This is a genomic window from Reichenbachiella sp., from assembly GCF_965223055.1.
GTDB lineage: Bacteria > Bacteroidota > Bacteroidia > Cytophagales > Cyclobacteriaceae > Reichenbachiella.
Genome location: NZ_CBDCVM010000006.1, coordinates 229,799 through 287,469, shown reverse-complemented (window position 1 = coordinate 287,469; position 57,671 = coordinate 229,799). Strand labels below are relative to the sequence as shown.

Annotated in this window: 55 protein-coding genes (2 of these 55 running past the window's edge); 21 read left to right on the top strand and 34 right to left on the bottom strand. The window is 39.2% G+C overall.

The features are described from left to right. Positions 1-749, bottom strand: partial view of an amino acid permease gene (locus ACOQO5_RS06320; protein WP_420580844.1) — the 5' portion only. The gene continues 562 nt to the left of window position 1, outside the view; only the first 749 of its 1,311 coding nucleotides appear in the window; the start codon lies at positions 747-749; its stop codon lies beyond the left edge, outside the window. Between the two features lie 55 nt (positions 750-804). On the opposite strand from ACOQO5_RS06320, the gene ACOQO5_RS06315 reads away from it, so the two are divergent. Further along, positions 805-1,893 (top strand): aromatic ring-hydroxylating oxygenase subunit alpha, encoded by a 1,089-nt coding sequence (locus ACOQO5_RS06315; protein WP_420580843.1) that lies wholly within the window; start codon positions 805-807, stop codon positions 1,891-1,893. On the opposite strand, the gene ACOQO5_RS06310 is transcribed toward ACOQO5_RS06315, so the two are convergent. Continuing rightward, on the bottom strand, positions 1,883-2,860 hold the full coding sequence (locus ACOQO5_RS06310; RefSeq protein WP_420580842.1) for a YheT family hydrolase: 978 nt from the start codon (positions 2,858-2,860) through the stop codon (positions 1,883-1,885). The two genes, ACOQO5_RS06315 and ACOQO5_RS06310, sit on opposite strands and share 11 nt — an antisense overlap. Before the next feature lie 105 nt (positions 2,861-2,965). On the opposite strand from ACOQO5_RS06310, the gene ACOQO5_RS06305 reads away from it, so the two are divergent. Then, positions 2,966-4,747 carry a histidine kinase dimerization/phosphoacceptor domain -containing protein gene (locus ACOQO5_RS06305; protein ID WP_420580841.1) on the top strand — a complete coding sequence of 594 codons (1,782 nt, stop codon included), beginning with the start codon at positions 2,966-2,968 and terminating at the stop codon, positions 4,745-4,747. Positions 4,748-4,836: 89 nt separating this feature from the next. After that, entirely contained in the window at positions 4,837-5,559 is a 723-nt protein-coding gene (locus ACOQO5_RS06300) for a LytR/AlgR family response regulator transcription factor (protein WP_420580840.1), read from the top strand. A gap of 89 nt (positions 5,560-5,648) precedes the next feature. Here ACOQO5_RS06300 and ACOQO5_RS06295 read toward each other — a convergent pair whose 3' ends face one another. Further along, on the bottom strand, positions 5,649-7,685 hold the full coding sequence (locus tag ACOQO5_RS06295; RefSeq protein ID WP_420580839.1) for a hypothetical protein: 2,037 nt from the start codon (positions 7,683-7,685) through the stop codon (positions 5,649-5,651). Positions 7,686-7,973: 288 nt separating this feature from the next. Between ACOQO5_RS06295 and ACOQO5_RS06290 the strand changes: the two genes are divergently transcribed. Both ACOQO5_RS06290 and ACOQO5_RS06285 read left to right on the top strand, forming a co-directional pair. Then, on the top strand, positions 7,974-8,897 hold the full coding sequence (locus ACOQO5_RS06290) for a histidine kinase dimerization/phospho-acceptor domain-containing protein (protein WP_420580838.1): 924 nt from the start codon (positions 7,974-7,976) through the stop codon (positions 8,895-8,897). Positions 8,898-9,019: 122 nt separating this feature from the next. After that, positions 9,020-9,565, top strand: coding sequence for a hypothetical protein (locus ACOQO5_RS06285; protein ID WP_420580837.1), 546 nt, complete (start codon positions 9,020-9,022; stop codon positions 9,563-9,565). On the opposite strand, the gene ACOQO5_RS06280 is transcribed toward ACOQO5_RS06285, so the two are convergent. Together ACOQO5_RS06280 and bioB are read right to left on the bottom strand one after the other, a co-directional pair. Beyond that, positions 9,546-10,298: a DJ-1/PfpI family protein gene (locus tag ACOQO5_RS06280; protein ID WP_420580836.1), complete on the bottom strand. Its 753-nt coding sequence runs from the start codon at positions 10,296-10,298 to the stop codon at positions 9,546-9,548. The two genes, ACOQO5_RS06285 and ACOQO5_RS06280, sit on opposite strands and share 20 nt — an antisense overlap. Further along, complete coding sequence (bioB, locus tag ACOQO5_RS06275; RefSeq protein ID WP_420580835.1) at positions 10,298-11,293, bottom strand: biotin synthase BioB; 996 nt, start codon at positions 11,291-11,293, stop codon at positions 10,298-10,300. Before bioB ends, ACOQO5_RS06280 begins: the two co-directional genes overlap by 1 nt. Before the next feature lie 150 nt (positions 11,294-11,443). Between bioB and ACOQO5_RS06270 the strand changes: the two genes are divergently transcribed. Then, entirely contained in the window at positions 11,444-12,463 is a 1,020-nt protein-coding gene (locus tag ACOQO5_RS06270; protein ID WP_420580834.1) for a PfkB family carbohydrate kinase, read from the top strand. A 25-nt stretch (positions 12,464-12,488) separates the two neighbouring features. Here ACOQO5_RS06270 and ACOQO5_RS06265 read toward each other — a convergent pair whose 3' ends face one another. The 3 genes from ACOQO5_RS06265 to sppA all read right to left on the bottom strand — a co-directional run bounded on the left by ACOQO5_RS06265 (position 12,489) and on the right by sppA (position 16,282). Then, positions 12,489-13,157, bottom strand: a complete 669-nt coding sequence (locus tag ACOQO5_RS06265) for an epimerase (protein ID WP_420580833.1) — start codon at positions 13,155-13,157, stop codon at positions 12,489-12,491. A 16-nt stretch (positions 13,158-13,173) separates the two neighbouring features. Continuing rightward, positions 13,174-14,070, bottom strand: coding sequence for a hypothetical protein (locus ACOQO5_RS06260; RefSeq protein WP_420580832.1), 897 nt, complete (start codon positions 14,068-14,070; stop codon positions 13,174-13,176). 454 nt (positions 14,071-14,524) lie between these two features. After that, entirely contained in the window at positions 14,525-16,282 is a 1,758-nt protein-coding gene (gene sppA, locus ACOQO5_RS06255; RefSeq protein ID WP_420580831.1) for a signal peptide peptidase SppA, read from the bottom strand. An 80-nt stretch (positions 16,283-16,362) separates the two neighbouring features. Between sppA and folK the strand changes: the two genes are divergently transcribed. Both folK and ACOQO5_RS06245 read left to right on the top strand, forming a co-directional pair. Beyond that, the gene (gene folK / locus ACOQO5_RS06250) at positions 16,363-16,845 is read left to right on the top strand and encodes a 2-amino-4-hydroxy-6-hydroxymethyldihydropteridine diphosphokinase (RefSeq protein WP_420580830.1); all 483 of its coding nucleotides are present in this window, start codon (positions 16,363-16,365) and stop codon (positions 16,843-16,845) included. 2 nt (positions 16,846-16,847) lie between these two features. After that, entirely contained in the window at positions 16,848-17,597 is a 750-nt protein-coding gene (locus ACOQO5_RS06245; protein ID WP_420580829.1) for a sulfite exporter TauE/SafE family protein, read from the top strand. Here the strand turns inward: ACOQO5_RS06245 and ACOQO5_RS06240 are convergent. From ACOQO5_RS06240 to ACOQO5_RS06225, 4 genes are read right to left on the bottom strand one after another with little or no spacing between them, the layout of a single operon-like run. Then, positions 17,594-18,142, bottom strand: coding sequence for a hypothetical protein (locus ACOQO5_RS06240; RefSeq protein ID WP_420580828.1), 549 nt, complete (start codon positions 18,140-18,142; stop codon positions 17,594-17,596). The genes ACOQO5_RS06245 and ACOQO5_RS06240 overlap by 4 nt on opposite strands. A 55-nt stretch (positions 18,143-18,197) precedes the next feature. Beyond that, entirely contained in the window at positions 18,198-18,761 is a 564-nt protein-coding gene (locus ACOQO5_RS06235) for a nucleotidyltransferase family protein (RefSeq protein WP_420580827.1), read from the bottom strand. 16 nt (positions 18,762-18,777) lie between these two features. Next, the gene (locus ACOQO5_RS06230) at positions 18,778-19,965 is read right to left on the bottom strand and encodes an XdhC family protein (RefSeq protein ID WP_420580826.1); all 1,188 of its coding nucleotides are present in this window, start codon (positions 19,963-19,965) and stop codon (positions 18,778-18,780) included. Next, positions 19,962-20,273, bottom strand: a complete 312-nt coding sequence (locus ACOQO5_RS06225) for a c-type cytochrome (protein WP_420580825.1) — start codon at positions 20,271-20,273, stop codon at positions 19,962-19,964. The genes ACOQO5_RS06230 and ACOQO5_RS06225 overlap by 4 nt, the downstream gene beginning before the upstream one ends. Before the next feature lie 231 nt (positions 20,274-20,504). Between ACOQO5_RS06225 and ACOQO5_RS06220 the strand changes: the two genes are divergently transcribed. Together ACOQO5_RS06220 and ACOQO5_RS06215 are read left to right on the top strand one after the other, a co-directional pair. Beyond that, positions 20,505-21,599: an aminotransferase class V-fold PLP-dependent enzyme gene (locus tag ACOQO5_RS06220; protein WP_420580824.1), complete on the top strand. Its 1,095-nt coding sequence runs from the start codon at positions 20,505-20,507 to the stop codon at positions 21,597-21,599. 67 nt (positions 21,600-21,666) lie between these two features. Next, a complete protein-coding gene (locus ACOQO5_RS06215; RefSeq protein ID WP_420580823.1) occupies positions 21,667-24,123 on the top strand; it encodes a YfhO family protein in 2,457 nt (818 codons plus the stop codon). Here the strand turns inward: ACOQO5_RS06215 and ACOQO5_RS06210 are convergent. Further along, the gene (locus ACOQO5_RS06210) at positions 24,112-25,323 is read right to left on the bottom strand and encodes a glycosyltransferase family 4 protein (protein WP_420580822.1); all 1,212 of its coding nucleotides are present in this window, start codon (positions 25,321-25,323) and stop codon (positions 24,112-24,114) included. The genes ACOQO5_RS06215 and ACOQO5_RS06210 overlap by 12 nt on opposite strands. Beyond that, entirely contained in the window at positions 25,316-26,476 is a 1,161-nt protein-coding gene (locus ACOQO5_RS06205; protein ID WP_420580821.1) for a CDP-glycerol glycerophosphotransferase family protein, read from the bottom strand. Before ACOQO5_RS06205 ends, ACOQO5_RS06210 begins: the two co-directional genes overlap by 8 nt. A 132-nt stretch (positions 26,477-26,608) precedes the next feature. On the opposite strand from ACOQO5_RS06205, the gene ACOQO5_RS06200 reads away from it, so the two are divergent. Next, positions 26,609-27,223 carry a class I SAM-dependent methyltransferase gene (locus tag ACOQO5_RS06200; RefSeq protein ID WP_420580820.1) on the top strand — a complete coding sequence of 205 codons (615 nt, stop codon included), beginning with the start codon at positions 26,609-26,611 and terminating at the stop codon, positions 27,221-27,223. A 209-nt stretch (positions 27,224-27,432) separates the two neighbouring features. Beyond that, the gene (locus tag ACOQO5_RS06195) at positions 27,433-28,743 is read left to right on the top strand and encodes a hypothetical protein (RefSeq protein WP_420580819.1); all 1,311 of its coding nucleotides are present in this window, start codon (positions 27,433-27,435) and stop codon (positions 28,741-28,743) included. 148 nt (positions 28,744-28,891) lie between these two features. Here the strand turns inward: ACOQO5_RS06195 and ACOQO5_RS06190 are convergent, their stop codons facing one another. Both ACOQO5_RS06190 and ACOQO5_RS06185 read right to left on the bottom strand, forming a co-directional pair. Then, positions 28,892-30,574 (bottom strand): LamG-like jellyroll fold domain-containing protein, encoded by a 1,683-nt coding sequence (locus tag ACOQO5_RS06190; protein ID WP_420580818.1) that lies wholly within the window; start codon positions 30,572-30,574, stop codon positions 28,892-28,894. Positions 30,575-30,626: 52 nt separating this feature from the next. Beyond that, positions 30,627-33,017: an ABC transporter permease gene (locus tag ACOQO5_RS06185; RefSeq protein WP_420580817.1), complete on the bottom strand. Its 2,391-nt coding sequence runs from the start codon at positions 33,015-33,017 to the stop codon at positions 30,627-30,629. Between the two features lie 145 nt (positions 33,018-33,162). Between ACOQO5_RS06185 and ACOQO5_RS06180 the strand changes: the two genes are divergently transcribed. Then, entirely contained in the window at positions 33,163-33,891 is a 729-nt protein-coding gene (locus tag ACOQO5_RS06180; protein WP_420580816.1) for a TIGR04283 family arsenosugar biosynthesis glycosyltransferase, read from the top strand. 114 nt (positions 33,892-34,005) lie between these two features. Next, the gene (locus ACOQO5_RS06175) at positions 34,006-35,292 is read left to right on the top strand and encodes a sensor histidine kinase (protein WP_420580815.1); all 1,287 of its coding nucleotides are present in this window, start codon (positions 34,006-34,008) and stop codon (positions 35,290-35,292) included. Here the strand turns inward: ACOQO5_RS06175 and ACOQO5_RS06170 are convergent. The 5 genes from ACOQO5_RS06170 to ACOQO5_RS06150 are packed head-to-tail and all read right to left on the bottom strand — an operon-like array spanning position 35,283 to position 39,981. Further along, the gene (locus ACOQO5_RS06170) at positions 35,283-36,002 is read right to left on the bottom strand and encodes a hypothetical protein (RefSeq protein WP_420580814.1); all 720 of its coding nucleotides are present in this window, start codon (positions 36,000-36,002) and stop codon (positions 35,283-35,285) included. The two genes, ACOQO5_RS06175 and ACOQO5_RS06170, sit on opposite strands and share 10 nt — an antisense overlap. A gap of 41 nt (positions 36,003-36,043) precedes the next feature. Next, the gene (locus ACOQO5_RS06165; protein WP_420580813.1) at positions 36,044-36,964 is read right to left on the bottom strand and encodes a rhomboid family intramembrane serine protease; all 921 of its coding nucleotides are present in this window, start codon (positions 36,962-36,964) and stop codon (positions 36,044-36,046) included. A 21-nt stretch (positions 36,965-36,985) separates the two neighbouring features. Beyond that, positions 36,986-37,780: a rhomboid family intramembrane serine protease gene (locus ACOQO5_RS06160; RefSeq protein WP_420580812.1), complete on the bottom strand. Its 795-nt coding sequence runs from the start codon at positions 37,778-37,780 to the stop codon at positions 36,986-36,988. Between the two features lie 3 nt (positions 37,781-37,783). After that, positions 37,784-39,631 (bottom strand): DNA mismatch repair endonuclease MutL, encoded by a 1,848-nt coding sequence (gene mutL / locus ACOQO5_RS06155; RefSeq protein WP_420580811.1) that lies wholly within the window; start codon positions 39,629-39,631, stop codon positions 37,784-37,786. Beyond that, entirely contained in the window at positions 39,631-39,981 is a 351-nt protein-coding gene (locus tag ACOQO5_RS06150; protein ID WP_420580810.1) for a hypothetical protein, read from the bottom strand. The genes mutL and ACOQO5_RS06150 overlap by 1 nt, the downstream gene beginning before the upstream one ends. Positions 39,982-40,140: 159 nt before the next feature. Here ACOQO5_RS06150 and ACOQO5_RS06145 point away from each other — a divergent pair, with 159 nt between their 5' ends. The 3 genes from ACOQO5_RS06145 to ACOQO5_RS06135 all read left to right on the top strand — a co-directional run bounded on the left by ACOQO5_RS06145 (position 40,141) and on the right by ACOQO5_RS06135 (position 44,798). After that, on the top strand, positions 40,141-42,849 hold the full coding sequence (locus ACOQO5_RS06145) for a serine hydrolase domain-containing protein (RefSeq protein WP_420580809.1): 2,709 nt from the start codon (positions 40,141-40,143) through the stop codon (positions 42,847-42,849). Positions 42,850-42,936: 87 nt separating this feature from the next. Further along, on the top strand, positions 42,937-44,082 hold the full coding sequence (gene bshA / locus ACOQO5_RS06140) for an N-acetyl-alpha-D-glucosaminyl L-malate synthase BshA (protein WP_420580808.1): 1,146 nt from the start codon (positions 42,937-42,939) through the stop codon (positions 44,080-44,082). A 107-nt stretch (positions 44,083-44,189) separates the two neighbouring features. Further along, positions 44,190-44,798 carry a sterol desaturase family protein gene (locus ACOQO5_RS06135; protein ID WP_420580807.1) on the top strand — a complete coding sequence of 203 codons (609 nt, stop codon included), beginning with the start codon at positions 44,190-44,192 and terminating at the stop codon, positions 44,796-44,798. 6 nt (positions 44,799-44,804) lie between these two features. Here ACOQO5_RS06135 and ACOQO5_RS06130 read toward each other — a convergent pair whose 3' ends face one another. Next, positions 44,805-44,930, bottom strand: a complete 126-nt coding sequence (locus tag ACOQO5_RS06130; RefSeq protein WP_420580806.1) for a hypothetical protein — start codon at positions 44,928-44,930, stop codon at positions 44,805-44,807. A gap of 114 nt (positions 44,931-45,044) precedes the next feature. On the opposite strand from ACOQO5_RS06130, the gene ACOQO5_RS06125 reads away from it, so the two are divergent. The 3 genes from ACOQO5_RS06125 to ACOQO5_RS06115 are packed head-to-tail and all read left to right on the top strand — an operon-like array spanning position 45,045 to position 48,437. Continuing rightward, entirely contained in the window at positions 45,045-46,142 is a 1,098-nt protein-coding gene (locus tag ACOQO5_RS06125) for a vWA domain-containing protein (RefSeq protein WP_420580805.1), read from the top strand. Further along, a complete protein-coding gene (locus ACOQO5_RS06120) occupies positions 46,143-47,675 on the top strand; it encodes a magnesium chelatase (protein WP_420580804.1) in 1,533 nt (510 codons plus the stop codon). A 39-nt stretch (positions 47,676-47,714) separates the two neighbouring features. After that, positions 47,715-48,437: an ABC transporter ATP-binding protein gene (locus ACOQO5_RS06115; protein WP_420580803.1), complete on the top strand. Its 723-nt coding sequence runs from the start codon at positions 47,715-47,717 to the stop codon at positions 48,435-48,437. A gap of 29 nt (positions 48,438-48,466) precedes the next feature. Here ACOQO5_RS06115 and ACOQO5_RS06110 read toward each other — a convergent pair whose 3' ends face one another. The 9 genes from ACOQO5_RS06110 to ACOQO5_RS06070 all read right to left on the bottom strand — a co-directional run bounded on the left by ACOQO5_RS06110 (position 48,467) and on the right by ACOQO5_RS06070 (position 55,213). Beyond that, positions 48,467-48,925, bottom strand: coding sequence for an SRPBCC family protein (locus tag ACOQO5_RS06110; RefSeq protein WP_420580802.1), 459 nt, complete (start codon positions 48,923-48,925; stop codon positions 48,467-48,469). Then, on the bottom strand, positions 48,922-49,248 hold the full coding sequence (locus tag ACOQO5_RS06105) for an ArsR/SmtB family transcription factor (protein ID WP_420580801.1): 327 nt from the start codon (positions 49,246-49,248) through the stop codon (positions 48,922-48,924). The genes ACOQO5_RS06110 and ACOQO5_RS06105 overlap by 4 nt, the downstream gene beginning before the upstream one ends. A 198-nt stretch (positions 49,249-49,446) precedes the next feature. Further along, positions 49,447-50,079, bottom strand: coding sequence for an ion channel (locus ACOQO5_RS06100; protein ID WP_420580800.1), 633 nt, complete (start codon positions 50,077-50,079; stop codon positions 49,447-49,449). 25 nt (positions 50,080-50,104) lie between these two features. Continuing rightward, complete coding sequence (locus ACOQO5_RS06095) at positions 50,105-50,764, bottom strand: hypothetical protein (RefSeq protein ID WP_420580799.1); 660 nt, start codon at positions 50,762-50,764, stop codon at positions 50,105-50,107. Positions 50,765-51,094: 330 nt separating this feature from the next. Next, entirely contained in the window at positions 51,095-51,562 is a 468-nt protein-coding gene (locus ACOQO5_RS06090; protein WP_420580798.1) for a hypothetical protein, read from the bottom strand. Between the two features lie 220 nt (positions 51,563-51,782). Continuing rightward, the gene (locus ACOQO5_RS06085) at positions 51,783-52,526 is read right to left on the bottom strand and encodes a LytR/AlgR family response regulator transcription factor (RefSeq protein WP_420580797.1); all 744 of its coding nucleotides are present in this window, start codon (positions 52,524-52,526) and stop codon (positions 51,783-51,785) included. A 6-nt stretch (positions 52,527-52,532) separates the two neighbouring features. Next, positions 52,533-53,591: a sensor histidine kinase gene (locus tag ACOQO5_RS06080; RefSeq protein WP_420580796.1), complete on the bottom strand. Its 1,059-nt coding sequence runs from the start codon at positions 53,589-53,591 to the stop codon at positions 52,533-52,535. Between the two features lie 8 nt (positions 53,592-53,599). Further along, positions 53,600-54,310 carry a LiaF transmembrane domain-containing protein gene (locus ACOQO5_RS06075; protein ID WP_420580795.1) on the bottom strand — a complete coding sequence of 237 codons (711 nt, stop codon included), beginning with the start codon at positions 54,308-54,310 and terminating at the stop codon, positions 53,600-53,602. A gap of 114 nt (positions 54,311-54,424) precedes the next feature. Beyond that, a complete protein-coding gene (locus ACOQO5_RS06070; protein WP_420580794.1) occupies positions 54,425-55,213 on the bottom strand; it encodes a LiaF transmembrane domain-containing protein in 789 nt (262 codons plus the stop codon). A 207-nt stretch (positions 55,214-55,420) separates the two neighbouring features. Here ACOQO5_RS06070 and ACOQO5_RS06065 point away from each other — a divergent pair, with 207 nt between their 5' ends. Then, positions 55,421-55,945, top strand: a complete 525-nt coding sequence (locus tag ACOQO5_RS06065; RefSeq protein ID WP_420580793.1) for a hypothetical protein — start codon at positions 55,421-55,423, stop codon at positions 55,943-55,945. 46 nt (positions 55,946-55,991) lie between these two features. Here the strand turns inward: ACOQO5_RS06065 and ACOQO5_RS06060 are convergent, their stop codons facing one another. From ACOQO5_RS06060 to ACOQO5_RS06050, 3 genes are all read right to left on the bottom strand, one after another. Beyond that, the gene (locus ACOQO5_RS06060) at positions 55,992-56,477 is read right to left on the bottom strand and encodes a YfiR family protein (RefSeq protein WP_420580792.1); all 486 of its coding nucleotides are present in this window, start codon (positions 56,475-56,477) and stop codon (positions 55,992-55,994) included. Between the two features lie 128 nt (positions 56,478-56,605). Further along, complete coding sequence (locus ACOQO5_RS06055) at positions 56,606-57,187, bottom strand: GNAT family N-acetyltransferase (RefSeq protein WP_420580791.1); 582 nt, start codon at positions 57,185-57,187, stop codon at positions 56,606-56,608. 127 nt (positions 57,188-57,314) lie between these two features. Next, positions 57,315-57,671 carry the end of a TonB-dependent receptor plug domain-containing protein gene (locus ACOQO5_RS06050; protein WP_420580790.1) on the bottom strand. Its footprint extends 2,010 nt past the window's final position, so only the last 357 of its 2,367 coding nucleotides appear in the window; its start codon lies off the right edge, out of view; the stop codon is at positions 57,315-57,317.

Here is a 57,671-nt window from a genome sequence, read left to right as displayed (position 1 = left end):
GGAGCTATGAGACCAATAATAGCTACTGAACTAATTATGTATAGAATGGCCAGTGTTAATGTCCCTATGATGGTCGCTTTTGCAATGTTTTTTTCAGGATCGCGTACATTTTCTCCTGCCACTGACGCACTTTCTATTCCAAGAAAAGCCCAAAGAGTAATAGATGCACTAGCAACTATGGCACTTAGGTCAGACTTTCCACTAATATTAAAAGACTCGAAATATTCCCATTTCATGTAAAAAATGCCCATGCAGCCGATTAGAATAATGGGAAGTACTTTGATGATGGTAGTGACTACTGCAAGGTTTCCAGCTGTTTTTATTCCTTTACTATTTACCCATACCAAGAACCATAAGGTGGACAATGCTACTGCCAGACCTGCTAACGGTTCCAAAACAAGGATAGGAAAAAAGACACCGAGGTAAGCGATAAATGCAGTTACAATAGCTGCTGAGCCCACCCAAATAGAAATCCAATAACCCCATGCCACCCAGAATGCCGCGAAGTCGCCGAAACTTGCTTTAGTATAAGCATAAGGTCCTCCAGTTTTAGGAATATGCTTTGATAAATACCCGAAGGTGAGTGCGATGGTTATTGATCCGGTAGTGGTGACCAACCAACCAATTATGCTGATGGAACCAAAACTTGCCAAACTAGAGGGGAGTAGAAATATTCCTGAACCGATGGTGTTTCCTACCACTAGTGCAGTGGCCGTCCTTAAGCCAATCTTGCTTTTATCGTTACTCATTCAGAATTTAATAATTATCTTCAGCTGGCAATAAGTAATGTACACTATAGACAGCATGAATCATAATTATATCATAGATCCAGATATTACCAAAGCAGAAACCCTCCCAGCTTCATTTTATAAGGACGAAAGGGTATTTGATCTTTTGAAGGAGAAGGTATTTTTAAAAACCTGGCAGTTTGTTGGGGATGAGCAATTGGTGAAATTGCCAGAGCATGTCCATCCTTTCGTTTTACTTGAAAACTACTTGACCGAACCCATGCTTTTGTCGAGAGATGCCGATGATAAAATTCATTGCATGACGAATGTTTGCACGCATAGAGGCAATATCATCGCGCATCATCCGGGGAGTCAAAAAAATCTACGCTGTATGTATCATGGACGTCGGTTTAGTTTGAAAGGTGAATTCGAGCATATGCCTGAATTCCAAGATGCCAAAGCTTTTCCCAGGCCTTGCGATCACTTGCATCAGTTTCCAGTGGTGCAGTGGGGACCATTGTTGTTTGCTGGACTAGATGAAAAATTTCCATTTCAGTCTATCATTGATAAAATGAATGAGCGGGTGGGATTCCTCCCAATGGCCGATTTTAGATTAGACACTGCCAGATCCAAGGATTATTTGATCAATGCACATTGGGCCTTATATTGTGACAATTACCTGGAGGGTTTTCATATTCCATTTGTTCATAAAGACTTGAATAGTGCACTGGACTACGGTAGTTATACCACTGAGATTTATGACCTTCTCAACCTTCAAATTGGCTATGCGGATGATGATACGGAGTTGTTCGATTTGCCAGAAGACCATCCGGATTTTGGAAAAAAGGTAGGGGCCTATTACTACTGGGTGTTCCCCAACATGATGTTTAATTTTTATCCCTGGGGATTATCTGTCAATGTGGTGAAACCGATCAATTCAGGTAAAACTAAAGTGTCATTTATCTCTTATGTGTATGATGAATCCAAAATTGACAGCAGTGCCGGAGCCTTATTAGACAAGGTGGAAAGAGAAGATGAGTTTGTAGTAGAAGGCGTACACAATGGCATAAGATCCAATTTCTATCAGGCGGGTCGCTACTCGCCAAAGATGGAAAAAGGGGTGCATCATTTTCATCGATTATTGGCTGAATTTATCAATCGGTAATTGGGAGAATGTGACTTTCAAGAAATTCATCAGTGCGGAGTTCCATCCAACTATATTCTTTCCCAATTAATGAAAAGCCAAGGTGTGAGCCGTAGCTTGGAGTCTCTAGATAAACGTATTTATTATCCTTCACCTTATCATAAGGAAAACAGTTTCCGCCCAGGATAGGATCGTTAAGGGCGTTGACAATCAAATTGGGTCTTGAAATATTATAGAAATAGTTGATGCAAGATGATTTATTGTAAAATTCTTCTTCTGACTTGAGACCATGGAACCTAAGTGTGTAATGTTCAAAATAGTCGTCGAAGGATTGAATATCATCGATGGGTATACTTTTGATCTCTTCGAAAAAATGGGCCTTTAGGCGTAGTTTTTCTTTTAGCTTTTTTAAGAAAACTTTTTCATAGAAACCAAGCGCATTTTTTCGTATAGCTTCAGTGCTATCTTTTAAATCACAGGATACAGAAAATGAAATGCCACCTTTGATTCGGTCGTCAAGTTTGTCTTGAGAACCTAAGTATTTATTCACCAAACAACCACCCATGGAAAAGCCGAGGAGTACGATTTGATCATAAGCATCCGTATGTAAAGCATGGTCGATGACATCCGAAAAATCTTCAATACCGCCGTAATAATATTGTTTGGGTAAACGATTGAGTTCCGAACCACATCCTCGATAACTCCATCCTAGATAATCCCAATTTTTCTGGCTGAAATATTTCGCCGAACGTTTGATGTAGTGCCTTTCATGGCTACCTTCTAGCCCATGGCAAGCAATGAGCAATTTTCGGTTGTTGTTCTTGAGCCACCCTAAATCTAAAAAATCCCCATCTGCAAGAGCTAGTCTTTCATCCGTAAACTCAACCTTGTCAGCCTTGTAAAAAACTGAAGGAATAATTGTTTCTAAATGTCGGCTAGGAAAGTAAAAAGGTCTTGATGTATATGAGCTGTTACTTATTATTGGCACGTAATTGATATCTTTATTAGACTAAAAATATGATAATTCTATATTTAAGTCACACTCATTTTGGATTCTTTTGATATTGTATACCCACCTTCCTAAAAGCATTTCATGATTTACACGCTCATTTTTTCATTGGGGATGTTAGTAGGAACTCCTGCTTCTATAGAATCTATTCTATTGGTGGAGGGTCAGGAGGAGTCAATTCCTTCTTTTGCTGAGGTAGAAACTACATTCAAGTTTCGACAGAGCTATTGGGTAAAAGTGAATATTCAGGTCAATCAAAATGGTGAATATGTTTTGTCTGGAGGTAAAAAATATTTACGCGCCATGACATTTTATGATGAGTCAGGTATGAAGCTGACTTCAGGTAATCATGTAAAAATTGGATTAAACACTGGTTCTCAAACGATCTACATCTTTTATCCTTTTTTCGACCCTAAAGAAGATCATGGAGTGGCTATTTCATTGGTTCCGTCGGCGATATTCTTTGAAAAGGAAACAGCAAGTCAAATGGTTAAAACTGGGTTTCTGGTTATTGTGTTTTTTTTATTTGTCTTGAGTCTTGCCTTTTATGTTGTTGTAAAAAGAAAGGAAGTGATCTATTTGGAGTATGCCTTGTATCTATTTTCGGTGTTTTACTTCTTTGCTTATCAATACGGCTTTTTCGGATATTACTTCGATTGGGTCAACCATATACATCCTTCCCTGGTTTGGATCACATCTGCGTCCATAACAGTTACCTACGTGATCTTTATTCAATCGTTTTTACAGTTGAAGTCAACGGATCCTGTTCTCCAAAAAGTGTTGAATTATGGTATTGGGTTCGTGGTATTTATTGTGTTGGCCGAAAGCGTTTCTTTCTTGTTTTATTATGATATACAACACTCCATTTACTTCACTACTTTTTCATTAGTCATTCAGTTGAGCGCGATGTCTTTTTGCCTCTACAGAATATTTATGCTTAAGTCTGTACTTAGCAAAATTGCATTATTTGGCGCAGGTATTTTGGTGTCAACTACATTATTTGGGCAATTGGCATCTACGCTTAAGTTGGTTGATCAAACCAATTATTTTGTCATGGCCGCATTGGCCATGGAGATATTTATTTTCAACGTAGGCATAGGCATTAGAATGGCTTTAACGAATAAAGCGAGGGAAAAAGCACAAAGCTTATTGATAGATCAGATGAAGGTGACAGAACAAATTCAAAAAGATCAAAAAGACAAATTGGAAGTTGCGGTCACAGAGCGAACAGAGGAGCTCGCTGAAAAGAACAAGCAAAACGAAATGCTTCTGGCTGAAATTCATCATCGTGTTAAAAACAATCTACAAACGATAAGTAGCTTCCTCAGTATCCAACAACGCAAACTCAAAGATCATTCGAGTAAACAAGCGATCATTGATAGCAAAAATAGAGTAATAGCCATGGGTTTAATTCATGAGCATCTCTATAAAAATGCAACTTATGCTGAAATTGATTTCGCTTCTTACTTAAAAGAATTGGTTCAAAATTTAGTAAATATTGGTTCTTCCCTTGATCAGCACATCGAATTGAAACTGGATATTCCGCCTTTACAAATGGATGTTGAAAATGCAATATTACTCGGGTTGATAGTAAATGAATTAGTGAATAATTGTATTAAACATGCATTTTTAAAAATTCAACACCCAAGGTTGAGCATTACTTTTAGTCAGAATGGTACTGATACTGTGCTAAAAGTTTGGGACAATGGGAATGGGAATGAGGATAGTGTAAGCTCATCTGATTCTTTTGGATGGAAAATTATTAAGGCACTTGTAAATAGACTAAAAGCAAGAATTGAATTAAAACAAGATAATGGGTTAGTTGTTGAGATTCATCTTGATTCTAAATATATCAGGGCTAAATAAAAATGTAAGTTTCTGTCATTTGGTGGCGACAATTGCTCTCCAATATATCCAATTGATTAAATTACTCTAAAATCTCAAAACAGAATAACATGCGAATCAATGTGTTAGTCGTGGAAGATGACCCGATTACTGCCGAAGATATTTCTGAGGTACTGCAAGAATGTGGGATGCATGTGGTGGATCGTGTTTCTTCTGGGGAGATGGCTTTAGAAGTAGTCAGAAGTAAAAAACCTGATGTAATCCTGATGGATGTGAACCTGGAAGGAGAATTGGATGGAGTAGTTACCGCTTCTATGCTCAATGAAACCGATAGTATTCCACTCATTTATTTAACTGCAAATTCGGACAAAGTAACGGCATTGCGAGCGATTAATACTCACCCAAGTGCGTTCATAACTAAGCCATTCGATGAATCTCATGTCGTTTATGCTATTGAGCTGGCTTTTAGTAACCATTTGAAGGAGATTTTTGAATCTGAGCAACAGACGTTTAAAGCTCAAGAATCCATTTTCTTAAAACGTGGAGATATATTCGAAAAGGTGATGCTAGAAGATATACTCTATATTCAAGCGGATGGTAGTTATTCACACGTTTATACTAAAAATGGTAAATATGCTTCATCTAATAATCTGAATTCAGTTTGTAAAAATCTTACATTGCCTAGTTTTTTGCGAGTGCATAGATCTTATGTGGTGAACACGAATAACGTAACGGGTTTTGATGTGGATTTTGTCTATTTTGATGATCAGTACATACCCTATAGCAAAAACAATAAGGAGGAGCTGCTGCGAAGATTTAAAAGAATGACCTAAAAATCTGACTATCTATAAGAATGCCAGGGTCAAAAAAAGACTTCCTTCCAACAGGAAGAAAGTCTATTAGGCATGAGGTGGATTCCTTTTTAAATATTCTCATTATATATATCCCCTGAGGCATTTCCAGAAAATGAGTTATTCTTACTGCTGTCTCCAAAATCAACAGAGTTGCTGCTCAGACCAATGATTACACCATAAGATTTACTGTCCTTGATAGTGCAATCAGTGAAATTGAATAGTGCAGTAGATGAGTTGAAAGCTATATTTCCTGCTTGAACACCCACATAAGACAATAGTCCAGCACCAGAAACTGTAGTATGACTAAGTGTGAATATTTCTGTTGATCGAGTGCCTTGCAAATGGATGCCATTCCATCCAGCAGTAGCATCAGCAGCCTCTATGATTACTGGATTCGACGAAGTGCCTGAAGAAACCCAACCACTATGGTTAGTGTTTGAGAATTGAATACCTTTTCCACTTGACACTTTGATATGGACTCCTTCGAGAAGTGTCAGCTTATCATAGTTCTCATTGAATATCAAGTTTTCATCCAACAAATAATAATTGCCACTTCCAAGACCTGGCAGGAAATAACCGGTAGAAGAAGGAGTTGCAGAAGTTTGAGCAAACAATTTAACTGATTCTGCCGTGCTATTGGTGAATGTAGTTGTTTTTGCCGAACTACCATTGTGCAATAGTTTATATACCAAATCTAGTGGACCGGCTATAGCTGCATCGCTATTGTTGTCGAATGTATTGTTGTCACCCGAAATCGAGGAGTAAGCAGTAACAAAGCTAGAGAGGTACAATCCATACCCTCCTGAACCAGAAATCGTGCACCCTGTAAAAGAGGTGAGATGACCTGCTACATAAACGGCAGTTTTTTCTGGAAGGGGATTTCCTGAGATATTTATAAAATCACTACCTGCATCTTCGATAGTCATACTATTAAAGTTGTTGTTTGTTCCATTCAAGTATACGCCTTTCCATTTGGCACCGTCTTTTCCGCTTATTGTGCTATTGCTGGATTGTATGCCACTACTAAATATTAGTGACTGATCGGCTTCCATGGTTATTTCGTTGGATTGAAGATTTACGGATTGGCCAAATTGGACACTTCCTGAGAAATTAATTTTGGCTCCATTTCCAAAAAAGATATTGCTTCCAGTGCCGGCAATTGATGTGAGCTCACCGTCTCCAATAATGGTGGAATATCCTGAGCCCGACAAATGTGCATTCAAGCTTAAAAAGTCATCGAGACCTCCATAAACAGCATGTTCTGCACTAATTGTTGTTGTTGTAGAACCGGTATTTGAAGAGAATTCATTGTCCAGAAAGTAAACGCCGTACGCACCTTCGGCTGTTGTGGAAATATAATCCCCACTCATAGACAATGTACCATCATTGATAATGACCGCTTTTTGATTGTCTGAAAATGCGCTAAATCCTGCTTCTGATATCGTGCTTCCATATGTGTTTAATGTTCCTCCATCATTAATGAGAATGCCTTTCCAGCCTTCTTCTTCCATTGAATTTAAATTGGCCTGACTAATATTAAGTGTACCGTTGATAATAAATCCAGCCCCCTTGCCAAGTTGAATAATCACTTCAGAATTAATAGAAACACTTTGGTCTGTGGGAATGGTAATTTCCTCAATGATGCAATAGTCAACACCATTAAGAACTCTTTTTTCAATGTTGCCAAGAGCAAGAAATTCGTCCGAGGATATATAATAACAACCATTGGCACTGAATGAGATAGTGGAAGTCCAACTTTCGTTATCTATACTCATATTGAAGTTATAACTTCCTTCTTCTGTGACTGAGAATGTGATTTCTTTCATTTCTGGATAAGACCCTGTAATACCTGCAGTTATATCATTTCCATCACTATCAAGAATTTTAGCATTTGAGGGAATGCTGTTTGGAGTGATGTTGAATGAGAAACTTTCCAGATTAGGGTCCACCATCTCTATGGTAATTAGTTGTCCAGGGTTAATTGATTGTGGATAATCTATAGAAAGGTTGATGCCTACATTTGAACCTTTACTGCCGCCGTCATCACTTTCATCGCACGATGATATGAACGTAACAATGAGTAGAGTGTAAAATAATCGCTTCATGATTTTAAAAGTTTAGATGATTTCTCAAAACACTGATTCTGTTATTAAGAATATGTTGAGTCTCGGCTGCTACAGTGAAGTAAAACGAAATGATTCAATGATTGTCATTGCAATTCATGGATGGTATCAAATTCTTTCTAAACGTAGGCTTTTCCTTTGTGAAGGAAAATCAATTAGTGTTAGTTATAACCGCATTGAGGTGGAGAAGAAAACAGAAATATGACCTTTATTGTTTAATTTTAATTACCCAATCCTTGATACAATTTCGTAGACTTGAACCTACATTTTATGATTTCTGATATCAGACAGCGAGTGGCTGCTTCTCCAATACTTGCCGATCTAGTAAATGCGATATTTTTTGGAATACTTTCTATTTTATTCGGGTATGTAAAAATTAAAATGCCTGATTTTGATGGTGTCAGTGCGGATTTTAGAGAGATTCCTTTGCTGATAGCCATTTTCTATTTTAGATCACTGTGGCCAGTGTTTCTTATTTGCGGAATCACTATTCTAACACCTTCTTCTGTGAATTGGGTGACTGTTTATGGTATGCATTTTATTGCACTTGCATTCGTCTGGGTGACGTATCATAAGCTCATCGACCACATAAAAACGGATTGGAAAAGAGCCATCGGTTGGTTTGTAGTATCTACGTTTTACTATTTCTTTTTTATTATTCCTCTATTGATCACTTTCAGTCATTGGTTATCTCCGAAAGAGGGGTTGGATTTTGTTGCGTATTATTTCAATATGCTTCATCTGATCAAATATGAATATATAGTAACAGCACTTGTAACCACTATGTATTTGGTGCAGTTGGATATTAGACGCAAGCTCATAGCGCATGAATTAAGTCTTGAAGAGCAAGTGAAAGATCGAACGCAGAAATTGGCATTAGCGAATGACAAACTGCACAAAATGAATTTGAATTTGGATGAATTGGCTATTCAGCGGTCTGAGCGAATTAAAGAACAACTTAACACGATTAACACATACGCTCTAATGAATTCACATCAATTGCGTGCTCCACTGTCCAATATACTTGGATTGGTTGGACTGTTGAAGAAAGATAAGGAAGAGGAAGAACGTTTGCAGCTGATTGATAACCTAGATCAATCGGCTGTACAGCTGGATGAGATTATCAAAGAAATGAATGAGCTGTTGGAAAAAGAAATGAAATTGCCCTCAGATCGAGCAGACGAACAACACTAATTTAAGCGGGGGGATCAATTGAATTTGTGATTTTACGACGTTTTTATATAACTTTAAAAAGGGTATTGATTTTTGGAATTGGTTTAAAATATTGTATCGTATATTATTTACAACCACCTCCTATGAAAATTTTACTTCTTTTTTCCCTTCTATTTTTTTGTTTTACTAGTTATGCTCAACCTCAATGGGGCGCTTCTCTTAATTTTTTGTTAGGCGCAAAAGAAGCTGCATATGCTGACCCTCCTGATGGGTACGCAGATATGGGGTCGGCTGTGATGCTCAATGGCAACGTAGGGTTTCCATGGGGAGACTGGCTACTGGGCGGAGGCTATTTTCATGCAGCACCAGGTATGGATATCGGTGGATTTGATGCCAGCTTTATTGAACTGGGCTTTTTTTTAGGACCAAATTTTGAAATTGCTGACGATCACGAATTGCGTGTGACTGCTGAAATTGGATTTAGACAGTGGTTTTCTAGTGACCTAGACAATATGTCTGCACTTGGCACCAATCTTTTAGCCACTTTCATTTTTAATAAAGACAATACGATTTCGCCAGCCATCAATTTGGGGTTCAATGCGCAACCTGCGGGTGGAAATGATGATGTGTTTTTCAGTCATTCCCCTCAAATGTTAATTGGTGGTGGAATTATCTTCCATCCTGATTGATATTATCAGGTGTTTGCACTACAATATGCGGAACAGCATTGAGATCCCAATCAATAACCAGTCCTTCGGCCAGTTGATTTGCTACATTTTTTCCATAGAGAACCTCACTTAGGTACAAGGCTGCTTCGAAAGACTTGGCGCCTCCAGCAGAAGTGATGAATTTGCCATCATGTACAAATAAAACGGAATCGTGAATGACTTGATTAGGATACCTTTCACGGTAGGCATTGATATCACCAGGGAAGGTGGTAGATGCTACATCAGTCAATAATCCTGCTTCTGCTAGCACAAAAGCCCCATCACAATGAGATGTAACGAATTGTGCCGAAGCAGCCACTGTTTTTACAAAATCCAGCATCAGGGAATCTTTTAAATCCTTGTTTAAATGGCCTTCTGCACTTGGAACTACAAGGATATCAATGGGAGGCAAACTGTCCGAGGTGTAATCAAAGTCAGGTAAAATCCTAATACCTTCAAAGGTGACAATAGGCGCTAATGTATTGGCTACCATAAAGACATTCATCGGTTTGATACTGTCTCTGAATATCGTATGATTAAATATGTCGTATGGAGCAGTCAGTTCAGTATTGAAAGTGCCATCTATAATTAAGAAGGCCACATTATAGCGGCCCTCTTTAATATTTTTATATCGATCAACAGAATTTTCAGTCTCTACATTCACTGTGCATGAAACACAGATCAAAAGAAGCCAAGAAGCAAATATCTTATTCACTATTGTGGGATAGTTTGAAATTCTACAGGAGCTTCTTTGTCTTTGAATGAAGCTCTAGGTTTCAAGTTTAAGGTTTGGAACATTTGTTTGTCCATGTCTTCTTCCGGATTTGGTGTGGTCAATAGTTTGTCGCCAGCGAAAATAGAATTGGCTCCTGCCAAGAAGCATAATGCCTGCTCCTCTATATTCATTCTTACTCGACCTGCAGATAGTCGTACCATAGCGTTTGGCATGATGATTCTAGCGGTTGCTATCATTCTTATCATTTCCCAGATTGACACTCTAGGCTGATCTTCTAGGGGTGTACCGTCTACAGGTACCAAGGCATTTACAGGCACTGACTCGGGGTGTTCTTCAAGTGTTGCCAACGTGTGTAGCATACCCACACGGTCATCATGACTTTCTCCCATACCAATAATACCTCCTGAACATACCGATATTTTGGCTTTTCTCACGTTGTCTAGTGTATCCAGTCTATCGTCGTAAGTTCTGGTAGAGATGATTTCATCGTAATGCTCTTCGCTAGTGTCCAGGTTGTGGTTGTAGGCATAGAGACCAGCGTCTTTCAGTTTTTCAGCTTGTTCCTCTGAAAGCATACCTAGAGTACAGCATACTTCCATGCCCATGCCATTCACCCCTTTTACCATTTCTAGTACCTTGTCGAAATCGCGGTTGTCACGCACCTCTCTCCAGGCAGCACCCATGCAAAATCTGGTGCTACCATTTTCCTTTGCTTCTCGAGCAGAATCTAGAACTGTATCCACCTCCATTAATTTTTCAACCTTCACATCTGTATGGTATCGAGCTGCTTGTGGACAGTAGGCACAGTCTTCCGGACAGCCACCAGTTTTTACAGAAAGCAAGGTACAAACCTGCACTTCATTGGGATCATGGTACGCACGATGCACGGTAGCCGCGCGATACACCAAGTCCATAACGGGTGTATTGTATATTTCTGTAATCTCTTCTCTGGTCCAGTCGTTTCGAATGATCATGCTCAAAAATCTTTATTAGGTAGTTAATATAATGAATCGCTAAATTAGAATATTTTGATTATTTCAAGTCTTAATTTAGAAGGTTTCATTTATAAGATTTGTTTCGTTAGTATGTTGATCTAATTCTATCAAAATCCATAAATTACGATCATGATAGCAACTTTTGGAGAGATACTTTTGAGACTGACACCACCTGACAATGGCATGATTCAGCAAATGGGTTCGTATGATGCAAACTTTGGTGGCTCTGAAGCCAATGTTTCCATTTCCTTAGCTAATTACAATATGCCTACCAAATTTGTTTCGGCACTTCCGGATAACGAATTGGGCAAAGCAGCTATTTTTGAATTATCTAAATACAAAGTAGATACTGAGTTCGTGCGAATTCAAGGTAAAAAAATGGGCCTGTACTTTGTAGAAAAAGGTTCTTCTATCCGCGGTAGTAAGGTGATTTATGATCGTGAACATTCTTCTTTTGCCGAGTTGCAACCATCAGATTTGGATTGGAATAGAGTTTTTGAAGGAGTAGATAGATTTCACTGGTCGGGCATAGCACCGGCTGTGTCTCAAAATTGTGCAACAGTGACCTTGGAAGCTGTGAGGCAAGCTGCGAGTATGGGGATTGAAATCTCTACTGACCTTAATTTCAGATCTTCGCTCTGGGGTTATGGAAAAAGCGCAGATGAAGTCATGCCCGAATTGCTACAGCACACCACTCTGATGCTAGGTGACCCTAGATCAATGGAAATCATGACGGGCATCAAGAATCCATTCGAAGGTGACATCAAGAAGCAACTAGATCAGCTGCCTGCTTATTATGATACAGTATTTACAAAATTCCCAAACCTCAAGTGGATAGCTACTTCGCTGCGTACCATCGTGAATGACACACATCACAGGTGGATGGGTGTGATATACGATGGTTCTACACTTCATCAGTCTGTCGAATATGATTTGTACCCTTTGGTGGATCGAGTAGGAGGAGGAGATGCATTCATGGCTGGTCTCATATATGGTCGAGCCAAATACAACGACCCACAACAAACGATCAATTTTGCTACGGCAGCCTCAGGTATCAAGCACACCATTTCTGGTGATTTCAATTTAGTGTCTGTTGATGATATTAATGATCTTCTGAAGCGAGGTGGTGCAGGGAATATTAGCCGGTAAATTTTTACTAGAGGAATTATCCAAATTAAGGCTTTGCCCATTCCACAATGTCCGGTACCTCGAGAATTTGTTTTTCGGGTAGACTTGTAGTGATGTTAATCATGGCAAGGCCTAATTCTTTCAAAGTTGAAACATATCTCGGAAAAAAGATTCTTAATATTGGGAAAAGAAAACCAAATAAAGAATAGAACGTTTGGTGGTTTTTGAGACCTTTAGTTGGCTGTAGATACCCTGGGCGAAACATGTAGGCTTGTTTGAAAGGTAGATTCAGAAGCTCATTTTCAGTCTTGCCTTTTATCCTTGCCCACATTTGTTTTCCATTCTCCGAACTATCTGTGCCTGCTCCAGATACATAACAGAATGAAAAATATGAGTTTAAGGAAAGTATCTTTTGAGCGAAGTCTAGTGTCAGGTCATAAGTCAATGATCGATACAGATCTTCTTTCATATTAATGGCAGATACCCCCAGGCAGTAGAAACAGGTGTTGTACTCAATCAGTGAATTCTCTATAGGAGTCAAGTTCGTAAAATCTTCATGGATCACTTCGGTCAATTTCTCATGTAAAATGCCTCCTGGCCTTCGATTAATGACTAGTACTTTTTCCACATCAGGATGAAGCAGACATTCATGTAAAACACCTTCTCCGACCATACCAGTTGCCCCAGTTAATATGACTTTTAGTTTCCTCTTCATTTAAGTCAAAGATTCATTATTCACAACCCTCACTAAGCTGCTGATTCTCAGTTTTAGTAACCGTAGGGATATCCTGATCCGAGCCAATGTTGACGCAACTCAGATCAGGATTGTTGTGTATCGTCAGATGAACCAAAGATGAAAGACTGCTTACGTCTAATTTGGTGAGAGAATTGCTGGATATCCACAGGTATTCTATAAGGTGGTTTACTTGTACATCTAAGTTTTGAATTTTATTGTCGGATAAAACGACTGTTTCTAAAAGGGGATTCTCACTAAGGTCAATACTTACCAGATCATTGGTTTTCAGGAAAAGGTTTTTCAGATCACCGGTTCCGCTGAGGTCGATGGTTTCAATGTCGTTGTCACCAGCAAATACTTTCTCGACCGCAGAGTTACTTACATCCAATTCTTTCAAATAATTAAACGAAAGCTGCACGTTATTGAGCTTTTGTTTATTGGATAATCCGTTTACAGCTCTAAGTTCATTTGATTCCAATTGAACGTAGACCAAGTTCTCATTTTTTGAAAAATCAATTTCAGTCAAGAGATTGGCGATCAAAGATACCGAATCGAGTTTCAGATTGTTCGACAAATCAACCGTTGTGAAATCATTATACGAAGCCGATAAGAAGGTTAGATTAGTGAAACCTTCGATTCCGGTCAGATCAATAATCACTGTGTCTTGCCTTCCTTTAAGTACCAACCTCGATATGGACTCCGCATCCGATTTTAAAATTTGCTGATTGATGGTAGTGTCTGAATCTATACCTTGATTGATGAGTTGGGCTTCAAAACTTTCGTCAGGAATTTGAATGTATAAATCGGTGTTTGAGTGGTCATCTTGGTCGCAAGCCAGCAACCACATCGCTAATCCCAAATAAGCGATGCTTGAGTAAAATACTTTGGTCATTGAGTAATTGTAATGAGTTTTTGAATCTTTGACTTATGGCATACGGGAGGGAGGGTAAAAGGATGGGGGTAGCGTGAAATTATTTTAGTGGTTCTATATCCATCAGAGTTACCCTTTACAAATCCCCATCAGAGTTACTCGATAGAGAACTCTGATGTACTCAATTCCCTCAGAGTCCCTTGCAGGTGACTCTGAGGGGAATAAATACTTTGGTCATTGAGTAATTGAAATAAGTTTTTGAATCTTTGAAATATGGCATACGGAGGAGGAGGTAAAAGGATGGGAATTCATTGAGATTTTTCAATGTATTTCAAAGTTTCAATATCCATCAGAGTTACTCGGTAGAGAACTCTGATGTACAGAGATACGACCGAGCAACCTTAGAGTCCCTTGTCAGGTGACTCTGAGGGAATTAAAGAGGTTACCCAGAGTAACCTCTTTTTAACCTTTTGTACTATTTAATCTCCACCTCAAAAGGCATTCTCGCCTGCACACCTTGATATTTTTCTAGTTCCTTGATGGCGTCTATGTATTTGGCCATTTCGCCATAGTTGGCATGGAAGATTCTGGTTTCGGTTTCTTCTAGCACAGAGCTGAAGATTTCCTCCCATTTGGATTTCAAAGTAGGGTAATATTTGATGGCATAATCATCTGAGATACCCGCTTTCTCAGCGGCTAGGGTTACCGCATCATTGTAAGTACCCAGAATATCCACCAGCCCTCTTTCCTTGGCTTGGCTTCCTGTCCACACTCTACCAGAAGCCACGGCTTTGATATCGTCTTGAGTCATGCCACGGCCTTCAGCTGCTTTGCCAGTAAAGGTCTCATAGCCACGTTCTACGGAGGTTTGGATGATGGCTTTTTCCTGAGGGTTCAAAGCACTGGATACTCGATACAAGTCTGAGAACTGTCCGGTGCTCACGCCATCGTTGGTGATGCCTAACTTGTTTTCTAAGAAACCACCCAAATTTGGAATCATACCGAAGATGCCGATCGAGCCAGTGATGGTCATAGGTTGTGCGATGATCGTATCGCATGGCATAGCCATATAGTAGCCACCTGATGCAGCCATGTTTGACATAGAGGCGATGACTGGTTTTTCTTTCTTGGTCAACATGATTTCATTCCACATCACATCAGAGGCTACCATAGATCCACCAGGGGAGTTGATACGGATGACAACCGCTTTCACTCTTTTACTCTCTCTGGCTGCTTTGATAGCTTTTACGAATTTTTCAGAACCAACCGACTCTAAATCGCCGTTTCCAGACACGATTTCGCCATCTGCTACGATCACAGCTACTTTGTTTGAAGAGTAGTCATAGTCAACCGTCTTCATATAGCTACTTAGGTTGATGAATTTGATTTTATCATCTTGAGTCAAGTCCATTCTTGTTTTGATCATATCTTTCACCTGATTTTCATAGGCTACCTTGGTGATCAATCCAAACTCTGCTGCGTCCTCAGCTTTTCGTATGAGCATCTGATCAGAAATTTCGCGCAAGCGGTTCAGTTCTATATTTCTTGATATGTTTACATTTTTCAGGATGTTATCATAAATATCATTGACGAATGAGGTCATCTGTTCTTTGTTGGCCTCGCTCATGTCTTTTCTGAAGAAAGGCTCTACGGCACTTTTGTAAGTGCCTACTCTGAAAATTTGGGCCTCTATGTCCAGTTTGTCAAACAGTCCTTTGAAGAAGGTTATGCTCGCATTTAATCCGTTGAATTCTAAAGAACCAATAGGGTTTAAAACAATTTCATCAGCCACAGAAGCTACATAATAGTTGCCTTCTGATATAAACTCACCATAACTATAAATGAATTTTCCAGATGACTTGAAGTCCTCCAGTGCGAGTCTGATTTCGTCCAAGGCGGCATAGCCACCACTGATATATCCGTGTTCTAAATAAATACCTTCAATGTTGCTGTCATGCTTTGCTGCTTCAATGGAAGCCAAGGTCTTCAAAAGTGGGAGCTGGGCATCTCCTTCGTCCGGAAATATTTCTGCAAAGGGATCTTCCGCAACACGCTCTGAGATCATGCCGCTCAGATTGATATATAATACGGAGTTTTCTTCCACTACAGGCATTTCTTCTGAGCCTAGGGCTGCGATTACCCCAATCATGGCTGGTATAAACACGATAAAAAAGAGGATGCAAAAAATGAATAATGCGGTGATTGTCGAAAGGACAGATTTAAAGAAGGACATAAAATTAGATTTCTTTTATTTTCTATTATTGCAAAACTATTAATTTCAGCTGTAGGCTGATTCAGTTTCAAAGATAATATATGAGCCGATGCTACTTGCTATTGGGTACCAACATAGGTGACAAAAAGCAGAATTTATTACAAGCAAGAGAATCTATTACCGAACGCATTGGTGTAATCGCCAAACCATCGGGTATATATCAAACCTCGGCTTGGGGAAAAGAGGATCAGGATGACTTTCTTAATCAAGTGCTGGCAGTAGAGACTAGCTTGAATCCAGAGCGTTTGTTAGGGACCTGTCTGGAAATAGAAAAAGATTTAGGACGAGTGCGTTTTGAACACTGGGGGGAGCGGCTGATTGATATTGATATTTTGTATTATGAAGATCAAGTGATCACTAGTCAACGATTGACCGTGCCACACCCTGAAATTCAGCATAGAAGATTTACCTTAGTGCCTTTGGTTGAGATAGCACCAGATCAAAAACACCCAAAAATGAACCAAAGCAACAAAGACTTGTTGCGGATTTGTACTGACCCACTAGAGGTGGTGAAAATTGATTAATTATGGAGTATTATGAATACTTATTGATCTTTGGTTCTGGGTTGATCGCCGGTTTTATCAATGTAGTAGCTGGAGGCGGGTCATTGTTGACTTTGCCAATATTAATTTTCCTTGGTCTGCCACCTGCCATGGCCAATGGCACCAATCGAGTCGGTATCTTTCTTCAAAACATATTTGCGGTGAGTGGTTTTAGGAGCAAAGGGGTTTCTTCTTTTCGTTTTTCTATTTGGCTGTCTATATCTGCTTTGATTGGAGCTATTATCGGAGCTAAAATAGCAGTGGATATCAGTGGCGAATTGTTCAATAGAATATTGGCCATCGTAATGATGATGGTGATCGCACTCACGGTATTCAAAAGGAAGAAAAAGAGTGAGGAAGGCGTGGAACTGATGAGCAAAGGACGCCAAACCGCTAGCATCATCGCATTTTTCTTTGTAGGTATCTATGGTGGGTTTATACAGGCAGGCGTAGGATTTATCATCATTGCCGCGCTCACTGGAATCAATCACTTGTCTCTGGTAAAAACCAATAGTATCAAGGTGTTTGTAGCACTGATTTACACTCTGTTTGCATTGATTGTCTTCACCTGGGAGGGGCAGGTCGACTGGGTGCTCGGATTGACTTTAGCTGCTGGAACCTCCATTGGGGGTTGGTTTGCCAGTAGATGGTCTGTAGACAAGGGTGACCAATGGATTCGTTATTTCTTGATTGTGACCGTATCCATCATGGCGGTGAAGTTGTGGTTCTTTTAGTCGCCTAAAAGCTGGTCTATTACCAAAGGATCTTCATCTAATAAGCTAGGGGCTGTGCCTGTACCTACTATTTCCCAATATTGCTGATATACCGAAGAATAACGAATAACAACTTGGGCATCTTGTGATCTGAAAAGGTTAGCGATTGGATGAGACCTGATTGAATCGTATGAAATATTAATTGGCCAAACTTTCACTCCGGGTTCTATTACTCTACCTTTGCGCAACGATGAGGTGCCAAGCGGGTAACGGATTTTCAACGTGTCTTTGTAGTAATGAGCAAAACTTGCAGGATCCAGTTGGTAAACTGAGTCTTTGAAAATCACTTGAATGTCTTCAAGAATGGCGGGTCCCAAACCTGTGTTTTTTAATTCTAGTTGATATCTGGAATCAGAATTGTTGTTCCACAGTTCTAGTTTTGGAAACGAAGTTTTTTCCTGATGCTCACGCATGATCTGTGATTGATACACAAGCGTAGCTAATGTGGCTACACTAATAATAAAGGCCGAAACACTGAAAATCTTATCGCTATCCCATTTAGACATATTGAATGCTTTTAAGTTTTGGTGAAAATAAGAAATTCTCCAAAAACCTACTATGCTATTTGAGTAATGCTAAGTCCTTAGGGGTATCGATGTCTACCTGAGCTTCTGGGTAAGAAATGATTTGTGCGTTTTTGAAGTGTTTTTGAATAACTTTTTTCGCACCCTGGTCACCTTTTAGATTCAGTAAATCAAGAAATGTTTTTCTATTGAAAATGGCTGGTGCACCGTAGGACTTATCATATCCGCAGGCGGTAATCAAATGATCAGATTCTTGATGGAAAAAGACCAATTCGCTAAGCATTTGCTTAGTCACATGCAACTGATCGCATAGTAGAACGAGGACGTCTTTAGTATAGCGATCCTTATTCAATATTTGCTGTATGCCGAAAGAAACGGTGCTGCCCATGCCTTGTTGCCAATGGTCGAAATAGGCAATCGTCGCACTGGTGTGGGAAATAACAGGCATAATTTGTTCATGGCTGCTACCAAGAATAACAACGATTTCATCAGAGATGGTGGCGGAGGTCTCAATTACATTTTCGAGCAGGGTCTTTCCTTTGAAATGTAGCAGTTGCTTAGGTTGCCCTAACCGACTAGAGCTGCCTGCTGCTAGAATCAATATGGTAGGTGAATGGCTAATCGGCTTTTCTTTTGGGGAAGAAGTTTTTGAGATACACTTGACGAAATACTTGATCCTCTTTACCATCTCTATGGTGGATAGGGCCAGTTCTGTACTTGATGAATCCGCCAGATCTGTTGGAGAATTTGGCTTGAATTTCACTAATGATCGATACAGCTATCTCATCAGGCGTTTCAGCGCCAATGTCCAGGCCAATAGGTGCGTGGATGCGATCCATTTGGTCTGTGGTAATTTCAATCTGAAACTTATCCTTGAGTGTTTTGAATATTTTGTCTGCTCTTTTCTTGGGGCCAAGAATGCCAATGTACGGTGCATCACTGCCAATGATTTGTCGCATTACTTCTTCATCGTATTTCAGATTATGTGACATCAGTACCACTGCTGTGAAAGGTGTGATTTTTATTTCCTGGTCTACAAATTCTCTTTTGCATGATTGAAGCTCATTGGCTAATGGGAAGTTTATTGGGACTAGATGAGCCACACATTCGTCGGTCACTCTTACATTCCAACCGAGCACGTGCGCCAGTTCGGTCACTGGTTTAGCATCAAACCCACCACCAAAAATCAGGAGGTCTATACCCGGTTGGATGAGTTCGAGGAAGACTTTTATTGACTTGTTTTCTATTGCGTATTCCTTGATTATAGGTTTTTGGTTTTCTACTACCAGTTCAAGGTCAGAGATCAATTGCTCCTTCAAAAGTATATTCGAACCTTCTAGCTTTCTTTTGTCATTGAAACTAACCTTTGTCCCTACGGAAATTTTATTGGTAGCTGATTCGAATACCACAGCATGTGCTCCCACATTTTCATATTCCAAGAAGGCCTCCAGTTGAGTGATAGGGTTCGATTCACTTTCGGAATCAATAGGTTCTATGAGTATGTCGATGATTCCATTGCATCCCAGTCCTATGCCCAATTGATTGTCCTCATCGTTGGATGTGTCGTAAGTAACAGTTCGTGATTCTCCGCTAAGAATGACTTGACGTGCTTTCCGCAATGCGTCTCCTTCTAGACACCCACCACTGATAGAGCCTACCCATCTGCCATTGTCCAGCATGAGCATCCTTGCGCCTGGACTTCTGTACGAAGAGCCTTTGACTTGAACGACAGTGGCTAATGCAGCCTTCCTTTCTTTGAAATCAACTTTATTGTAGGCTTCTAATATGGTTTTAAATTCTTTCATTTCATCTTTTGAATATCTGCCACATTCAATTCCTCGGCTGTTCCTCCCCAGCTATTGCGAATATAATTCAGTACATCAGCTATTTCTTGATCAGACAAAGGCACTGGATCCATTATACCAAAATAAGTTACATCATTAACTACCAATTCTCCTTCCAGTCCATTAAGTATCGCGTCAACAGCTTTGGATACATCATTTTTAAAGTAGTCTGAGTTTGCCAACGGCGGAAATGCACCTGAGATACCTTCTCCATTTTCCATGTGGCAAACCATGCACTCATTTTGATAAATTTGTTTCCCTCTTGACATGCTTTCATCTAAAGTTTGACCTTGGGAATGGTGACCAATTACGCAAAATGAAAAAGCGATGAAACTAAGTTTCAACACTGCCTTTCTAAATGTGATATCCAATTTTTTGATCTTGATGATGAATAATTATCAGTATAAATATAAGGAAAAGAGGAGGTATATTTATTTCTTCGTGACGAACAACCATCAAGCCCTTATCAACGGTTATAAATCACCATTAAAATACAGCTTATGTCCATAGATTGGAATCAGGTCAGAAATAATTACCAGCTACCGAAACAGCGAACATATTTTAATTCGGCTTCATTCGGAGCCATGTCTAATCAAACGGTTCAAGTACAAATGGACTGTTTGCGACTTTGGCAGCACGAGGGAAACCGCTTGAATGAAAGAACCAGTGAAGCAGTAAAAAAGATTCGGAATGAAATACTTGACATGACGAATGCGCGGCATCATGGTGTGGCCATTATTCCGGATGTAAGTACAGCCATGAATCAGTTGGCGGAAGTACTTCAAGATAAGCGAAAAGTCGCCTTGCTAAAATCAGACTATCCGGCCACTAGCGCGCCCTGGCTGGCCAGAGGATTTGAAATTGAATGGGTTGAAAGGAAAGGTTTTGGGTTTGAGTTGTGTGACATTGAAGATGCTATCGCTAATGGTTCAAAAATCTTGGTGTTGAGCTGGGTGATGTACAATTCAGGCACTTGCCTGGATTTGAAGGCAATAGGTGAAATGTGTAAAAAACATGGTGTGGTATTTATTGTCGATACCACGCAGGGTTTGGTGGCTAATCCATTGGATTTGAGTGAAACTCATGTAGACATAGTTTTGGCTTCAGCATTTAAATGGATGCTAGGTGGCTATGGGATTTCTATTGCTATAGCTTCAGATGAGTTTGTGTCTAATCACAATATTCCTTTCGCAGGTCAGAATACGATTATTGACAATGAGCGGGGTGTAGATGAAGAGGATAATTACAGGCAAGGAATTGAGCGTTTGGAGTTGGGGCATTTTAAGATTCAGCAAGTGCTAGCCTTGGAAAATGCTTTGTTAGAATTGAAGGAATTAGGTTTTGAAAATATTCAAGAACGAACAGTTCAGCTGAGAGATTATTTGCTCAAGTCATTGAAAATGATTGACGTAGAAGTAATTACGCCGGCACCAATGAGTAGTAACATTTTAATGATAGAAGCCACTCCTGCAAGAGTGGAAAGGCTGAAGCAGTCGAATATAGACTTTACCTTTCGTCATGGCTTGATTCGTTTGGGTTTTTACTTTTACAATAACGAGAAGGATGTTGATCGATTAATTCAAGCCTTGAAATAGAATTTAAGTTCAATTGAGCTAATATTACCTTCAGTTTATTCAAAGAACCCAGCACTTCATCAGAATTATGCTAAATCTCAATTTTAAGAAAGACATTTTGCCGCACGTGGTAGCGGTAATTATTTTTTTGGTAGTCACGTTGATTTTCTTTGCTCCTGTTATTTTCGAGGATAAGGAACTCCCTCAACACGACATTACACAATGGAGAGGTGGAGCTCAGGAGCTGATTGATTACCGAGAGAAAACAGGAGAGGAAGGGCTTTGGACAAATTCTATGTTTGGAGGAATGCCGGCCTATTTAGTCAGTATTAAGTTTTCTGGCGAGTTGCTTAGCTACCCGTATGAGATTTACAAACTAGGATTGCCTAACCCGCTGTATTTAGTTTTTACAGCTTTGCTTTCTTTCTACATCATGATGAGATGCTTTCAAGTCAGAACAGGTCTGGCCATAGCTGCTGCGTTGGCCTTCGGTTTTACGGGATTTATTATCATTAGTGTTGGTGCCGGACATAACATGAAAGTAGCTGCTGTTGCATTTATGCCATTGGTGCTTGGGGGCATTCATTTTGCAATAGATAGAAACAGAATTTGGGGAACGATAATCACCGCGTTGGGATTGGCTATGCAACTCAAGTTTAATCACCTCCAAATCACGTACTATTTGCTAATCCTAACGGTGCTCTATGGAATATTTGCATTGATTGCCGCAATTAAGGAGAATACTCAAAAAGAGTTTTTTAAAACCATTGGCGTTTTGGTTATAGCGGCTTTGTTGGCCGTTGGGGCAAATTTCGGGAAATTATGGTCTGTCATTGAATATAGTCCCTATTCAATTCGAGGAAAAACTGAATTATCGGCTGATGCCAATGACCGAACATCTGGATTGGATAAAAGCTATGCTTTTCAATATAGCAATGGGATTTTGGAGCCGATTGTGTTATTCATCCCAAATTTTTTTGGTGGATCATCCAGACAGGATTTAGGAAACAATTCCAATCTGGAAGAAGCATTACGCAAGAATGGATTAGACAATAGACAAATTGCCAATCAGGTAAAGAATGCTCCAGCATACTGGGGAGATCAACCGCTTACAGCACCTTATTACGCTGGCGCTATTGTGGTGTTTTTGTTTGTTTTAGGAATGTTGGTATTGGAAGGTCGAATTAAGTACTGGTTACTAGCCGGAGTTTTAGTTGGCATCGTACTAAGCTGGGGAAGTAACTTTGCCTCCCTGAATTATTTGCTCTTTGATTACTTACCTGGATACAACAAATTTCGCTCAGTAACCTTCACCATTATCATGACTGTTTGTTGCTTGATTACAGGTGGTTTCTTAGGGTTAGAGAAAGTGTTTTCTATGAGTTGGTCAAAACAGTTACAAAAGAAACTGGTAATTGCCTTTGCAGTTACTGGTGGGTTTGCTTTGCTGTCCGCACTTTTTGCTGGTATTGGAGGATATTCTGGTGCCGTTGATCAGCAATTGGCAGCTTACCCAGAATGGTTTCTTAATGCGTTGAAAGCAGATCGACAGCGCCTGCTGCAAGCAGATGCTTGGCGAACTTTCTTTTTCATTGTAGCGGTAGTTGTGCTAATCTGGCTGAGTCTCAAAGGTAAATTTAAAACTCAGTTGACTGTGGTTGCCATTGCTTTCCTAGTCGGCTTGGATATGTTCACCGTAAGTAAACGATTCATTTCTAATGACTCCTTCGAGCGCAAATCAAAAAACCATGGCTTCGTTGCTTCAGAGGCAGACCAGCGAATATTAAGGGATAGCGACAAAAGTTACAGGGTATACAATCTGATCAATGGATTTAATGACGCCAAGACGTCTTATTTTCATCAGTCTGTTGGGGGATACCACGGTGCTAAAATGAGAAGATATCAAGACTTGATAGAGCAAGCCATATCACCAGAGACTTCAATGCTAATAGATGGATTGCAAAAGGGAGTTCCTGCCTTCGATCAAATTGGTGTCTTGAATATGCTGAATACAAAATACTTTTTGGCAGGTGCAACGGCTAATGCAGTAATTCCAAACCCATATGCTAATGGAAATGCTTGGTTTGTTTCCAAAGTGGTGAAGGTAAGTTCGGCGGATGAAGAAATGGAAAAAGTGAATGTCATAGATACTAAAACAATGGCGGTTCTGGACGAGTCCAAGTTCGAACTGACTCAAGCATCATATAGCACCAATGGATCCATAAGCTTGGAGGACTACAAGCCGAATCAATTGACATACGTTTCTGAAAATTCAGCAGACGGATTTGCAGTGTTTTCTGAGGTTTATTATGAAAAAGGATGGATAGCGAGTATTGATGGAAATGAAGTGCCAATTAAAAGAGTAAATTATGTGCTCAGAGGATTGGAGATTCCAGCTGGTAAGCATGAAATTGTATTCGAGTTTAAGCCCAAATCTTATTATACCGGAAATGTTATTTCGGGTATTTCGAGTGGCATATTGATGCTATTATTTCTAGGTGCGATTGGTTTCTCAATGAGAAAAAAAATAGTCTTAGCGGATTAATTTTTGATAATATGTTTTCCCAAATTTACTCGAAGGGTAATTGTATTTGTTGGCAATAGCTTGAGCGCCATTCTCACCAAATTTTTTGCGCAATGGTGTATTACTGTAAAGCTCAATACATTGTTTGGTAAAGTCTGTAGGGTTGTCAGATTTGTGAATTAGGCCCCATTTTTCGTTCTCAATAAGGTTTTTTTGTGCCGGACAGTCACTAGCCAATATTGCCTTACCGAGCATGGCATATTGAAACAATTTGTTGGCGTAGGTGGTGTCATGGTGGACATTCCTAAGCAGTGGACAGATACCAATATCGGCAAGGTGGATGTAATCGGATAGTATCTGCTCCGATTGCCATCCTTCAAAGGAGATGTGAGATGCTACTTTCATTTGAACGGACAAAGCGTGAAGTGACTCATCGTTGTTGCTTGCTCCAACCACTATCAGATGAAAATTTGAAATTTCTTTTAGTATTTCGGGTATAGCTCTTATGACAGATTCTATTCCTCTTCTCTTACCAGTGTCTCCTATATAAATGGCCTTAAAATATCCTTTGAATCTATCTTGAAGTGCTGCATTGTATTCTTTTTTTACAAATGATGGGTCCGTGAAATTGGGGAGTACTAGTGTCTTTGAAGAGCCAACTCCTGTTCTTTGTTCCAGCTCCTCCTTTGCATCACTAGTCACTACAATGATACCATCTGATTTTATGATAAATTCTTCCTCTTTTCGTTTCCATACGGAAGGTTTGATTAACAATTTGCCCAAGCCCTTTTGCAGGTGAGGGTAAAACTTCATGATTTCAGGTACATTCTCATGAATGTCTAGTACCACTGGTATGTTCCTTTTTGCCGTGATTTTAAAAACCGGTTCAGCCAGATACATATTGTGTAAATGGACAATGTCTGGATTCGACTTGCTAATGAAGTCAGCAAGCTTTTTATTCATGAGTAAGTGATAAAGTGGAATCGAATAGGCTAATGCTGATAATTTGTACATCCACTTTTCGCAGTAATACCTGTGCACATGTATACCCTTGTAAATCTCTACACCGGCCCTTTGTTTTTGATAGGTCACACAGAAAAGGTGTATTTCGATCCCTTCAGAAATTAGGAATAAGGCCTGATTTTCTATCCGTGGATGAGTGGGGTATTCTCCATGGAATACCATCCCAATTACGAGCTCACTATTCTTGGTTTCATTCATAGGTTACTAACTTTTCAATTTTTTCATAGACTCTCTGAGAACTCTTGTCGTCCGGGTATTTATGAAATCTCGCTCTTACTTTCTCTCTTTTTTCAGTGTCCAATTTAGGATTGTCCAAATATTTTTTAATGTCAATTAAAAAGTTCTCAAAGTCATAAACTTTGGCTCCTGGTGTCACTTCATCATAGTTAAAGTTCAAACCGCGATATTCTGAAAACCAATCCAAATCATATGGAATAAAAAGGGTAGGTGTATCAATTAAGAGTCGGTCTATGTACGAACTGCTATAATCTGTGATCAACAGATCAATCACAGACATTAATTCGTTGATCTCCTGAACCACATCTCCGTCGCATACCCTGATCCATTCGTTTTCTTCTAGGTTATGTTCGATCAATTCATTTTTGTGAATTCTAAGTAATAGAATAATGTTGTTATCCCTCAAAAACTCTATCATTTTTTTTAGGTCAAAATCTACAAAGGGAAATAGTTTGGTTTTTCCACTATCTCGGAAAGTAGGAGCATACATCAATACTTTTTTGTTTTTGATGTAAGGTATGCTATCGATGATTTTATGGTTTGTAATGAAAGTGAAATCATTTCGTGGATAACCCGTTACCCACATGTTTTCACGTTTGGTGCGATAACACGCACTCATGATATCTGCCTCCTCCTCCGACATGACTACCAATCCATCAAAGTCTCCTAATACCTTGCTTTTTTGCTTCTCAGTTAAAAAATGACTGTCTATTCCAAGTTTTTTTATCGGAAATCCGTGCCAAACATTTACCAGTGCTTTGTCCGTGTTGGTACATTTGAATGGGGTGACATCGTATGGTCCATGAGTGAGCACAAAGGCCTTGGCATATATTACTTTGAATAAGGCACGAAAAGAATATGCATAGAAAAAATTGTCAGGGTAATCTACTTTATGCTTTTTGTACTCCTCGTAATTTCTGGTGATGAAATAAGGTTTCAGCTTTGTATTGGATTGAAGCATGTATACAAACAATGCTTTGCTATTGCCATTAATATTAGTTCCGGCTGAACTTCCAAGAATAATTTGTGGCTTGCGACGCTTGTCGACTTTTGAAATTATGATTTGAAGAATCCTTAAAAAAAGACCATAAACCTTAATCAGTCGTTTTCCCATAGGAGAGTTTTACTTTTTGCGCCAAATCTAATCTAAATGCCCTAACAATACAGGGATTATTAAGCTTACAATTCAGTGCTTCATGAGGCTATCACAAAAAATACTATCTTCGCCACTTTAATGAATTAATCTATGAGTGATAAAGAATTTTGGGAAGACTTTTATTCTAATAAAAAAGGAACGCTAACGCCATCGCCTTTTGCAGAGTATGTTTTGAAAGAACATCAGTTAAAGGGTTCATTGATTGAGCTAGGGTGTGGGAATGGCCGTGATAGCATATATTTTATTAAGAATGAATTGGAGGTTTTTGGAACGGATCAGTGCGAAACTACCATTGGTAGATTGAGTGACTTAAACCTGCAAGGAGGAAAGTTTGAGGTAAAGGATTTTACCGATTTAGGTGCACTAGGAAAGTTTGATAATATCTATTCTCGTTTCACCCTACATTCTGTATCTGAAAAACAGGCTTCACAAACTTTGGTTTGGGCATTTGATTCACTCACTACAGGAGGTAAGCTTTGTATTGAAGTTCGTAGTATTCATGATGAGTTATATGGTGAAGGGGAGGAGGTAGAAAGAGATGCCTTTGTTACTGATCATTACCGGAGGTTTGTTAGAATTGAAGAGCTTACCAAAGAACTGGAGACACTTGGATTTAATATTGAATATTCAGAGGAGTCGAAAGGATTTGCCATATACAAGGATGAAGACCCAGCTGTGATCAGGATAGTAGCCACAAAAAGCTAGTTTAGAATAGGGTAGTTCTCATACATAAAGTTTACTGAATTTATAGGACTATGGATGAACTTAACTTCAATAGACAATATTTATTATGCGATGAGCCAATTGACTTATTAAAGGATTGAAATCAAAAGACTGTTGGAGAAAGTCTAACCCTTTATGTTCATCCTAATCTTGATTTTCATCAAACCTCATTAGCTGGTCGTCAGTTAACCTTGGTAGGAGATCTGTTTGATCCCCATCACCCCAAGAAATCCAATAAGGAAATACTTGAGACCTTAGCCAATAAACCATCATTTAATGAGGTGCTAACAGCTACTTTTGACTTAGCTGGAAAGTTTATACTGATCTATCATGACAATAATGAATTCACATTGTTTCATGACCCGGCGGGATTGAGAGAAGTATTTTACTTAAAAGGACAACCCAATACACCTTGTGCATCTCAACCTACTTTGTTCGCAGAATACAAAAATCTCCAACCTACAGCAGATTCGTTGGCCTCGGTATTTTATTCTTCACCTGCTTTTCATCAGAGAAAAGAACGCATTTTGGATACTACTCAGTATGAAGGGTTATGCCACCTGCAGCCAAATTACTACCTTGATTTAAGCACTGGCATAGCCAATCGTTTTTTTCCCAATGAACCTTTGACTCGTATTGGATTGAAGGAGGCAGTCGACAAATCTGTTCTATATCTAAAGGGTATATTCGAATCTATGACAAATCGGTATCAGTTGATGATTGCCGTGACAGCCGGAATGGATAGTCGAGTCATGCTGGCAGCAAGTAGACAATTGACTCAAGAGATCTTTTATTTTATTTTAAATTCGGATAGGCTCAAAAAGGATAGCCTCGATATTATTACTCCACAAAAATTGCTCGATAAAATGGGCTTATCATTCCATATTCTAGAGCAAGGGGAGGAAGTCTCCGAAACAGTCAAAACAACTTTGCTTAAAAATGTGGAGTTGATGCTTCATCGACATTTTAATTTTTGGTATAATGTTTTTTACAAGAAAAAGGGATACATGAACATCACTTCTGTAAGCGAGTTTGCCAGAAACTATTATCATTATGAAGCTAACCCCAATAAAGTAACTGGAAAAGATCTTGCATTGCTCAATAAATACAAGGGGAATGAATTTGTAAGTCAAGTTTATGAAGAATGGCTGGCCACAAGAAGAGCATCATTCCAGTCCAACGGCTATAATACCTTAGACATGTTTTATTGGGAAGAAAAAATGGGTAATTGGTTAGCAAATGGACGTTCCTCTATGGGGTCTGTTATTGAAGACTTTTCCCCTTTCAACTGCAGAAACTTGATGATCACTTTTTTGGCTGTAGATGAAAAATACCGAGGAAGGTACAATTCGATATTCCATAAAAAAATAATTGAAAAACTATGTCCAGAGGCATTGCAAGAGCCAATCAACGGGAGTAAAAAGTACAAAGTCATCAATATTCTAGTGATGTTAGGTATTTACCCTTTATTTAAGAAAGTACAGCTTCTGTTGAGGGAGTAAGAGGGCTCTCTTGACCTTGATAGCCTATGAAACAACTAATAAGGATTAGCTGTTACTGATGTTATTACTTGAACCCTTTATCGACGATCTGATAAGGATATAGTTGTTGTTTTTTGGCCTATGAACTAGAACAGCTTTCATTATTGAATTATTTAATAATTTGAATATTGCCTTTGAAAATTGCACTATCAAATTCAATAAAATAATAATGTATCCCTTGTGATTCATCAATTGGTTTCCACTGAAAGTCTATGTTCTTTCCGGAGAAGATTTCTTGCCCTCTTCTGTCAATGATCGTTATTTGTCTAAAGTTACCTAAGCATATTTCACCTTTTATTGAAATCCAATAGAAAGAGTCGTTGATATTATCATTATTTGGGCTTATCGCATTTGGGATGAAAATTTCTTCATGATTTAATTCTTGAACCTGAATTTCAATTTCAAGAAACTCGCTTTCACATTCATCCAAAGTTTGGGTTACAAAATACTTTTGCAATCCAATATGATTTGTTATCAGTTTATTTGATTCTTTAGAAATGACATTAAATTCTTCATCATACCAAATTATTTTTTCTCCTGACACCGAAACTTCACTTCCAAGACACAATATATCGCCCTCAAAGAGGGGAGCAGGTTTGATTGGCCGTTCAAGTTTTAATTGTAATTCTGAAGGCAAACTGGTACAACCATCAACAGTTTGGGTAGCGTAAAGAGTTTTTTCTGTATTGACCAAATAATTTGCAGGAGGAATTATACTGGTAAGGTGATTGTTATCATACCATTTAATATTAGAACCTGTTATGCTGAGATCAATGGAACTACCAGGACAAACTGAAAGTACTGAAAAATTTGGAACAGGTGGTGAAGGTGGATTTACATCAATTATTTCTAAAGTAGCGGGTTGACTTTCGCATTCATCAATATTTTGCGTAATGTAGTAAGTGGCCCCAGTTGTAGGAAAGAATGAATTACCTGTATTTGCAATTCTACTCAAAGAAAGGTCATCATACCATGTGAGGTCTTCTCCTTCAATTATGATTTCAGTATTATTCAAATCTGTGCTGCAAATATTGACTGGAGAATTAATTTCTGGAGGGGCAGTAAAGCAAACGTCGGCTTCACAGGATTCAATTTCACAAAGCAGATTGATTTCATCTACATTGAGTGAGCGATTATAAATTCTTAGGTCGTCAACTTTTCCATAATAGAAAGTTTCATGTGTCGCCCTCCCTATTCTTGCCGGTTCACTAGAATGCTCTATATTGCCTCCAGAACCATCGTAATAACCACCAGCATCTTCACAGTTAATATACAAGCTCATATCATATGGTCCTTTAACGACAGCCATTACATGGACCCAAGTTTCTAATGGCACTTTTTCGCTGCTAATTTTGGTTCTTCTTGAAAACGATCCTGCTGGGCCTCCATCGCCATAACTTATTCTTAGTCCTTGATCTGAGTAGATGCTAAAATATATTCCTGTATAAGAAGAAGGCTGAGAACAGCTAGTGAATATATGATTGATTTTAGTTGCACTATGCTTATACACCCAGGCAGAAATTGTAAAAGGCAGGCTCAATTCCTCAAAAGAGTGATTTATTATGATTTCGTCATCAATGCCATCAAATTCAAAGGCAGCATCATTAATTCCATGTCTATCAGGTGTACTTTTTGCACCAGATATAATTCCATGATAACTCAATTCACTATTATCCAATGCATTATTATCTAAACACCAATTACCGATTAATGAGCTTTTAAAATCTACTTGGCCAAGTAATTTTGTTGAACAGACAAGAATGATTAGGGTCAAAGCCCCAAAGATTTTCATACAGCTACAATATCAGGATTATCAAATATTCGACAATAATAGCCAAAGATTCTCATTCACTCCTTATCGCATCTGCCGGGTTTGCAGAAGCGGCTTTGTAACTGTGATAAAATACCGTAAAGAAACCAATAGCCATGGCACAAATACCTGTGATTGCGAAAATATCCCAGCCGATAGAGATGGTATAAGCGTAGTTGTTTAACCATGCATTTAGTGCGATATAGGCAATAGGTGCTACGATCATGTTAGCAATTAGAATAAGACTAATGAATCGCCAGGATAGATTTTTTATTATATGTGTAATGCTGGCACCCATAATTTTTCGAATGCCAATTTCTTTATTCTTTTTCTCGACAAGAAAAGCAGTTAGACCAAGCAGTCCCAGGCACCCTATTATGATGCTCAGACCAGTAAACAGAATCATTAGATGAGCCGTCCTTTTTTCACTTTGGTAAAGCTGATTTAACTCACTAACCAAATAGCTTGGCTCGATGGGACTATCAGGTACAATATCTTTGAAGGTAATGAAAATGTGATCCATGGCTGCTTGCGATTGGCTTTTGGTGGTCCGTACATACAGATTCTTTATTTCATGGTGAATGTATGTCAAGACCACGGGTCCGATTTTTTCATGCAGTGAGGCAAAGTGAAAATCTTCGACTACACCAATCAATTTGCCAAACGGCATCGGCGTCATTCTGAAATCTTTACCAATCGCTTCTTCTACGGTCCAACCTATATCGTTAATCAACTGACGATTCACTATGTAGTGCCAAACCGAATCGTTTTCTGATGTTTTAGTGAAATCAGACCCTGCGATTAACTCCAGTCCCATAGTTTGTATGCCATTTCTGTCTACTGATAAGCCGGTGCAGTTGTTATTTTCTTTGCTGATCAGACCTTCTGCATCAAAACCATATCCTGCTCTGATATTCCCAAGTACTTCGGAAACCTTGGCTGTACTTTGTACCGCAGGATGGCTATTCAAACTACCTTCAATAGCCTCAAGTTTGTCGAATGACGCCTGGTCTGCCAGAGGGACTACGATGATTTGTTCCTGATCAAAGCCTAGCTTCTTTTGGCTGCCATACATCACCTGTTGGTAGATGACTACGGTTCCAATGATGAGAAAAATAGAAATAGAAAACTGAAAGACAACCAATGTTTTTCTGAATCTATCTCCAGATTTGGCTGAAAGAAATGTGCCTTTGAGAACCGATACTGGTTGGAAGGATGATAAAAATAATGCAGGGTAACTGCCGGCTAGTGCTGTAATGATGACTAAAAGCCCAAATAGAAATGCAGACCAATACCAGCTATTCATTAGGTTAAAAGGTATCTCTGTGCCGATGATCTGATTGATGTATGGCAAAGCCAGTTCAACAAAGGTGAGTGCAAGTAAGATGGAAACTAAGGTGAGTAAGGCTGTTTCTCCCAAATATCGCTTGATGATTGCTTTTCTGCTACTTCCCAGCACCTTTCGAATTCCAACTTCCTTGGATTTCTTTTCACTCTGAGCTGTTGTAAGATTGATATAATTGATACAAGCTATGACGAGGATAAATGCGCCTATAAGCAAAAAGGCCAATGTATTTTTGTCGTTTCCTCTCTTTCCAATATCAGCAGCTATTCCCTTTTGCATGTGAATATCTGATAATGGCTGTAAACTAAAATTGATTCCAGCTGCATCTGCTGCCATGTCGCCAGTCATGTCTTGCTGAGCTTTCGAGAGAAAGAAGTTTGCTATTTTGTCGGTGTCGGCTTGATCCTGTATTTGAACGAAGGTCATAAAATTCATTGGAAACCACCCGATGCCGTATCTGTCTTCTAACCTTTTGAATGAAGCTAAAGCGCCGATGGGCAAGGAGGAATTTTTTGGAGGATTATAAAAAATCCCAGTCACAATCATATCTACATCCCCGTTTACAGTGATGATTTTTCCCATTGGTTCAGTTGATCCGAAATACTTTTTAGCCATATCCTCTGTTAGAATAATGGAATTGGGTTCGTTCAGAGCGGTGCTTTGATCTCCCGATTTTAGAGTGAAATCGAATATTTGAAGAAATGCTGGATCTGCATAGGCAAAGTCAGACTCTTGGAAGACTTTGTCTCCAACCCTGAGCGAATAAGGTACTCTTGAACCAATAGGAAAGAATTTTGCGGTAGTTACTATTTCTGGAATTTCATTGTCGGCAATATTTGAGATCTTGGTTCCCGTAACGGATAATTTTTCTATTCTATTGCCGGAAGCCCAATGGGTAAGTACGCGATATATGTTGTCCTTTTTGGTATGAAATTGGTCGAAGCTATATTCGAAAACTACAAATGATAAAATGATAATGGTGGTCGCGATGCCGAGGGACAGGCCGAGTACATTCAGAAGTGTGAAGAACTTGTCTTTTTTAAACCTTCTGAGGCTAATGAGTAGAAATTGGGATAACATGATTTTGAGTTTTGATTTTCGACATAGTTAATTTCGTAAAGTTTATAGTCAATTCAAAATAATGAGGACAGGCAAGATTTTACGTTTCTTTTTTTAGAAGTGGTTGAAACTGAAACTCATAGTATAATGAATAACAAACGGCCTCATGCGTTATCTTTATCTTATGGACATCAGTATCATCATACCTACGCTGAATGAAGAGAATTATATCAGGCATACTGTCGATAGGTTGCTAGCCAATCAATCTGGTAAATTAGAATTAGAACTGATTGTAGTGGATGCTGGGAGTCAGGATGAAACGGTGAATACGATCAAGGAAAGAACAAATCAGCTAGTGGTGGATTCTACCTTGGCAGGAGCCAAATACAAATCATTGAACACAGGAGCAGAACTGGCGAATGGAGAGGTACTGTTATTTCTTGATGCTGATACATTATTGCCACATCACTTTGACTTGCAGATACGAGAAGCACTTCACAAAAAAGGTGTTGTAGGGGGAGCCTTTGAATTTGGTTTCAATAGAAGAGGGGTGGTTTATCGAATTATTGAGTGGATCAATAGAATTCGCTATCGCATAGATAAACGCTATTTCGGGGATCAGGGGCTGTTTTGTTCAAGAGAAAATTTTGAACGAGTACGAGGCTATCCACACGAGCCAATTATGGAAGCCGCTTATTTCTGCAAGGCTTTGAGAGGTATTGGAAGATTAGCTCTGATCAAGTCTCCTGTTCTCACTTCGGCGCGTAGGTTTGAGCAGGGCAATGTTTTTAGGGTCTTTTTGAAGGACACTTGGATTTGGATACAGTTTACCCTGGGTCTGAATATCAAAAAGTATGCACCGGCATACTGGGCAGAAAATCAAAATGGGGGATAACTTCTATTCGATAATTTTTGAAAGCATTTGAAAATTGTAGTACTTGTGGTTGTAAAATTTTACTATCCGCCTGTCCCAATATGGAAGTGAATTTTCAATCAACTATGCAAACGAATGAGTGAGGAGACGATCAAAGAAGTATTTGATATCATCGTCAACATGGAAGTGGTAAGGGCTCAAAAAGAGCAACCAGATTTTGATGAGTCAGATGCAAGCTCATCTATTGTAGATGCCTTGAATATTGTTACTGTCGCGCTTGAAGACAGACAATCCGAAATTGATAATCTGAAAGAGACTAACAAAGAACTGCTCATTTCTCTTCAGGAAGTAAGTCGTTATCAGTCAGCACTCGATATTTCCTCTATCGTAAGTATTGGGGATCAAAACGGCAACATCACCTATGTCAATGATATGTTTTGCCAAATCTCAGGATATGAAAAAGAAGAGCTCATTGGTAAAAACCACAGTATTTTAAAATCAGATCAACATAAGCGTATATTTTGGGATGGCATGTGGCAAATCATCAGCCAAGGCAATATATGGCACAACGAGATCATGAATCTCAACAAGGAGGGTATAGGTTATTGGGTGGACACGACCATCGTTCCTTTTTTCAATAGTCAGGGCGAAATCGTAAGCTATCTGTCTATGGGACATGATATTACCAAACGAAAGTTGCAAGAAGAGGAGGCCAGAGAGTATCATTTGCAACTGGAAAGCATCAATAAAAACCTGGAGGATTTTGCTCATACGGTTTCTCACGACTTGAAATCGCCTCTCAACAACGCCAAAGGCCTGGTATCCATCATAGAAGCTTCAATGAGTGAAGATCAGCCAGCTGAGGTCAAAGAGTACCTCTCCTTGCTGAATGAAACCAATGATAAAATGCGCTCATTGATTGATGGTATTTTGCAGTATTCTAAGGCGAGTGGTAGAGATGCTAAATTGGATCGTATACTCCTAGAGCCTTTTATACAAGAGGTGGCCAATACCCTTACTGCCAAAGGCAAAGCCAAACTAATATTCAAGAATACCTTACCTGAAATTAGCTACAACGAAACAGTATTGAAACAAGTTATTTCAAACTTGATGAGCAATGCCATTAAGTTTAGCGACAAAGATCAATGCATCATCGAGTTTTCGAGTAGGATGGACGATCACTATTACCATATTTCCATAGCTGATAATGGACCTGGCGTAGCAAAAGAATATCAGGAGGATATGTTCAAACTTTTCAATAAGGTGAATAAGGATACGACCAAAGACAGCTCAGGCGTGGGATTGGCTACGGTTAAGAAAATCATTAACGAAGCTGGTGGAAACATTTGGGTAGATTCAACTCTTGGTCATGGGACCAAATTTACCTTCACCGTACGGATCAAACCGAAAGTTCACTGGTAGAGTTTGACATCGTCGATCCAGAATCGTCGTGTTCCGCCACCAGTTTGATAATCCACCCAACCGATCATTAGCTCTTCGAAAACAGGAAATACCCACTTTCCTTCGAGCTCGTTCGAAACACAGCCTTGCCCTTGACCAATCACCGTTAAATCTTCTATGAGTTGGTCGTTTAGCCAAAACTTCATGGTTTGGTTTGGACCATCGAATTGCCAACCGATCTTAGTCCATTGCTTTTCGGGTATGGCGGTGGCAGAGTGATGCCAGCAGTCCGATTGTTTACCCTGAGTGTCATAGTTGGCCATAAATCGTTTGCTGTGCTGACCACCATAGCGTATTTCACTGCTGTACTCTTCATCCTTCACCTGACCAACGGCTTGCACCATGGTCCAATGCACACCATCAGGGGAAGCTTCATCTAGCCAGATGTAAAATGATCCGGTAATCCGGTTGTACATAAATGGGAAAAGTGGGTTTCCTTTTAATACCAAAAAAGCTCTTAGGCCAAATCCTTCACCGGACTCGAAGTAGACAGAATGATTACCAGTTTGACTTCTTGAAGTATCTACTTTTATGACTCCTGTACCTGCTATACTCCAAGGCCCTAGAGGTGCTACTCCTACATCGTAATGTTCAAAACTCTCGTGAAAGATAATATCACCATCAGATTTGCAGGAAGAAATTACAATTGCCAAATAACAAATTCCAAGCATCAAACATTGGAATTTGACTTTTGTAATTTGTGATTTAGCGATCATCCTTTTTTACTCGCATTAAAGAGTTTCTGTTTCTCTTCTTTGCTAAGACTCTCGTACCCTGATTGTGAGATTTTATCCAAGATCTTATCGATTTCGGCCTGATCAGCGATATTGCTCGCTGTGGATCCTTGGAAGGATTTGCTCGCCGTAGAGTAACTTTTGGTTTTCTTCTGACTTACTTTCATCTTAGGTTGGGAAACAAAAAAGCTTTTAAAGAATCGCATGACACCACCTACCCATGCGCCCCAATCCGTTCCTGCTTGCAGTTGTTTTATGTAGACATATCCCATGAGCGCTCCACCCAAGTGGGCAATGTTTCCTCCGGCATTGCCTCCAACCGTGCCAAGAAAGGATATGACAATATAGAAACCAGCAATGTATTTGATTTTCACTGGACCAAAGAATAGTAGGAAAAAAGTGTAGTTTGGTACTAGCGTAGCTGCTGCTACAGTGATAGCATAAACTGCCGCAGAAGCACCTACCATGCCATGGAAATTCGAGTTTTCTACATAGAATGGAACAAAGTTGTAAACCAGCAAATATAGTAGGCCGCCGGCTAATGCACCCAGCACATAGAGGTTGATCAGCTTTTGGTTGCCAATGTATTCTACGATGAGCTTACCAAACCAGTATAGCACTAGCATATTAAACAGGATGTGAAAGATGCTGTGCAAACTATGGGCAAAGGCATAGGTGATCAGAGTCCAGGGTCTCAGTATAAAATCCGCGAAAAGGGGTGGTATAGAAAATTGGTCATACACAAAATCAGAGATCATAGAAAACCCAAATATCTTACCAAAGACATTAAGAACAGCCAACACAAGAAACACAATCACATTGATGATAATGATCTGAGGTAAAGCATTATTAGGCCTTCTCCAGGCATCTTTAAACTCATGTAAAAAATTGTCCATCATATTTTTATGGCCGATTACTATTTAATAAAAATTTCCCCGTTGTCGCTGCCAGTATTTAAGTATCAAAAAAGCAATTAGCATACCACTCAAATGGGTGAAATGCGCGACATTATCTGCTCCAGTTCGATTAATCTCTGAATAAAGTTCGTAAGCTCCATAGAAAAACACCAAATATTTCGCCTTTATCGGTATAGGCGGAAACAAGAGCATCAATTCTGTATTTGGGAAAAGCATAGCAAAGGCCAATAATATCCCAAAAACAGCACCCGAAGCTCCGATCATTGGAATGTTGGTTAGATCATTATATATGGTGTTTACAATCTCGACTGCTTGAGATTGGTAGCTCATATTATCCGGTCGCTCGTAGTACTCATCAGCGAATTCGCCAACTTTCAGCATATCAAATCTTCTAGTCTTATGAGTATGGGTATAGATGTAAAAGTCATCGGGATTTGGGTTAGCAATGAATGCTTCTGTATCTCCACTCAAATCTCCTTTTCCTACAGTATCTACTACGCCATACAAGACTCCAGCTCCAATACCAGTGATCAAATAAAATGTTAGAAATCTTTTCGAACCCCAAACCCGCTCCAGCATGGGTCCAAAGACGAGTACGGCAAACATGTTGCTGAATAGATGCCACATACCCCCATGCAACCACATATAGGTGACATACTGAAAGATGTAAAAGTTGTCTGAAAATATATAATGAACGCCAAAAATCGGTGCTAAACTGATTCTAAGAATGTATTCTAAGAATAGTATAATGCCATTGATGATAAGTATATTCTTGACGATAGGTGTCAGTTGAAACATGCGTTATTGATTAAAAAACTCTGCAATTTTTTCAAGCCCCAATATAATGAAAGTTGGGGTGCCGTTTGGCGTATAGTTCGGTTGATGACAGGCAAACAGTCGGTCTATTAAAGTTCTTAACTCTATACTGTCATTTGAGATTTTTGTTTTGCTGGCAGATCTTTTTGCGATTGATCGTGCCATATTTTCTTGTGTGCTCAGAGAAAGTTCGGATTTATTGAATTTGAACTGCTCGAGCAAGCCTTCAAATAATTCCTTCTCATTGATGTTTTTGATGTCTGCAGGTACGCCATTGATGGCTACCGTATTTTTTCCAAACTCTTCAAATTCAAAACCCAGTGCACTAATTTCTTCTTTAAGCTCCATGACCAAAGCGAAGTCTGCTGGATTCAATTCGAACGTAACAGGGAAAAGGCTTCGCTGAGAACTTCCAGATTTCTTATGTAAGGTCTCCAGGTACTTCTCGTACAAAATTCGCTCATGCGCCAGAATCACATCTACCACCATTACGCCAGTCTTCACCTGCTTCAGTACATATTTTTCGTGCATCAAGAGTGGTTTGGCGCTTGATTCTTCTACTTCCAATTCCACAGACTGCTGGATATTGGCCTCACTCTGAAAAATCATTTGAGGAGATTCCAAGCCGGCCAATTCTTCCTGCCTGATTTCAGCAGGAGAGGGTCTAGACTCATCTATGGCTTGTTCGTACATCTCATCCCAGCGGGTACTTTTGCCTTGTTTGTCCAGAGATTTGAAGCTACTGTAATTTCCTTCCGATTTGGTGGGTGCGTTGAAATGTGAATTGTCAATGGCCAGATTCTTGAAATTGACATCAGACCCGAAGTCCAAACTTGGTGTTACGTTGTGGGTCCCTAGAGCCTGTTTTACAGCAGCTTTAATAATGCCATACACACTTCGCTCATCATCAAATTTCACTTCCGTTTTGGTTGGATGTACATTGATGTCGATGTGCACTGGATCCATTTCTATGAATAAGGCATAAAATGGAAACTGACCTTCCTGTATCATCCCTTCATATGCACCTTGAACGGCATGATTTAGATAACTACTTTTGATAAAACGGTTGTTGATGAAGAAGAACTGTTCTCCACGTGTCTTTTTACAGAACTCAGGTGTGCCGATATATCCTTCTACTTTCAGCCAATGGGTTTCTTCCTGACAAGTGATCAATTGTTTCTGATAATTCTTTCCAAAAAGAGAAACAATCCGCTGGCTTAGCTTACCTGCTGGCAGCTGATAAATTTCTTTTTCATTTTGTGTCAGTGAAAAACTGATGGTCGGGTTAGACAATGCTACTCTATGAAACTCATCAAGAATATGACGCATTTCTACCGGATTGCTTTTAAGGAAGTTTCGTCGTGCAGGTACATTGTAAAATAGATTTTTGACAGCAATTGAAGTGCCTTGATTGGCTGAAACGGGTTCCTGCTTTTTGATCTCTGAGGCCTCGATATGGATGAAGGTAGCAAGTTCTGTTTGAGCCGTCTTTGACTTTAGTTCCACTCTGGCTACGGCCGCTATAGATGCTAACGCCTCTCCGCGAAACCCCATGGTTTTTATTTTGAAAAGATCATCAGAGGTGGAGATTTTTGAAGTGGCATGCCTTTCAAAGCACATGCGTGCATCTGTTTCAGACATACCCAAGCCATTGTCGATGACCTGAATCAGTACCTTCCCAGAATCATTGATGATCAATTGGATGTTGGTGGCTCCAGCATCTACACTATTTTCAAGCAATTCTTTGACGACTGAGGCGGGTCTTTGTACTACTTCGCCTGCTGCTATTTGGTTGGCGATAGCATCTGGTAGTAGATTAATGATGTCTGGCATTAACTTTTGGATTTATTTCTTCCCTTTAATCTGAAGTAGAAGTAAAGCGGGGATAGTAATAAATAGATATAAAAGACATCGTTGCCATAGAATATCCAACCCACAAAATTGCCCAGCATGGCGGCTGCGATAAGCATTTGAATCACAGAAGTCTGGCTTGATTTTCTTTCTCTCTTACGAAAGGCAGCACTAATATTTGATGTATGAGCCGAGGCGTGGTTTCCTTTTTCTTTGTTGGCTTGGGCTGCTTTCAGCTTGCCTTCGATTTCCTCTTTGATAGGGTCGTAGTAGCGCGGTTCGTAGTGAAACTGACTAAATTTATTCGTACGGATCAATGAAGGAAATTTCATAAAGTAATCTTCTTTATTCTCAACAAATCAAATCATAAATTACCATTGATGAAAAAAAATGGCACTCTTTGTGCAAGGTATACGTTGATTAGATATTATATGAATAATTTTCAGTCTAACTACTTCCATCCACCTGTAGTAATACTTTGATTATTCTGTATGCAAACTTACTTAGTTTCTATTTTATTACGGACAAATACAGGTAGAGTTGGCCTTCTTTTTTGCCTGATGAGTATTGGTGCTTCGGTCCCTACACTGTTAGCGAATGCGCCCGACCCAATAGAAAAAGATACTTTGTATGTCCAATGGGCAAAGACAAAAAACACATTACCTACGCTTTTTTATGAATTGTCAGATTTCAATGACTTTTCTGATCGGGTTGAAGCTGAGAGCTTGATTCGTATGTATGGAATTGGTGGTGTCGTAGTTCCAAATGGTGAGATTGAAGAGGTCAAAAAATGGATTGAAGGAAATAAATCGTGGAGAAAGGAACCTATACTTCATGTGGCATCCATGGATCAAATTTTCGAATTACCCTTCCAGGGTGTATCTGAATTTCCAAATCAACTTTCTGTTACCTGCTTTACCGACGATAGTTTGTTATATGCGCTAGGACTTGCTCATGCCCAGTTGTTGAGGTCCATGGAAATTGGAATGGTTCAAATGGAAGAATTACCCGTCAAATTTTCAGTGCATGAATGGCGTAAAGTCCAGGTGTATTTACAAGGCTTGAATGATGGGAAAATCTCGTTTTACTTCAAAGCTCAACCTAAATGGATCAATTCGACCTATGCATCGAATCATGAATGGAAGAGTAAGCTGTTGAGTGTTTATGAAATTGAGCCGAAAGGAGTGTTGGACAAGAAGTCATTGAAAAAATATAAAAAACAGTACAAAGACTCACGTATAGTTTTCGATCCTTCAACCAGTTTGGATTTGAGTCTCAGTCAAATGGAAAGAGGGGTGGGGATAACGCTTATTTCAAAACAAAACAAACCTCAGCGTCTAATTAGTCATTTGCTTTCTGAAGGAGTTCCCACAAAAGGGTATTACAAGCAGCATGTCAAAGCCTATTTTAAATTATATCACGATATAGAAAAACGATTAATACAATCCCATGGTTCTCCCATAGATTGGGTTAGGCTCAAGCAGAGGTTTCAATTGAAAGATATTGTTTTTACCGGTGATCTGAATGGACTTTTGCCCTTTAGTGATCTTAGTGAGACTGATTTTGTGACGGTTTCAAGTAATACTGTTTTCAAAGATATTGTAGATAGGTACAAATTGGCCACTCCTTATTCTGTGGATGTTTTTAGCAGTCCTCTAGACTCTTTAGAAGAATTGGTTTCGAATCGATCAGTTCTTTTGGTGGATTTGAACTCATGGGAGAAAGATGAACAATCAAAAATATTGAGTTTGTGTGATTCGTTGGGTGAAACTATCCCAATACTTACTTTTTTAGAGGGAAACTATGATATGGTTGAAAACGCTATTGGGAATGTACCCATGATCTGGAATCCTAATGATTCTAATTCAAAGTTGGATAAGATGGTAGAAATGGCATTTGGTGCAAGAGCCATTTTCGGGGCATTGCCGGGTTATTTTCAAGGAGGTCATTCTCGGAAAGGAATAGCTACAAAGAGTAATGAAAGATTGATTTACTCAAATCAAGTTTCAGATGTAGTCAATCATAAGACTTTAAACCAAATCGACACCTTGGTTGCTCACGCCATTCAAGAAGAGATGATGCCAGGGTGTCAAATCATGATGATTAGAGATGGGCAGGTAGTTTATGATAAATCCTTCGGGTACCTGACTTACGACAGCCTAACTGCTGTAAGATGGGATCATGTGTATGATATTGCTTCGGTCACAAAAACAGTGGCGACAGTGCCAGCTTTGATGCTTAGCATGGATCAAGGCGAGGTGAAGTTGGATGGTTTTTTAGGGGACTATCTTACCGAAATTGATACGAGTAAGGCAGAACTGTTATTGGACGACATATTGACTCATCAGTCCGGTCTAAAGTCGTATTTGCCGTTTTGGCGTAATGCCAAATACTTTTCCGACAGTGCTAGCTTTCTTTATAAGAAGAGGAAAAGGAGGAGAAGGTACACTTATCACTCCATTAACTGGGGAGATTCTATTCAGTCATGGATAGGTCATTCATCATACAATAGTTTGTCGAATGGTGACGGAACCTATCGTTATTTATATAGTGATTTGGGGTTTATGTTGATGAAGGATATGGTGGAGGAGAATTGCTCCTGCACATTTGACAGAAGTCTGGATGAACAGGTTTATCAACCCTTGGGTATGAGTTTTACCACTTTCAATCCTTTAGAGAAAATACCAAAAGAACAAATTGCACCAACAGAACAAGATAAATTTTTCCGGTCTGAATTACTGAGAGGTGTGGTACATGATAAAAATGCTGCCTTACTTGGTGGAGTAAGTGGTCATGCTGGTTTGTTTTCTAATGCCAATGATTTGGCCAAATACATGCAAATGCTAGTGCAAAGTGGATATTATGGAGGCGTTCGATACTTTTCTGAAACAGTAGTAAAAGAGTTTACCTCAAAAAAACGCGAGAATGATCGAAGGGCTATGGGATGGGACAAACCTTATGCCTCCGTGGGGAATGCATCTAAGTATGCCTCTGACGAATCTTTCGGGCATTCAGGATTTACCGGAACACTAGTCTGGGCAGATCCTAAGTATAATCTGGTTTACATTTTCCTTTCAAACCGAATATATCCCGATCCTCAGAATTATAAACTAATAGAAAGTAATACTCGTACTAAAATCCACGACCTGATGTATGAATCGTTTTTAAATGTTAAAAAGGAAACGGATACCGGGAGTTGATATAATGTTGCTGAATTTGGGTTGGTAATCATTAGAAACCTAATTTCGCATCAGCCGAGCCTAACATAAATAATAGATAGAACATACATGAATATAGGAGTTGTTTGTTATCCAACCTATGGAGGTTCGGGAGTAGTGGCCACTGAGCTAGGAAAGGCCATGGCTGCAGAAGGGCATAAAGTTCATTTTATCACGTATTCTCAACCGACTCGATTAGATTTTTTTAATGAGAATCTTTTTTATCACGAGGTAGATATCAAACCCTATCCTCTCTTTCAATATCCACCGTATGAAATTGCATTGTCCAGTAAAATGGTAGATGTAGCTAAAAAAGAAAAGCTAGATCTGTTTCATGTACATTATGCAGTACCACATGCATCTGCGGCTTATATGGCGAGGGAAATACTGAAAATGGAAGATGTACATGTTCCATTTATCACAACACTTCATGGTACAGATATTACAATTGTAGGAAAAGACGCTTCACTTGAACCCGTGGTTACTTTCTCCATCAATCAATCCGACGGCATCACTGCAGTATCAAGTGATCTGAGTAAGGACACCTACGATCATTTTAAAGTTACCAAAGACATCAAGGTCATCCCAAATTTTATTGATCTCGATAGATTCAAAAAGCAGAAAAAGGATCACTTCAAAAAAGCCATTTGCCCAAATGGGGAAATGCTGATTGTACACACCTCTAACTTTAGAAAAGTCAAACGTGTGCAAGATGTAGTCAAAGTATTTAATGAGGTGAGAAAAACGGTGCCTGCCAAGCTTTTGTTGGTTGGAGATGGACCAGAGCGATCTTCGATTGAAAAATTGGCAGAGCAGTCTTGCAGTATTGATGATGTAAGGTTTTTAGGTAAGTTGGAGGCTGTGGAAGAGGTGTTGAGCGTTTCAGACCTGTTTTTAATGACTTCTGAAAAAGAGAGTTTTGGTTTGGCAGCACTAGAGGCGATGGCTTGCGAGGTGCCGCTGATTTCTACAAATGCAGGTGGGTTGCCTGAGTTAAACATTGATGGTGTCACCGGGTTCCTATGTGATGTAGGAGATATCGACGCTATGTCTACAAAGGCGCTACAAATTCTTGATAAGGACAACTTGCCAAAGTTTAAGGCTGCCGCCTTAAAAAGAGCCAAAGAATTTGAACTTTCAAATATACTTCCTATGTATGAGGGGTATTACAACCAAGTGGTTAAAGAATTCAAAGGAAAAATATCGGTGAAATAGTTAAATGATAATTATCATAACAAAATTGCATGGCTTGATTTTGCATTTATTTTAGGTTTATAGATATGTTTGCAGTTCAAAACTTGATTTAAAATTTTACTTGTTTTATGGAAAACAAAGCCAAAAACTCTGGGTCTGGGCAAGTTTTTAAGAATCCCATCTTAGAAAAACTAACTAGAACTCATATTTCATTACCTCTGATTGCATTTTCAGTTGTCTCTTCCTATTTGATTTATACAGGGGCTACTCAATATAATTTGAATGCAATCACCTTAGTAGTGCTATTTTTGGCAGGCACATTTGCTTTTACTTTTGTCGAGTATTTGATGCACCGGTTTTTGTTTCATATGCCTGAAACTACACCGGCAAGAAAGAAAGTAGTTTATACCATGCACGGTGTTCACCACGATCACCCAAAAGACAAGGACAGGTTGGCTATGCCTGTGCCGTTAAGTTTAACTATTTCATTTCTATTCTTTTGGTTCTTCAGACTATTGATGGGAGAATTGGTTTGGGGATTTTTACCTGGTTTCTTAATGGGCTACGCTGGTTACCTTTGGATTCACTTCATGATTCATGCCTTTCAGCCGCCAAAGAACTTCTTTAAGTTTTTCTGGGTACATCATGGGATTCACCACTACAAGCAACCAGAGCGCGCTTTTGGTGTAACCACACCTATTTGGGATTTGGTATTCCGTACGATGCCATCCAAATAGTTTGATTTAGTATTTCTTTTCTTTCTTAGGCTTCTTGGGTTTTGGCTCCAGAATCATTTTGAACGTAGTATCTCTGATGAAGAGAATCATATCCTGTACTAATGTGGCAAATATGGGTCTACGTCCAGCCATTTGTATTTGCTAATTTTTACTTAGTAGCGAGCCTCATTAAATTTATTAAAATTATACCAACATTAAGTGGTTAATCCAGTTTAATGTTACGAGTTTTAATAAGAAAAGAGGCAGATGATAGGTTACAGATTTACTGAATATATCCCAGAAAAAAAGGAGTCCAGTGACACCTTCGATAGCTTATGGAATATTTTCAGAGAGCTTCTTTTAATTACTTCGGGAGATCCGAATGAGGCATTGAGCTGGCTGACCAATCTTGATAAGCAGTATAACATTACCAGTGAAAATTACGGAATCGGTGATTTTATCGAAGAGCTGAAGGAGAAGGGTTACCTCGACGAGGAACATAAAACCGGGAAACTCAAAATCACGGCCAAAACCGAGAATGACTTCAGAAAGAATGCATTGGAAGAGATTTTTGGTAAGCTCAGAAAGTCCGGTAAAGGAGATCACAACACTTTTAGTTCAGGACGAGGAGAAGAGAAAGGAGTAGATATTCGAGACTTTCAGTTTGGAGATTCTCCAGATAATATATCTGTAACAGATAGTCTACGCAATGCACAAATCAACCATGGTTTTGGTGAATTTATGTTGACCGAAGATGATTTGGAAGTGGTAGAGAATGAATACAAAACGCAGACTTCTACGGTTTTAATGATTGACATCAGTCATTCTATGATTTTGTACGGTGAGGATCGTATTACTCCGGCTAAGAAAGTAGCGATGGCACTCTCCGAATTGATTCTGAGTAAGTACAAAAAGGATACCTTGGATGTTATTGTTTTTGGAAACGACGCCTGGCAAATAAGTATCAAGGATTTGCCTTATTTGAGTGTCGGGCCTTATCATACAAATACCGTGGCAGGGCTGGAATTAGCTATGGATATTTTGCGGAAGCGAAAAAATCAAAACAAGCAGATTTTTATGATCACTGATGGAAAGCCCACTTGTATGAAAGTGGGCATCAAATATTATAAAAATAGTTTTGGCCTCGATCCTAAAATATTAAAGAAAACAATGAATTTGGGAGCGGCCTGTAGACGATTGAATATTCCAATCACCACTTTTATGATTGCCTCTGACCCCTATTTAAAACAGTTTGTGAAAGAATTTACCGCTGTAAATAACGGTAACGCTTACTATAGTGACTTGCAGGGTTTGGGACATCTGGTTTTTGAAGATTTTAAAAAGAATAGAAGAAAGAATTTATAAATGACAAAAGGATACTTAGACCTTAGCGCAGATCAAAAACTGGCTATAACCACGTTGGGTCAACTTAAAGCAGCAGGATATCAACCTCAGTCGATCAAAGACGAATTGAGAGCTAATTTGATTGCTGCTATACAATCTGAAGAAAATGTATTCGAAGGGATATGGGGGTATGAGGATACTGTCATTCCAGATATCGAACGAGCAATCCTGTCTAAGCACAATATTAATTTGCTAGGCTTGCGTGGTCAGGCGAAAACACGCATCGCCAGAATGATGGTTGGACTATTGGATGAATGGGTGCCCTTTGTGCATGGAAGTGATCTGAATGATGACCCGTTGCAGCCTTTGACTAGATATGCCATTGATTTGATCGCAGAAAAGGGTGATGATACGCCCGTCAATTGGCTGCACCGCGATGATCGATTTACCGAAAAACTCGCTACGCCAGATGTATCAATAGCTGATTTGATTGGTGATGTGGACCCCATCAAGGCGGCTACTTTGAAATTGCCTTATTCTGACGAACGTGTAATTCACTATGGATTGGTTCCACGGTCGCATCGTGGTATTTTTGTTATCAATGAATTGCCTGACTTACAGCCAAGAATTCAGGTGGCATTATTTAATATTTTGCAGGAAGGCGACATTCAAATTAGAGGATTCAAGCTGAGATTACCTCTGGTTATTCAGTTCGTGTTTACTGCTAACCCTGAGGACTACACCAATAGAGGTAGTATTGTTACACCACTGAAGGATCGATTAGGCAGCCAGATTATTACGCATTATCCAAAGGCTGTCGAAACAGGTTTGAAAATCACCCAACAAGAAGCTGCCATTGCTAAAAATACTTCTAATCATATTGTAATAAATGAATTGGCCAAGCTACTCATAGAGCAAATTGCCATAGAGGCGAGGAGCAGTGAATATGTAGATGTGAAGAGTGGTGTATCAGCTCGTCTGACTATTTCTAGTTATGAGAATTTGGTAAGTGCAGTAGAGCGACGCCTCCTGAAGAATAAGGAGGCAGCAGGCCATGTTCGAATAGCTGACTTCATCGGAATAGTTCCATCTATTACTGGAAAAATAGAACTGGTGTATGAAGGAGAGCAGGAAGGAGCTGGAATAGTAGCCCAGAACCTGATCGGAAAGGCCATCAGAACCTTGTTCGTAGATTATTTCACTGATCCGGATCAGGTGAGGAAGAATCGTGAGATGCAGGATCCTTTCAAGTCGATTGCAGATTGGTTTGGGAATAGTAATATGATTGATTTGCTACATGACTATTCTCAAAAGGAGTATAGAAAGGAATTGAATAAGGTGCCTGGTTTGGCTGATTTGGTAAGGGATCAAATCAAGGATAATAAGGATGAGGATTTCAAATTTTTCTTGATGGAGTTTGTCTTGTTTGGCTTAGTGGAATATAGTTATTTGAGCAAGCATCCATTAGAAAATGGAATGAGAATAGATGATTTATTAGGAAGTATGATTTCGGGATTTACGGATCCTGGAGAAGATATGGAAGACCAGCCGTAACGGAATGACAAGTAAATCGTCCTAACAGAAATAAAATATATGTCCGAAATAATAAAGACCGAAGAGATTGCCAGAAAGTATGTCATGGGTGCTGAGACCATTCATGCGTTAAAAACGATTAGCATTTCAATCAACAAGGGGGAATACGTAGCTTTTATGGGTCCTTCGGGATCTGGGAAATCTACCTTGATGAATATCATCGGTTGTTTGGATACTCCCAGTGCTGGCACCTATATACTCAATAATCACGACGTTTCTGATCTGGACGAAAACGAATTGGCAGAAATAAGAAACAAAGAAATTGGTTTTGTGTTTCAAACATTTAATCTGTTGCCTCGATCCACTGCGCTAGAAAATGTGGCGCTGCCACTAGTGTATGCCGGGATGGGCAAATCGGACCGTGAAGAACGCGCTCACGATGTACTAAAAGGAGTGGGGTTGGAAGAAAGAGCGCTTCACAAACCCAATGAGCTATCAGGAGGACAGAGGCAAAGGGTGGCCATTGCCAGAGCCCTGGTAAATAATCCAAGTATCATCCTGGCAGATGAGCCTACTGGTAATCTGGATACCAAAACCTCTTATGACATCATGGAGCTGTTTGAGCAGTTGCATTCACAAGGCAACACGATCATTATGGTGACACACGAAGAGGATATTGCTCAATATGCCCACCGCATCATTCGTCTTAGGGATGGGCTGATAGAAAGTGATGAAATGAATCAAGAGATCAGAAAGGTAGCTTCAGTAGAGGAGGTTAAGTAGTTAGGATGTTTGACTGAAGCTTTCTTGTTTTATATAGCTCCTACAAACGCTCCTAATCTTTTGAACACAGACCCCCAGCCATTATAGAATCCCATTTCTTCTTGTTGCTTACAGTAGGCTTCGCTTGCGTGTATGCATTTGAAGATGAATATGGTATGCTCGCCGTCTGCTTCAAAATGGGCTTGTATTTCTACGCCTTCCGTCATAGGCTTGAAATCCGCGGTTGAACAAATCCTTTTCATTTCAACAATTTCTTTATAGACTCCTTCTGCAATAAAAACCTTGCCATCTGGCATGGTCATGGCGTATTCCCATGCTCCACCTACTCGGAAGTCATGCTTATTAACTTTGGTTTCCATACCTTCTGGGCCCCACCACTGCGCAATATGTTCAGGGTTGGTCCAGGCTTCCCAGACCAGGGCTATGGGCGCATTAAAAGTTCTCTTCAGGGTCAGTGTGCGGTTGGCCGCATCGTTTGTTTCACTCATGGTTTAGATATTTCAGATTGAAGTTTATTTAAATATTTTTCAAATGAGTCTAATTTGGTTTTCCATAGTCCTTCATATTGCTCTATCCATACAAAGGCTGGGATTAAGGTTTTTGGCTTAATAATACAAAATCGCTCTCGTCCTTTCCGGTGGAATTCTATGACCTCACATTCTTTTAAAATTTTCAAATGCTTAGAAATTGCTGGCCTGCTCACATCAAATTTTTCAGCTACTGCATTAATAGTCAGTGGATCTTCTGCGAGCAATTCAATAATTTCTCTACGAACAGGATCAGCTATAGCTTGAAATATGTCTCTTCTCATATTAAAGTAACCATTTGGTTACAAATATATGGGTAACTATTTGGTTACGCAAATTTTGTTTGTATCATTTATGATCAATTTGCTGGATGTCTCAATACCTATTCATACTAAACACGCTCGTTTTGAGCGTCAATTCTCTGAATAATAATTGATTCTATCTATGTAGGAGAAGTTTGATTTAGTGTATTGCCCTCAATTTTATTCGGACTCTTTGTTAGAATACTTACCAACTAATAGGGCAATTATTATGGCTAAATAGAGCTGACCTCCGAGTGTGGTAAGAAGAGAGAGGGATTTGGACAGCGGTGTAAGTGGTAATAGATCCCCATATCCGAGGGTGGATAGTGTGACAAATCCATAATAAATGATATCGCTCATTATTACATTTTTGCCTAGAGAAAAATTATACGCAGAGGGTTGAATTTCAACTACTAAAATAATAAGGAGAGAAAATACAACTCCCAAAAACAAGTAGCCATTTATCGCTTCAAAGATTACCCGCCGCGTTACTTTTTCTGCTTTTGAAATTTGCGTGATAAGCATTCCAACCATGAAAATGAAAAACAATACGTTAAATACATTGGATATAGCATGGATGTAATGCAAATTAAAGATTTGGGAAACCCACTCTAATAAAAATGCACTACCAGCAACCCATAGCATTTTTTTCCGATGCTTATCAAGATTCAATGCTGAAGTAAAAAACAACAAGGTATACAAGGTTGAATAAGCATAGGGTTGTTGGTCTGCAGGTAAAAACACCAGTACAAAAATCATGGTAAAAACTTCCGCAAAAAGGAGTTGTCCCCAAAAAGATTTGCTCATTTTCATATCTTGAACCTTTAATGTACAGCTTTTAAATAGTTCTACTAACTATTTTGCTACGCCAATATTTAGATAGCATGCCAACCGGGACTAAAAGTAACCACGAAGCCGACCATATATCAGGCCCAAACCATGCAAATGGAATGGTCAAAACAGAGACAATAGGTTCAGGCATTATTTTTAAATAGATTTTATCTAATTCCTTGGTAGTTAGTTTGTCAGAAATGAGATTGTTTCTATTGGCATAGTACCAGGCCGAAATGCCTACAAAACCTGCCAAAGCTAGTGTGATACTTTGTGCAAGCATTATGATCAGGGGAGAGTCCATCTCAAGGTCTAATTTGACAAAGTATATATAAAGCATCATGGTAAAAACCTGAACAATGGTTAATACAGAATGGAAAGAGCTTGTCCGTTTGAGATTGTTGAATATCGTGTTATTCTGTCCCCAATAGAGAAGAGTTAATGTCAGACCTATTATGATCGCCGCATAATTGAGATAACTCGTTAAAAGGATCTCCGTTACGTTTGAACTGTCAAAGCCATCTAAAGTCGGGTTCGGCATCAAAGTAAAGAGCCTAAATATCATTAAGGCAAAAAGAACGTCAACGATGGTGGAGACTCTATCGAGTTGGCGTATGCATCTCTCTTCCTCTGCTTCCGTTAGTTTTTTTTCATCAAATATTTTCATAGTGGTTTAAATTTAATAGAGAAATTATAGAAATCAATAGATAGGCCAAACAGTGTATAGATATGCGTCACCGGCTACTGATTTCTTTTTCCAAAAATGTATTGACCCTCTAACTATTCAATAATACAAGTGCTATTGTGGCCGGATGAATGTTGTTTTGGAGTGGTACCGTATTCAATATTACTTACAAATAGGAAATCGTAAGCAAAAATCTAAAACCCGAGGTGATAGTGATGAACTCTAGAGAAACATAGCACCTTGAAAAAAATAACCCAATCTATTCTCATAATAGATTGGGTTATCCAATATTATCTAGAGGGACGAAATAACTTAGTTACTCACTTCTATTAGCGGGATTTCCATTGCCATTTGCGCATCGATTAGTGTTTCAATTTTATTTTCTAACTGAAAAAATCTAGCCGCTTTTCCTTTAGGAATGTTTTTTTTGAATTTTTTGTAATATTTAGTTTCAGTTTTTAGTACCCCTTTTTGGTACTTAATAGAGGCACTGTATAATTCATCCGCTTTTTCGTCGGTCAAATTTTCATAATTCTCCGCAAAGTCAGTAACTATATCAATTCGCTTATTTTGAATAATATACAGCTCAGCTTGGTACTCGTTGTACAAAGGCCAAAAAACTTTGCTCTCTTCTTCTGTTAAGTTCATACCCTCGGCAATAGCAGCTTTCTTTTCTGCTTTGAGTACTTCTCGAGCCAATTCAAGGTAGTCATTGCCAGTTTGAGCCTGAACCGAAACGGATATTGCAATAGTGAAAAGTAATGTCAATAGATTTTTCATATTTTATTTTTTTTAAATGGATGGTCATCAATACTAATCAAAGTTAAGTGCCTAATGTTAAAAAAATATCCTCGAATCCATTAAATGTTGTTTGAAAATCAACTTTGTTAACCCAATGTTTACTTGGTTGGTTTTTTTCACCTTCACTCAAGTACGAGTATGATTTAAGAATAGCGATACTCAGTCGATAGCTATAACCTCAAAGCATAGGTTGGAAAATTTACCAACCCAACAATTCCTTAAGCTTGGTATAACCCGTGGCGCTCACCATTACTTCATCTCCATTTTTAAGCTGAGCAAGGTGGGTTTCCTTGCCGTATTTATCAATCTTGGCAATTTGAGAAACTTGAACAATCGATGAGCGATGAACGCGTACAAATTTCTTAGAATCGAGCACTTGTTCTAAATGCTTCATGGTTTGCTTTTTCAGATGTTTTCCTTTGGCAGTAATAATTTCGGAATAATCATCTTGTGCTGCGATTCGAATCACTTCATCTGTAGGAATGATGTCTATTTTAGTGCCGTCTTTTACTACTAGTCTGTGGGTGGGTTCTTGTAAATAACCCTGGACCAGAGCCTCAGTAGCTACGGGAGTCGCAGATTTGTTCATCAGTGTACGTGCTTTGGTCAGCCCATCTTCGAACCGTTCACGGTTGTATGGTTTAAGTAGATAGTCGGCGGCATGTTGTTCGAAGGCCTGGAGTGCATACTGATCGTAGGCCGTCGAAAAAATGATGGTAGGAGGATGGTCGATCAACTCTAGCAACTCAAAACCAGTCAATTTAGGCATTTGAATATCCAGAAAAATTAAATCAGGATTTTGAGTTTGAATTAATTTGAGTCCATCAAATCCATTTTCCGCTTCACCCACGAGTTCCAGGTCGTCATGCTCTTTGAGGAAATGTTTGATCACTTCTCTGGCCGGTGGTTCGTCGTCGATGATGATTACTTTATAAGCACTCATAGTTTGTTATTGGTCTAGTTGAGGGATGGTCAGTTGTACTTTATATTCATTTTCTTCTTTATGCGTTTGCAACAAATCAGCACTTTCATATATCAGTTGTAATCGGCCCCTTACATTTTTAAGGCCTATGCCTTTTCCTTTGTGAGCTACTGAGTCATCTTCCGTACTGTTCGTAATTTCAATTTGCAGATGTTGATCACTATAGGAAATTTTTACTGAAATGGTGCTGGCTTCCGTGCTTTCATATACGCCGTACTTGATAGCATTTTCAATCAATGGTTGAAGGATCAGGTTAGGTAATTTGGCTGAATCAGGAATGGAATCTGCTCCTTCGAAACTCACTTCAAGTTTCTTTCCGAATCTCAATTTTTCAATTTCCAGATACAATTGAATCGTTTCAATTTCCTGGCTTAAGGCAACGAGTTCAGTTTCAGATTGGCCAATTGTATACCGCAAAAAAGAAGAAAGCTTTACGATCATCTCGTGGGCATCTTCGGGTCTTGTCAATGTTAAAGAACTGATGGAATTCAGGCTATTAAAAATAAAGTGAGGATTAATCTGTGCCTTGAGCATGCTAAGCTCTGTTTCTTTTAGAGCCGATTGCATTTCGATCTCTCTGATTTGTTTTTCCTTATTGTTTTCATAGAAGATCAATAAATAATAAACCAAAGCCACCAGAAGATAGTAGACCGTACCTAAGGCCATACGCCACCATAAATCTGATATGGATGCTTGGCGTATAGAGGTGTCATAACCCAGAAGATACCCTGTAATGAAATAACTGGAAGCCAGCCATATGAAAATGAGCAGCGCTCCTGCAGCCAAATGATTCATAAGGGCATTCCATAAGCTGCCTTCGATCAATCCGGAAAATCGGACAATAAACCAGATGCTTAGTCCAACAAAGGCAAACCCTATACCGTACACTGCTGCTTCGATTAAAGCCAAAGACCACGCAACTTGCTGTCCCCAGTGTAGGAGCATCGTATGTAAGATGATCAGTAGGAGCCAAAAAAGCCCATAAACGAGCAGGTGCTCTCGGTTTTTTAGAATAGGGTTGATCATTGGTTTGGTTAGTAGTTTTTGATCTCTCCTCCACCGAACAATACGAAACCTTTGATGTGAAGGACTTTTTTGGTGTCAGACTCAGGTGTTTTTACAAATTTTCGTTTATCAGCCAATGCACCAAATATAGCAGTTACTTCCATTTGGATTTCCCAGTCTGAAGGAACGATGAAGGTAAATCCTCCGAATACAGCCAGTACTTCTAAGGTATGATTTCCCTCCGCTAGTTTAGATCCAGTCATATCATAGCTTGCTCCTCCAAAAACAGCGCTGGTTTGCCCTCCCTTAAATTGCTCTGATCTCACTTTGACTTCGCCGCCTCCCATAATGTTGGAGTCATTGAGGTAATCAAATGATTGTCCCGAAGCTTTTCGTTTGGAATCAACTTTTCGCTTATTCAATAGGAGGAAACCGGCAGCGATCATCAGCCCCGGCCAAAAAACTCTACTCATACCAATATTTATATGATACTCTTGCCATACGTAGGTCGCCATGATGAAATAACTCGCAACTCCCACCATTAACAGACCTGGAAGTTTGTTCTTATTCGTGGCCATAGAAATCAAGCCGATGAGCAATATGATTCCTTTCCAATTGAATACTAAGTTTTCAACAATTACAGGAATAAGGTTGAAATTGACGAGTAAGAAAGCACCACCCAGACCCACTAAAATGATGCCTATGGTATTTGATTTATCTTCTGCTTTGTAATGTCTCATGAATGTTTTGATTCAGATCTACAAGATACGGCGAGTTGTTCTATTTTTAAAAATCACCCAGTGGTCCAATGACCAACTGAGTGACTGAGTGTTTGGTTATTCTGAGTTTATATCTTAGACGTAGTTTTTTATTTCTCCACCACCGAACAACACGGTGCCTTTGATTAGTAGTTCTTTGGTAGCGTCTGTTTTAGATTCAGTTGAAAGTTTTCTGCAGTCGCTATATCCACCGAAAATAGAAGTGACTTCCAGGCGTACATTCCAATCGGAAGGTACGATGAAATTAGCACCACCCATAAGAATCAATAGATCGATCTCTTGAGTGCCTTCAGCAAGATTACTTTTACTTAGGTCATAAGTGCCTCCGCCCATCACTGTCGTTACTTTTCCTCCCTGAAAATTTTCAGATGTGATGGACATATCACCACCGCCTAAAACGGCAGTAACGTTGATGTGATCTGAATCATTTGGTACAGATTTTTCACCTGTTTCTTCATTGAATACATCTTCGCCAGCAGTAAAAACATGGGCTGACACTAGCGGACTTTTGCTTTTTCTGCTCAGTATAACCAATCCTATCACTATCAGCAGGATAGGCCAGAAGAGTTTACGAGTATCATACCAGTGCCAGTCGAATTCGTAAGACAAGACATCAGACATGATGAAGAAACCACCAACAGCCATTAGGATGATTCCAGGGCTTTTGTTGTCTTTGGTAGAAAGAAACAATGCACCAATCATGATCATAATTCCTTTCCAGTTGAATAGATAATATGATATTTCGTATGGGATCAAATCTAAATTGTCGAGTAAAAAGAGTGTGCCCAATCCAATGAGTATAAGTCCAATAGCTCCTGATCTGGAATTGGACGACGGTGTTTTATGTGATGTTCGTTGTGACATGGTATTATGAGTTATTAATTATGATACAATGATACGGGTTCGTTTGAGTCTGGTATAGCGTAAATCGGCCAACCCTGCTAAAATATCGGTAGAACCGGAACTGATTTAAGTGGAAGTGTAACCCTAAGATCGAACATCACGAAAGCATGGGCTTTAGGGGAAAAGGTTTCATGGAATGTTTTGATCTAAACTAATAACACACATAGCATGAAACGCATTTACCTTTCAGCTTTGGTTATAAGCCTGGCAATTACTCACCTTCAAGCACAGCATGAAGGATTGAAAAGATTAGATTTCTTCATAGGGGAGTGGGAACTGACAACAAAAGCAAGTCGACCAGATGGATCAGTAATGATGGGGAAAGCAAGAACAAAAGCTTATTATATACTAGAAAAAGCAGCTATTCAAGACGATTTTTATGCGTTAGACGCCAATGACAATGTGGTATTTAGAGGAACAAGCATAAGAAGTTTTAACCAGCAAACGGGTAAGTACCAAATCGTATGGGTCATGCCAGGTATAAGTGGTATTACTGATATATCTGGCGTAATGTCGAATGACAGGCTTGTCACTACCGGTAAAGGTTATGATAGTAATGGAGAATTTCTAGAGCGTTTTGAATACTATGATATCAAGCCTGATAGCTATTCATTCAAAATGGATCGCTCATACGATGGAGGGGAGACCTGGCTGTTGAATTTCTCAAGTTTTGACGCAAAAAAAGTGAAGTAGTCGAAACCACTTCACTTATACCTTTCTCAAATAGCGCCTGTTTGGCTTACAAAGACTCTCCTAATGAAGCTAGTCTCTTACTAGGAATCATCCCTTTGATAGAGATAGATTCTTCATTCATGATATACCTTAATTTTCCTTCCGAAATGTAGATCACAGCATTGGCTCCTTTTTGGATATGATCTTTGTCTTCACTTACAAGAAGGACGCTTTTTTCATACAAACTAGCATATAGTGGCTTAATTAAACCTCCTTGCGCTTCGGATAAATAGACCAAATGACATTTTTCAGCATCACTGGTATTATTTAATTTGACTACCTCTAAGTTGTCTTTGCGCGAAGCAAATCGAACCAATTCTGCGTAAATGGGAGAGTTTCCCATAACACCTACCTTAATCACAGAAGGACTGTTTGGCCAAACAATGTATTCCGTGAATTTGTAAACAAGCAATGCCTTGAATTTGTCCGAATCACCCGAAAATGCGGAGAAGCTCAAAGTCATGCAAAGTGCTGCTACTACAAATGATCTCATTTTTAAATTTTTTGTTTAGTGGATGTAAAGAATTGGTTTTTTCACTAATTCCTACCATGCAAAGATGAGAATAAGGAGAACACCTATCAATAGAGTATTCTCTGAATTTTGTAGGGTATATGCGTAATTTACTTTCTACGCATAAACCAGAGGGTAATACCCTCACTTATGTAATTCCAGGTATGATACACTTCAAATCCGAATCTTTCATAGACTCTTTTGTTCTTGGCAATAGACGTTTCCAGGTATATTGGAAGGCCTTGTTCTTCAGCATCTTTAAAAACTGCTCTTTGTAATTCGTATGCTGCTCCTTTACCCTTGCCTGCATCACTCACACCAAAAAACCAGAAATACATAAAATCACCTGATTTCGGGCGTTGATTTTTTACATAATTGTCTCTTTTCAATACTTTGAAGATGCGTTCGATGCCTATGGCTGTAAAGGCTAAGACCAACTGGTTCCAATAATCCATTAAGTTTTCCTTATGACTATTGAATCTGTAACAAATGGCCACTCCACATCGATCAGAAGATATGAAAATGGCATTTCTTCTTAGGGCTGTTCGAAAAACATAGCGAGCCAACCACTGCATCCGTTGAGGTTCCTTCTTGTCATTTTTGATTACAGATAGCACACTAGGGTTGGAAGGGAAGGATTGTGCTATGATATCAATGACGAGTTTTTCGTCGGCTTTGGAGGCTTTGTACATATTTACTTTAATCAGGGCGCTAAAATAGTAGCAAGAATCGGATTATGTAAAACAAAAAGCCATTCCGATAATCGGAATGGCTTTATCCCCTCAATTCTCCTCACAAAGTTTTAAATCCAGTGGGCGATTAAAATTTATAGTTCATACCAAGTCCGAACATGGCACCAATCTGCGATCTGGTTACATTAAAAACTGGTTTGGCATTGGCTTCTGTGCCTTCATTGAAAATATCATTACCAAATACGTAACCAGTGAGGTCTCCATCTAACCATTTTTTCTCCACTCTTATATTGATGATCGTACGGTCACCGTCTGGTGCAACGACTACTGTATTGGCCTCAGGAAGAGCAATGTTCTCAAATCGCTCTTGTCCAGTTAAATAGTTTCCTTGTGTGTTGAACTTTGTACCATAAATCATGCTCATACTCAAGTTGATTTGCCTTGGAAGATCAAAATCTCCTTTAAACCTAAACACATGCGAAGG

Excerpts from the sequence above, each read along its gene's own strand:
- ACOQO5_RS06290 (WP_420580838.1), top strand. The coding sequence starts at position 7,974 with ATGATTTCTGATATCAGACAGCGAGTGGCTGCTTCTCCAATACTTGCC.
- ACOQO5_RS06080 (WP_420580796.1), bottom strand. The coding sequence starts at position 53,591 with ATGATCAACCCTATTCTAAAAAACCGAGAGCACCTGCTCGTTTATGGG.
- ACOQO5_RS06070 (WP_420580794.1), bottom strand. The coding sequence starts at position 55,213 with ATGTCACAACGAACATCACATAAAACACCGTCGTCCAATTCCAGATCA.
- ACOQO5_RS06060 (WP_420580792.1), bottom strand. The coding sequence starts at position 56,477 with ATGAGATCATTTGTAGTAGCAGCACTTTGCATGACTTTGAGCTTCTCC.
- ACOQO5_RS06150 (WP_420580810.1), bottom strand. The coding sequence starts at position 39,981 with ATGAAATTTCCTTCATTGATCCGTACGAATAAATTTAGTCAGTTTCAC.
- sppA (WP_420580831.1), bottom strand. The coding sequence starts at position 16,282 with ATGTCCTTCTTTAAATCTGTCCTTTCGACAATCACCGCATTATTCATT.
- ACOQO5_RS06110 (WP_420580802.1), bottom strand. The coding sequence starts at position 48,925 with ATGAGTGAAACAAACGATGCGGCCAACCGCACACTGACCCTGAAGAGA.
- ACOQO5_RS06130 (WP_420580806.1), bottom strand. The coding sequence starts at position 44,930 with ATGGCTGGACGTAGACCCATATTTGCCACATTAGTACAGGATATGATT.
- ACOQO5_RS06230 (WP_420580826.1), bottom strand. The coding sequence starts at position 19,965 with ATGAAAGAATTTAAAACCATATTAGAAGCCTACAATAAAGTTGATTTC.
- ACOQO5_RS06100 (WP_420580800.1), bottom strand. The coding sequence starts at position 50,079 with ATGAAAATGAGCAAATCTTTTTGGGGACAACTCCTTTTTGCGGAAGTT.
- ACOQO5_RS06215 (WP_420580823.1), top strand. The coding sequence starts at position 21,667 with ATGCTAAATCTCAATTTTAAGAAAGACATTTTGCCGCACGTGGTAGCG.
- ACOQO5_RS06085 (WP_420580797.1), bottom strand. The coding sequence starts at position 52,526 with ATGAGTGCTTATAAAGTAATCATCATCGACGACGAACCACCGGCCAGA.
- folK (WP_420580830.1), top strand. The coding sequence starts at position 16,363 with ATGAGCCGATGCTACTTGCTATTGGGTACCAACATAGGTGACAAAAAG.
- ACOQO5_RS06270 (WP_420580834.1), top strand. The coding sequence starts at position 11,444 with ATGATAGCAACTTTTGGAGAGATACTTTTGAGACTGACACCACCTGAC.
- ACOQO5_RS06300 (WP_420580840.1), top strand. The coding sequence starts at position 4,837 with ATGCGAATCAATGTGTTAGTCGTGGAAGATGACCCGATTACTGCCGAA.
- ACOQO5_RS06315 (WP_420580843.1), top strand. The coding sequence starts at position 805 with ATGAATCATAATTATATCATAGATCCAGATATTACCAAAGCAGAAACC.
- ACOQO5_RS06120 (WP_420580804.1), top strand. The coding sequence starts at position 46,143 with ATGACAAAAGGATACTTAGACCTTAGCGCAGATCAAAAACTGGCTATA.
- ACOQO5_RS06265 (WP_420580833.1), bottom strand. The coding sequence starts at position 13,157 with ATGAAGAGGAAACTAAAAGTCATATTAACTGGGGCAACTGGTATGGTC.
- ACOQO5_RS06210 (WP_420580822.1), bottom strand. The coding sequence starts at position 25,323 with ATGAATGAAACCAAGAATAGTGAGCTCGTAATTGGGATGGTATTCCAT.
- ACOQO5_RS06260 (WP_420580832.1), bottom strand. The coding sequence starts at position 14,070 with ATGACCAAAGTATTTTACTCAAGCATCGCTTATTTGGGATTAGCGATG.
- ACOQO5_RS06105 (WP_420580801.1), bottom strand. The coding sequence starts at position 49,248 with ATGAGAAGAGACATATTTCAAGCTATAGCTGATCCTGTTCGTAGAGAA.
- ACOQO5_RS06200 (WP_420580820.1), top strand. The coding sequence starts at position 26,609 with ATGAGTGATAAAGAATTTTGGGAAGACTTTTATTCTAATAAAAAAGGA.
- mutL (WP_420580811.1), bottom strand. The coding sequence starts at position 39,631 with ATGCCAGACATCATTAATCTACTACCAGATGCTATCGCCAACCAAATA.
- ACOQO5_RS06065 (WP_420580793.1), top strand. The coding sequence starts at position 55,421 with ATGAAACGCATTTACCTTTCAGCTTTGGTTATAAGCCTGGCAATTACT.
- ACOQO5_RS06240 (WP_420580828.1), bottom strand. The coding sequence starts at position 18,142 with ATGTCTAAATGGGATAGCGATAAGATTTTCAGTGTTTCGGCCTTTATT.
- ACOQO5_RS06305 (WP_420580841.1), top strand. The coding sequence starts at position 2,966 with ATGATTTACACGCTCATTTTTTCATTGGGGATGTTAGTAGGAACTCCT.
- ACOQO5_RS06160 (WP_420580812.1), bottom strand. The coding sequence starts at position 37,780 with ATGTTTCAACTGACACCTATCGTCAAGAATATACTTATCATCAATGGC.
- ACOQO5_RS06075 (WP_420580795.1), bottom strand. The coding sequence starts at position 54,310 with ATGAGACATTACAAAGCAGAAGATAAATCAAATACCATAGGCATCATT.
- ACOQO5_RS06055 (WP_420580791.1), bottom strand. The coding sequence starts at position 57,187 with ATGTACAAAGCCTCCAAAGCCGACGAAAAACTCGTCATTGATATCATA.
- ACOQO5_RS06245 (WP_420580829.1), top strand. The coding sequence starts at position 16,848 with ATGGAGTATTATGAATACTTATTGATCTTTGGTTCTGGGTTGATCGCC.
- ACOQO5_RS06190 (WP_420580818.1), bottom strand. The coding sequence starts at position 30,574 with ATGAAAATCTTTGGGGCTTTGACCCTAATCATTCTTGTCTGTTCAACA.
- ACOQO5_RS06090 (WP_420580798.1), bottom strand. The coding sequence starts at position 51,562 with ATGAAAAATCTATTGACATTACTTTTCACTATTGCAATATCCGTTTCG.
- ACOQO5_RS06125 (WP_420580805.1), top strand. The coding sequence starts at position 45,045 with ATGATAGGTTACAGATTTACTGAATATATCCCAGAAAAAAAGGAGTCC.
- ACOQO5_RS06185 (WP_420580817.1), bottom strand. The coding sequence starts at position 33,017 with ATGTTATCCCAATTTCTACTCATTAGCCTCAGAAGGTTTAAAAAAGAC.
- ACOQO5_RS06180 (WP_420580816.1), top strand. The coding sequence starts at position 33,163 with ATGCGTTATCTTTATCTTATGGACATCAGTATCATCATACCTACGCTG.
- ACOQO5_RS06165 (WP_420580813.1), bottom strand. The coding sequence starts at position 36,964 with ATGATGGACAATTTTTTACATGAGTTTAAAGATGCCTGGAGAAGGCCT.
- bioB (WP_420580835.1), bottom strand. The coding sequence starts at position 11,293 with ATGATCATTCGAAACGACTGGACCAGAGAAGAGATTACAGAAATATAC.
- bshA (WP_420580808.1), top strand. The coding sequence starts at position 42,937 with ATGAATATAGGAGTTGTTTGTTATCCAACCTATGGAGGTTCGGGAGTA.
- ACOQO5_RS06225 (WP_420580825.1), bottom strand. The coding sequence starts at position 20,273 with ATGTCAAGAGGGAAACAAATTTATCAAAATGAGTGCATGGTTTGCCAC.
- ACOQO5_RS06115 (WP_420580803.1), top strand. The coding sequence starts at position 47,715 with ATGTCCGAAATAATAAAGACCGAAGAGATTGCCAGAAAGTATGTCATG.
- ACOQO5_RS06285 (WP_420580837.1), top strand. The coding sequence starts at position 9,020 with ATGAAAATTTTACTTCTTTTTTCCCTTCTATTTTTTTGTTTTACTAGT.
- ACOQO5_RS06170 (WP_420580814.1), bottom strand. The coding sequence starts at position 36,002 with ATGCTTGGAATTTGTTATTTGGCAATTGTAATTTCTTCCTGCAAATCT.
- ACOQO5_RS06205 (WP_420580821.1), bottom strand. The coding sequence starts at position 26,476 with ATGGGAAAACGACTGATTAAGGTTTATGGTCTTTTTTTAAGGATTCTT.
- ACOQO5_RS06220 (WP_420580824.1), top strand. The coding sequence starts at position 20,505 with ATGTCCATAGATTGGAATCAGGTCAGAAATAATTACCAGCTACCGAAA.
- ACOQO5_RS06095 (WP_420580799.1), bottom strand. The coding sequence starts at position 50,764 with ATGAAAATATTTGATGAAAAAAAACTAACGGAAGCAGAGGAAGAGAGA.
- ACOQO5_RS06295 (WP_420580839.1), bottom strand. The coding sequence starts at position 7,685 with ATGAAGCGATTATTTTACACTCTACTCATTGTTACGTTCATATCATCG.
- ACOQO5_RS06175 (WP_420580815.1), top strand. The coding sequence starts at position 34,006 with ATGAGTGAGGAGACGATCAAAGAAGTATTTGATATCATCGTCAACATG.
- ACOQO5_RS06145 (WP_420580809.1), top strand. The coding sequence starts at position 40,141 with ATGCAAACTTACTTAGTTTCTATTTTATTACGGACAAATACAGGTAGA.
- ACOQO5_RS06135 (WP_420580807.1), top strand. The coding sequence starts at position 44,190 with ATGGAAAACAAAGCCAAAAACTCTGGGTCTGGGCAAGTTTTTAAGAAT.